Below are 56,431 nucleotides of genomic sequence, written 5' to 3'. Positions count from 1 at the left end.
ATCCGCAAAGCCGCTGATTAACTCGCGTCCGCTGGGGGCACGGAAACCCACGGAGTAGTTCAGGGCGTTTTCCAGCGAGTAGCCTTCATGCGGGAACCCTGGCGGAATATAGAGAATATCACCCGGCTCCATCTCTTCATCGATGATGGCGTCGAATGGCTCAACCTGCAGCAGATCCGGGTGCGGGCAGTGCTGCTTCAGCGGCACCTTTTCACCGACGCGCCAGCGACGGCGACCGGCACCCTGAATAATAAAGACATCATACTGATCAAAATGGGGACCGACGCCGCCGCCAGGCACGGCAAACGACACCATCAGGTCATCAACACGCCAGTCAGGCAGGAAACGGAAAGGGCGCATCAGTGCGGCAGAGGGTTCATGCCAGTGATTGACCGCCTGTACCAGCAGCGACCAGTTGTTCTCACCCAGATGATCATAGCTCTCGAACGGGCCGTGGCTGACCTGCCATTTGCCATCCTGATGGCTGACCAGGCGGCTATCCACCTCGTTTTCCATCGCCAGACCGGCCAGTTCATCCGGTGAAAGAGGATCGACAAAGTTTTTAAAACCACGCTTCAGCACTACCGGACGTTTCTGCCAGTAACGCTGAATAAAATCGGGCCAGTTAATATCGAGCTGATAGTCCATAAAAGGGTTCCGCTTAGGGCTGTAAATGCCAGCAAGTATAACAGCCCTGAGGGTTTTCTACTCGCGGCGATGTTCGACTTCCTGGCGCTGAAAGACCACTTCCATGCGTGTTCCGCCGAGTGCGCTGCTGGAGGCGATGACGTTGCCCTCATATTGCTCAAGAATATCGCGCACCACCGCCAGACCCAGTCCCTGACCGGGACGCAGGGTATCGGCACGCTGACCCCGGACAAACACTAAATCGCGCTTGCTCTCGGGAATGCCCGGACCATCATCGTCAATATAGAGATGGAGTGCATTTTCGCTCTGAAAAGCGCTGATTTCGATAAATTCCAGGCAATATTTGCAGGCGTTATCGAGCACGTTGCCGAGCACTTCCATAAAGTCATTCTGGTCGCCAACAAAGGTCAGCTCCGGTGAGATATCCAGCGAAATCGCCACGCCTTTACGCTGATAGACTTTATTCAGGGCCGAGCAGAGCTTGTCAAGCAGACCGGAAACGGAATGCAGATCGCGCTGTAGCGGGTTGTGATCGGCCTGCATACTGGCGCGATGCAGATAATAACCGACCTGCTGCGAGATTCGACTAATCTGCTCCAGCATCACCGGCTCAGCCTGTTCCACCGTCAGTTCCTTGCCGTTGCGCAGCGAGCGCAGGGTGCTCTGCAACACGGCCAGCGGCGTTTTCAGGCTGTGGGTCAGGTCTGAAAGCGTGGTGCGATAGCGGGTATAGCGTTGCCGCTCATTGGTCAGCAACAGATTGAGGTTACGCACCAGACTGCGCAGTTCCTGCGGCGGATTATCCGCCAGATTTTCGCGCTGACTGGTCTCCAGTTCGCGCACCTGCTGCGTCAGCGCGCCAATCGGCCGCAGACTCCAGTGCGCCGCCAGCCACAGCAACGGAATGATCAGTATCAGGTTGGCTGCCAGCACATAGCTGAACCACGACCAGACCACATCAGAATGCTGCAACTCCTGCGGGATAGAGTCGACCACCACAATGGTGAGCGCGGGCAGATTCGTGGTGGCATCGTAACGGTTAACGGCGACCGAGTGGGTAAAGGTATCGTTGCTGTCATTGTCCCAGTCGTTGAGTCGTTGCTGAGCATTCAGGTTATTGCCCATCGCCACCATGCTGGTACGGTTACTGGTATCAATCTCGTAGAAGTCAGGCTTCAGCAGCCATTCACGGCGGATCTTCTTGCGGATCTCCGGCACGTCGCGTTGCTGCCATAACAGCTTGCCGTGCTCATCGTAAATAAACACCAGCGTCGGGAAGTTGAGCGTCATCCGTTCCGGCTGGGCGATGGTGAGTTTGTTGTCGTGCCATTGCGCCAGCGTAAAGAACAGGTTGCTCTCGCCGCGCATCACGCGATAGGTATTTTTATCGAAACTGACCACATAGCCAATCACCGCGACCATGCCGTAGGAGAGTGAGAGGAAGAGGACTATCGCTGCGGAGGCCAGCAAAAAGCGGGCGCGCAGCGAAATAGGGCGATAACGATTAAACCAGGACATGGTCAGAGATCAAAACGGTAACCCTGGCCACGCACGGTGGCGATCACGTCAGTAGGATGCAACGCCAGAATTTTTTTGCGCAGACGACCCATAAGGACATCGATGGTGTGGCTTTCACGCAGTTCAGCGTCAGGATAGAGCTGCAGCATCAGCGAGTCTTTGCTTACCACTTTGCCCGCGTTACGGATCAGCGTCTCGACAATGGTGTACTCAAAAGCAGTGAGCTTCACCGGCTGATCATTGACCGTCAGTTCACGGCGGGAGAGATCAACCTGAAACGGGGCCATATCGATGATTTGCGAGGCATGTCCGCTGTTACGACGCATCAGCGCCTGCAGGCGTGCCGCGACTTCTTCAATGTGAAACGGCTTGGTGACGTAGTCATCGGCACCGGCTTCCAGCGCCTCAACTTTGGCCTGCCAGCCTTCACGGGCGGTCAGCACCAGAATCGGCTGGCGCACGGCATCGCTGCGCCAGCGGCGAATCAGAGACATCCCATCTTCATCCGGCAGGCCGAGATCTACCAGCGCGATATCGGGCAGATGTTCCCGAAGAAAATAGTCAGCTTCTTTGGCGTCTTCGGCGGCATCGACCTGGTGGCCCATGTCACGTAACTGGACGGCGAGATGATGGCGCAGCAGGGCATTGTCTTCAACAACCAGAACACGCATAGGAATTCCTTACACTCTGTTTGAGTCAACCTGCAGAAAGTATACGCGAAGTGTATTAAACAAGATGTTAACGCAGACCGGACTGGGCCGGTCTGCGGCGGGCATTATTTCAGATCGTCAACCATCTGGATAGCGCGACCAATATAGTTTGCAGGCGTCATCTGCTTCAGACGCACTTTTTCCTCTTCCGGCAGCGCCAGGCTGTCGATAAAGGCCTGCATGCCGGCGGCATCGACGCGTTTACCGCGCGTCAGCTCCTTCAGCTTCTCATAAGGCTTCTCAATGCCGTAACGACGCATTACCGTCTGGATCGGCTCTGCCAGCACTTCCCAGTTGTGATCCAGTTCATCCAGCAGACGATCGCGGTTCACTTCCAGTTTCGAGATGCCTTTCAGGGTCGCCTGATAGGCGATCAGCGCATAACCGACGCCCACGCCGAGGTTACGCAGCACGGTGGAGTCGGTCAGATCGCGCTGCCAGCGTGAGACCGGCAGTTTGCTGGCCAGATGCTGCATTACCGCGTTCGCCAGGCCCAGATTGCCTTCGGAGTTTTCGAAGTCGATCGGGTTCACTTTGTGCGGCATGGTCGACGAGCCAATCTCGCCCGCAATGGTCTTTTGTTTGAAATGGTTCAGCGCCACATAACCCCAGATATCGCGATCGAAATCGATCAGGATGGTGTTAAAGCGGGCGATGCAGTCGAACATTTCGGCAATATAGTCGTGCGGCTCAATCTGGGTAGTGTAAGGGTTCCAGGTGATCCCCAGCGCGGTGACGAAGTTCTCGCTCAGCGCATGCCAGTCCACTTCGGGATAGGCGGCAATGTGGGCGTTGTAATTCCCTACCGCGCCATTGATTTTGCCCAGCACCTCAATCTGTTTCAACTGACGTAACTGACGCTCCAGACGGTAAGCGACGTTCGCCATCTCTTTACCCATCGTCGACGGTGTAGCCGGCTGGCCGTGAGTGCGGGAGAGCAGCGGAATGTCACGATATTCGCTGGCAAGATCCTTCACAGCGGTAATCAGCTGCTGCCAGTAAGGCAGGATCACGTCACGGCGGGCTGTTTCCAGCATCAGAGCGTGCGACAGGTTGTTGATATCTTCAGAAGTACAGGCGAAGTGGATAAATTCAGAAACAGCATGCAGGGCAGGGACGTCGGCAACTTTCTCTTTCAGGAAATACTCAACCGCTTTGACGTCGTGGTTGGTGGTGCGCTCAATGGTTTTGATGCGCGCTGCATCTTCTTCGGAAAAACCGGCGACAATCGCATCAAGGAAAGCGTTTGCGTCGGCATCAAATGCAGGAACTTCCTTGATCTCTGCGGTCGCGGCCAGTTTTTGTAACCAGCGAACTTCAACCTCAACGCGGAATTTCAGCAAACCAAATTCGCTGAAAATCGCACGCAGCGGGCTGACTTTATCGCCGTAACGACCATCGACAGGTGAGACGGCGGTCAGAGAGGATAATTCCATCAGTGCAACTCCTGAATCATTTAGCAGTGTTTTGCCGCACCGACTTAGTAAGTCAGTGGCAGCCGGGATAAGAGGGTTTTCGCTTCACGCAGCAAACGCTGACGCGAGAACATCAGTTGCAGTCGGCCACCACCGACCTGCTGCCACAATACGGCAGCACGGATACCGGCTAACAGGGTAGCGCGCACTTTACTCTGTACCTGCGTATTCTGCAGTACCGCAGGCGAACCGGTGACCTGAATACGGGGGCCAAGCGGGCTGATCACATCCACATAGATGGCAGCCATCGCGCTGAGAATGGTGTCTGACTCCAGTTCATAATGCGCCAGCTGGCGATCCAGCTGAGTGATGCGCTGGGCCAGCGTTGCCATAGCCGTTTTACTGGCGCTGAGCTTGCGCTCCAGCACCATCATGCTCAGGGTGTAACGCGTCAGTTCTGCACCTGCACCCTGGCGACTGCTGCTGTTCAGCACCGCCATCAGGGTTTCAAGTCCTAGGCGCAGGTTGGCTTCATTGTTGCCAAACACCGCCAGCGTTGAGCCAGGATTGAGGTCCAGTACGCTGCGCAGCGACACGGTCAGCGCCTCCGGCTGGCAGTGACCCTGCTGAGCCAGCTGCTGCACCAGATGGGCCGACTGACAGATGCCCGCCAGCGCCAGCGTAATTTCCTGATAATTTTTCGCCACGGTTACTCCTGTTTACGCGTCATCAATGCGGGCTGAACCCGCTTACTCCGCCACTAACGGCAGACGCTGTTCGATAATACCGCCACCGAGGCAGACCTCGCCAAGGTAAAACACCGCAGACTGACCCGGCGTCACCGCTGCAACCGGCTCGTCGAAACGCACCTCAATCCGATCGTCGCCGTGTGGAATAATCTCACAGGGAATATCGGTCTGACGATAGCGGGTTTTAACAGTGCAGCGAAGCGGGGCGGTTATCGGCTGGCGATCAACCCAGTGCAGCTGCTGCGCAATCAGGCCGACGGACATCAGACGCGGATGATCGCCGCCCTGGGCGACAATCAGGCGGTTACGCGCCACATCTTTGTCGACCACATACCAGGGATCATCTTTGCTCTCTTTCAGACCGCCAATACCCAGGCCTTTACGCTGTCCCAGAGTATGGTACATCAGCCCCTGATGTTCACCGACGATCTGGCCTTCGGTGGTTTCTATTTCGCCAGGCTGAGCCGGGAGATAGCGCGCCAGGAAGTCGCGGAATTTGCGCTCACCGATAAAGCAGATGCCGGTGGAATCTTTCTTCTTCGCGGTGATAAGGTCGAGCTGTTCGGCAATGCGGCGCACCTCCGGCTTTTCCAGTTCACCAACCGGGAACAGACTTTGAGCAATCTGCTGGTGGCTCAGGGTATAGAGGAAGTAGCTCTGATCTTTGTTGCCATCCAGACCGCGCAACAGCTGGCTCTGGCCGGCCACGTCCTGACGACGCACGTAGTGACCGGTGGCGATAAAGTCTGCGCCAAGATCCTCAGCCGCGAACTCCAGGAACGCTTTGAATTTGATCTCTTTGTTGCAGAGGATATCGGGGTTGGGCGTGCGGCCCGCTTTGTACTCTTCGAGGAAATGCTCAAAGACGTTATCCCAGTATTCAGCGGCAAAGTTAACTTTGTGCAGCTTCATACCCAGCTTGTCGCACACCGCTTGCGCATCCGCCAGATCGTCCGCGGCGGTACAATACTCCTCGCCATCGTCCTCCTCCCAGTTCTTCATGAACAGGCCTTCAACCTGGTAACCCTGCTGTTGCAGTAACCAGGCGGAAACGGAAGAATCGACGCCGCCGGACATACCGACGATCACTTTTTTCTGGCTGTTGTCAGACATGACACGCTCGCATTACGATAAAAAAACAGGCGGCGCATTCTATCATGCAGAAGGCAGCCGCGCACCCTCGTGAAACGGCCACCGGAACGGGCTGACCAGATGTAGCGGGTAGCGGGTGCCCTGTTGCCACAGGCGTACGCTTTCCGCGACCAGCGGCGAACGCAGGTTAGAGGCAGTGAGAATCTGCGCTGGCGGCAACCACCAGCAGCAATCGATGTCGCTGTCCTGCGGCTGGGTTGGTGCTTTTTCCGCCAGATCCACGCCAAACAGAAAACGCACAAAAGGCGTATTGTCGGGCGCGATCCACTGGTTAATCGCGATGAAATAGTGCATCGGTGTGGCGATGCCAGTCTCTTCATAGAGTTCGCGCTCTGCGGCTTCCAGCAGAGTTTCATCCGCTTCAAGATGCCCGGCGGGCTGGTTCCAGGTGGGGCGACCGTTGATCGTCTCTTCCACCACCAGTAATTCACCTTCTGCCTGAACCAGACAGGCGACAGTAACATGAGGTTTAAACATCACTTCTCCGCAATTGTTAACCTGAGGTTATAAAAAACCGGTTTTCAGAGAGCACTTTCACTGAGTTCGCGCCACGCGCCCGGAGCCAGATCGTCCAGCGAATAACTCCCCATCGCGTACCGGATCAATCGCAATGTGGGAAAGCCAATGTGGGCGGTCATCCGGCGAACCTGTCGATTTCGGCCTTCATACAGCGTGATTTTCAGCCACTGCGTCGGGATGTTTTTACGTTCGCGGATGGGTGGCTGACGTGGCCAGAGCCACTCAGGTTCAGCCACTTTTTCTACGCCCGCGGGCAGCGTCAACCCATCTTTCAGATTAACCCCATCCCGCAAAGGCTGCAGATCCGTCTCCTGTGGCTCGCCTTCCACCTGCACATAATAGATCTTACCTGTGCGTTTGCCGGGCTGAGTCAGCGCAGCCTGCAGCGCGCCGTCGTTGGTCAGCACCATCAATCCTTCGCTGTCGCGGTCGAGGCGACCTGCGGCATAAACTTCTGCGACGCTGACAAAATCCTTCAGTGTTCGGCGGCCCGCTTCATCGGTGAATTGCGGTAACACGTCGAACGGTTTGTTAAACAGAATCACGCGGCGCGGAGCCGCAGGGCGGGCAGGGGAACGCCGCGCATCACGCGTCGGGCGGCTGAATCGTTTATCCTGGTGAATTCGTTGAGAAGTTTTTCGCATGGGCTTTGCAGTCAGAAACATTCGGCGCATTATAACGTGAAATTGCGGTGATTGGCGTGGCGGAAATATTCAAGTAGTATTGACGCGCATCTTACAAATCATTAACAAACGCCCAGGAGAGGTTAATGGAAAGCAAAGTAGTTGTTCCGGCGGAAGGTCAGAAAATCACCCTGAATCAGGGCAAGCTCACAGTGCCAAACAATCCGGTCATTCCTTACATTGAGGGTGACGGTATCGGTGTTGATGTTTCCCCGGTAATGCTGAAAGTCGTCGATGCGGCGGTGAAGAAAGCCTACAACGGCGAGCGTAAGATCTCCTGGATGGAGATTTACACCGGTGAGAAGTCAGTTGAACTCTACGGCCAGGACGTCTGGCTGCCACAGGAAACTCTCGACTTAATCAAAGAATATCGCGTGGCCATTAAAGGCCCACTGACCACCCCGGTCGGCGGCGGTATTCGTTCACTGAACGTGGCCCTGCGTCAGGAGCTTGACCTCTACGTCTGCCTGCGTCCGGTACGTTACTACAAAGGCACGCCAAGCCCGGTTAAACGTCCTGAAGAGACCGACATGGTGATCTTCCGTGAAAACTCCGAAGATATTTATGCCGGTATCGAGTGGAAAGCGGGCTCTGCCGAAGCGGACAAAGTGATCAAGTTCCTGCGCGAAGAGATGGGCGTGAAGAAAATTCGCTTCCCTGAGCAGTGCGGTATCGGCGTTAAGCCGTGTTCAGAAGCGGGCACCAAACGTCTGGTGCGCGCGGCAGTGGAATACACCATCACTAACGATCGTGATTCACTGACCCTGGTTCACAAAGGCAACATCATGAAGTTCACCGAAGGCTCTTTCAAAGACTGGGGATACCAGTTAGTGAAAGAAGAGTTCGGCGGCGAACTGATCGACGGCGGCCCGTGGATGAAGTTCAAAAACCCGAACACCGGCAAAGAGATCATCGTTAAAGATGTGATTGCTGATGCGTTCCTGCAACAGATCCTGCTGCGTCCGGCTGAGTATGACGTTATCGCCTGTATGAACCTGAACGGTGACTACATCTCTGACGCTCTGGCAGCGCAGGTTGGCGGTATTGGTATCGCTCCAGGCGCCAACATCGGTGACGAGTGTGCGCTGTTCGAAGCGACCCACGGCACAGCACCTAAGTATGCAGGTCAGGATAAAGTGAACCCAGGTTCAATTATTCTGTCCGCAGAAATGATGCTGCGTCACATGGAGTGGTTCGAAGCGGCTGACCTGATTGTTAAAGGTGTTGAAGGCGCTATCGCTAACAAGACCGTGACTTACGATTTCGAACGCCTGATGGATGGCGCTAAACTGCTGAAATGTTCAGAGTTTGGTGACGCGATCATCGAAAATATGTAATCTGCAATACGTAACATACAGCCAACACGAATGTAAAAATCGTGTTGGCTTTTTGTTTCACGCCTTCTTTCCCCAAAACTCTTCCCCAAAACTATTTCAAAATAACCGCTCCACGACTCTCCACTCCTCTCCGCGATCATTTTTGCAACATTCGTCATCTTCTGAGAGCTATGGCCCAGCAGTTTCGATAATCGAGCCCTTGTGCACAATAACGACGTTCAGAAAGAGAGTGTTATACGTGGAATATTGGCTGTCATCTGGCCAGGTTATTTCACTGTTCTTGCGCGCTTTTAAAGACTGCATTGTGAGTAAAGTAACCCTAATCCTGCATCAGATGATGGCAAGAGATATGGTGTGCCTGAAATGAACCCGATATTTAGTCAGAGCAGCCATCATAGCAGCGGTTAAAGATCTCTTAGCGCAGAACGGTTCTGCTGAAAGTGGAAAGCGTTCAGCCACAATACGATGCTGGTCTCTCCGGTTGAAGCCGTTAAACAGGCGGAAGAAAACCGGATACTGCTCATAATGCTTTCCATCACAGAATGCGTTTCGGTAATGAAAATACGCCAGGGTACAACCTGGAAAAGAAAGCATAGGATCCAGGAAAATCGTTGCCTCAACACCTTCTGTTTTTGATCACTCGATTGACCCATTCTCAACGTAACTGAACCTGAGAAAACCGAGTCAGATAAGCTCTGATGTATAACATCGGGTGTCAAATAGCATTTTTTGTACAATAATTCTCTTTGCAAAACAAGTGATTAAAACTTGCGTGTAATCGCATTCATTTGCCCGATATGCAACATTGATCAGGATCATATTTCATTGAGATGTTGAGGCGTAGATTGCCCGTCATTAGTGACACGATGCAGCGGGATCGCTATTTGTAATCGCTTTCACATTTATTATCATAGATCTTAATTTACTAAGAATTTTGAATAACTGACCTGTTTATGAGGCACTTTATGTGGTTAGTAAAAAAAGTCAGGCGCTCACATCAATCCCTTAGGCTTTGAGAGGGATCAATCAATTCGTTCACAATTTTTATCGCTGAACGTAGATTGTTAATATTATTGTAATCGATTACAAAAGCGTCAGTTTATTAAACACATTCTTAAATCGGAACCTTAAGAAGGATGGCGATATTTAATTTTTCGATTTTTAAGCAGCATAGCGTTACGAAGCAAGGCACAGAATAGTTTTAATCACTCTGGTCTGGCTTCTGAAGAAATCATTATGTTTTCTGACTTACTAAGGTTTTTTTAGTAATTGTCAGGATAAAATCTAAGGTTCATCGGAATGACGGGTGAGTCGAAAGGGGAGCAGACTTAAGAGCAATCAACGTCAGGTATTTAAAATAAAGAAACGGCGTTGCTTAAAAATATAAGGTGCAGATTTTAGTAAGTGAATAAAGGATTTTAACCCAATGTAAAAAGGCCTCGTCCGTTAAGATGAGGCCTTTCAGGGATTCTGATCAAATGGCTGGCGGGCCAGAAGACAGATATCCGTTTGTGATTTACAAATCTTGACATAAATCAACTTTAGCGAGTTCATATTAATGAAGAAATCGATTATAGCTGTGGCTATTTGTGCGATCTGCAGCGGATCCATGACAACCAGTGCAAATGCGAACGTTGTCTTCTCGGGACCAGTGCAAAGCCTATATAACACTATTGCTGCCGGGCATATGGACAATGATGTCGCTCGCGATGTCTGGGCAACGATGAATTCTGAACAACAGGCGGAATTCAAACGTATTGAGCACAGCCACAATATGAATTATTCCTTCGATTTAGGTAATTCTGTTGCGCCAATGGCGATCCCACAGGCCACACCTCAAGCCAGACCGCAAAAGATTCCGGTTGCGCCGCAGCAGGTTCCGCAGGCAACACCGGTTAAGACGCCAGCCATTACCGGCAGCTCCTATCGCGCGGCCGTTACCGGAATGCAGGCGCATCCGGCTCAGTCTGTTCCGGTTCTGGCTCCGCAGAAAATCCCGCAGGCCACGCTGCCGATGCCACATCCGCAGGCAACGCCACCGCGTCCACAGTCCGTGCCGGTCGCCCAGAAGGTGCCTGTCGCACCGCAGAAGGTTCCGCAGGCAACGCCTCCACGTCCACAGTCCGTGCCAGTTGCCCAGAAGGTGCCTGTCGCACCGCAGCAGGTTCCGCAGGCCACACCGCCGCGTCCACAGTCCGTGCCGGTTGCCCAGAAGGAGCCTGTCGCACCGCAGCAGGTTCCACAGGCAATACCGCCACGTCCGCAGTCCATGCCGGTCGCCCAGAAGGTGCCTGTTGCACCGCAGCAGGTTCCGCAGGCAACGCCTCCACGTCCACAGTCCGTGCCGATCGTCCAGAAGGTGCCTGTTGCACCACAGCAGATCCCGCAGGCAATGCCGGTTAAAACGCCAGCCATTACCGGCAGCACCTACCGCGCAGCCGTTACCGAAATGCAGTCGCATTCGACTCAGTCTGTTCCGGTTGCTATTCAGCACAATGCAGCTCGCACCGATACTGACGGGCAGGATATTAGTGCTAATCGTGAAAGCATCCAGACTAATGCAGCTCGCATTGATGCTGAAGGGCAGGATATTAGTATTAATCGCGAAAGCATCCAGACCAACAGCGCTCGTATTAACACAAACGGACAGGCTATTCAGTACAACGCTGCGCGTATTGATACCAATGGACAAGCCATCAGTACAAACCGAGAAAGTATTCAGCACAACAGCGCTCGCATTGATCAAAATAGCGCACGCCTCAATAGCGCTGAGAAAAGCATCAGGCACAACGCAGATCGCATCGATGAAAACAGCAAGAAAATTAAGCAAATTGGCGATAATGCCGCGGCTATGTCTTCACTGCATTTTGATGCGAATCATAATAGCTGGGCGCTTTCTACCGGCACTGCAAACGGCGAAGGTGCAGGCTTCGCGGCTGGCATTCAGAAAGGTGTAACCGAACACTCTGCCGTATCCATCCAGGCTTCTACCGATTCTTACGGTGGCTGGATGGCAGGCGCAGGCGTACACGGGGACTTCTGAAAATGGCCCGCTTCGGCGGGCTGTTTTAGTCGGTGTTGTCAGCGTGAACAAGTGGAATGTGAACACCAGGGGTTAATTCTGGTTTATTGGCGCTGTAATAATTGGTTAGGTTTATTCGGCTTCTGGCGTTCTGTCTGGCAATAACGTTATTGCTTATTGCGCAAGGGCTCGCTATTCAGAACTTTGGGAATTTGCCAGGTTTTCATTTTTTATCAGAGTAATGGATTGATTAATAGCGCGCGGTTAATGCGCTGGAGTGAAAGGGCTCTTCTGGCGGCATGTACTGTTTTCATGCTGGGTTTATTCATTTTTGAGCGTCGCAGCATTATCGCAAGCAATTGAGGCAGAGATGTGATGAATACTTAAAAAGTTAAAGCGTGGTTGATGGTGCATGAAAATGGCACTGAGTTAGTCACACAGCATAAAAAGCATGCGCTCACAGTTGCGCAACTGAAATTCTGGACGGTTTATCCATTGATACCTACAGCAGGAAGCCATGTGGTGAACCTCCGAGCCCAGGGCCAGAGTAAAGCGCCAGCAATGAATGACAAATGTTAAAGCACAGGGCTATGAGCCTTTGTTTTGTGACGTCGACCTGCCGGCAACTAAACATGCTTACTTCCTGCCATTACCTGCGGGCATGCCTGACGAAATTTCATTAACGTTTGAAGCAAAATAGGGCTGTAACATGAAAAAATTTTTGATTGTAAGTGCATTACTTGCGCTAACCGGCTGCTCGTCTTCCGCGTCTCGTATGGCCGGGAGCGAAGCACAAGGCGTAATCCGTGATGCGTGCTATCTGGCTGAACAGAACCGCCAGGTGGCGATGGTGGACGTAGCCGGGAAACAGGCTCTGGAAAATGCACAGTTCGCCCAGGAAGCGCATAAGTCTGCTGCCAAAACGTGGCGGTATAAAGACGTGGTCGTCTCCCGCGATAAACTGGGCATTGTGAGCATAGACGGTAAACCGGCCGTAATGACTGAAGAAAATAAGGGGAATCAGGTCTTTGCGACAGGTATCAGTAATGTGATTTTTTACAAAAACGGTAAAGTCGCATTAATGCAAAATGGCCAGTTTGAGGGCTGGATGAAGTGAGACAGGGTGAAGATTTGAAATTTATTTGCCAACTGCATCAGGAAACAATGCAGGCCATGGAGAAACAGATTCGTGACGAACGTGAAGTGTTTTTTCTGGCGGTAGGGATGTGGAAACAAATCTTTGTCACGCTTGCTTTAGTTGCGGTCGCTATTGTCCTGGTCGAATGCCTGCGCTGGACCGGCACTCACTGACATAAGAGTTAGTTAAACCGGTTTTAAGGGAGCCCGCTTCTCTTTGACACCGAAAGGAGAGGGTTCCTCACAGTGTGCCATTTAATTCTTTCTCTGACGTTATCGAGTCGGGAAACGTGAATCTGGCCTGTCGCGGTCTGGACAGTCTTTTTTCAATTCAGCTTTAATCACGTCGTCTGCGGCATGTTCAGTCAGCCGTTTGAATCTGAATCTGAGTTTCAGTCCGTCATCAGAACAGTTATGCCTTTCTGCAAGCGCTACCGCGGCGCTGTAGGCATTGTAACAACGGGTCACATCCGTCACTTTACGCTGACACTGACTGAACAGCGTAAACGCGGTGTCGGGATGTGCAGTCAGATAGGCAATTTGCGGATTGTTTCTTACCTGATCAAGGATACCCGGTAAGGTCAGATAACTCAGCAAGATCGCCAGTATGGTGATGATATAAATAAAATACTTATAAGGCACCGGGTCTCCTTCTTGCTGGCGCAGTTTTTTTACCGAGCGCGGATGGTGACAGACTGTCGTTAAATACGATATCAACCAAAGCGTAAAACCCGTTCCCTGACACGAGGCTCAGCGATTGTCCACCAGGCAGGCTGGCGTAAACTGCTTTGCAGGTTAATAGTCACAGTAGCAATTATTGTTAAGTCCGCCGTGCCGCATAATGAGATGATTCTTACGCCCCTTCAAGAGCTAAGCCATTACGAGTGCCGGAGATAAGCGCCGGATGGGGCATGCTTCTTTTCTTGTTCTGTCAGCTCTGCCGCCTGTCTTCTCTCTCCCCAGCCAGATCTATTTCTGCTGTTCCCGTCAGGGAACCATCCGCAATCCACGCTGACTAATGGCTGACGTATGCCGTCACGTTTATCCCATCAACGGGAAACGCTGTGATGTGTTTCATGTTTAGCCTGTGCGCAGAGGATGTCAGACATGCGGGTTTTAATTATTTGTCGGGATAATATTGGCGACACCTTACTGACCACGCCGCTGATCAGTGCGCTGGCGCAGTCGGGGCAGCATCAGGTCGACGTGCTGACTAACAATTACGCTGCGCCAGTGTTGCAGCATAATCCCGATATCCGGCAGCTCTTCTATTACACCAAACTGCATCACCGTGAGGCAGGGCAGGGACGACTGGCTTGTCTCTTACAGCGACTGAAGCTGATGCTGACGCTGAAAAAACAGCGTTACGATGTGGTGATTCTGGCAAAAAGCCGCTGGGATCAGCATGGCCTGAAGTGGGTTAAAACAGTGCGTCCCGCCAGAGTGATCGCACTGGGCCATCCCCATCCGCTGATTACCGATCTGTTGCCGCCACCCAGCCAGTCGCCGTGTCATATCAGTGAAACCCTGTTTAGCCTGGGGCGGCCTTTCAATCTCAGCGTCACAGCGCCAGGCAAACTGACGCTGCTGCCGGATGCGGCAATCGCGGCCAGCCTGCGTGACACCTGTGCGATTGATCCCGCTGTTCCGGTCTATGCATTGCAAATCAGCGCCCGCAAGCCGAGCCAGCAATGGGAAGCCGCGCGGTTTGCCGGGCTGGCTGAAAAAATCGCGGCGCGTCATCCCTGCCAGATTATGCTGCTCTGGTCACCTGGCAGCCGTGATAATCCGCGTCATCCGGGAGATGATGAAAAAGCGCGTGAAATTATGGCGCTCTGCCCGCATCTGCCGATCAAGGCGGTGGCTACCACCAGCCTGCCGCAGTTAATTGCAGCAATGTCGTTGTGTCAGGGGCTGGTGAGCAGTGATGGCGGGGCAATGCACATAGGTGCGGCGCTGGGATTGCCGGTTGTCGCGCTGTTTGGCGACAGCGATCCGGCGTGCTGGCACCCGTGGCAGGTTAATTATCAGGTGCTGCAACCGGCGTCACGTGAGGTCAACGCGCTGAGCAGCAGCGAGGTCTATGACGCCTTCGCCCATACCATTACTCAGTAATCCTCTTCAGGCCAGCGTCCCAGTCTGGCCGCTTCACACAGCATGGCGACCGTCAGTGGACGATAAGGCTGTGCTGTGCCCGCAGTAAACCAGCTTGCCACTGCAAAGCGACGTCGGCGCGGCTCCGGAAAATAGCGGGCTTCATCATACTGTTCTGAACAGACGCCGAAAGTGATAAAAAAGTCACTCATCAGAATGGCAAAATCCACCTCACTCAGCGGTAACTGCTGCAGATGAAATCCCGTCCGATCCACTTTCCGGAACCAGCCCAGTGCGGTTGGCTGATTGTGATGCTCAATCAGCGCAATGATGGATTGAGAAAGGTCGTTCATTACCCCACCAGCTTCGCCACGGCCTGCCCGACCTCATCGGCCTTGATCGTTGCCATCGGATGTGTTGAGGAGGTTTTATCCGGGCGATGAATAATGATGTGGCGATCGCTGTCCTGGCAGGGACCGGTATAGCGCGGATTGGCGGTGGAGAACAGGCTGACCGTCGGCGTCTGCGCGGCCACGGCGATGTGCAGTGGACCGGTGTCCCCGGTAACCAGCACATCCAGCGTGCGAATCAGGCTAATCAGGCCGCTGAGATTCGTTTTACCCGCCATCGGCGTCACACGCTGACGGCAGTGCAGTGGCAGGCTTTCAATAAATTCCTGCTCAAGAGGCTGCTCAGCGGCGGTGCCGGTAACGATAATTTCCGTGTCAGGCCAGCGTTCAAGCAAGGCTGTCGCCAGCTGGTTAAAGGAGGCCAGCGGCCAGCGGCGAATATCTTTTGATGCCCCTAACTGAAAACCGATACGGCGATGGTCAGCCTTTGCAGTCGGACTGTTGTTCAGTTCTGGAAGGTGCATCCGGGTCTGCTCTGTCTCTGCGCCCAGGACTTCAATCAGTTTCAGCTTACGCTTGATGGTATGGTCATCAAAATAACCTGAATAGTGATCGAGATATTTATTTAGCAGAGGCGACTCGCGGCCGTAATGATCGCGCACAATCACCTTACTGCCGGTCAGTACCGAGCTCATAATATCGTAGGGGAAATGGGCGTGTAATATTACTGACAGGTCAGGTTTCTGGCGGCGCAGTTTGAAAAACAACGGTAAAAAATTCGCCAGTTTGTTATCCCAGATATAGATCTTATCAAACCAGTTATAACGGCTGACAAGATCCTTATTTTTCTTGCTGGAAACCAGAATAAACTTGCTGGTGGGAAAGCGATTTTTCAGGCTCCAGATAGCCGGCGTATTCATCAGAAAGTCGCCCAGTGCCGTGGTGGAGTAAATCACCACTGTTTGTGGGGCCAGGTCGTGCAAGGCCTGTGGTTTTGTTCTGCTGGAAAATCGAGAATAGAGCGTTAAAAGTCGGTCTATCAGATAAATCTTTTTTTCTTCACGTCTGAATTCTCTTGAACGTATCAATAATATTTAACAAAAGGTGTTGTGAGTTATTAGAGAATATTTCTGCGGCTAAAGTTCATTGTTAAGGATTATTTTTTCGCGACCGTAGATATTTCGTTTAAATTGTTCCCACAATTTTAATGTTGTTTATTCCGGGTATATATACAGAATTGTGTAAAGGAAGTAAGGGATTATTAAAAAGAGATGGGATGATTCTTATAAAAAGGAAACTATGGGAAATTTTCTAATTCCGGCCATAACTAATAGCAGGTTAATTATTAGCGGAATTATTCTATGAGCCCTATGTATTGCAAAATACACGATAAAAAAAACCCGGCACGTGTGCCGGGGCAGGGTATTACGATTGTGGCTGACCCACCGGGCCTGAACCCAGCGTACCGCCCGGTGACGACTGACCGCTTGGTGCATGAGGGCGGCCATCATCTTTAATCGCGTCGCTCTTCTGCGAGCAGCCCGCCAGAGAGGTTAAGGTTGCTGCAACCAGCAGCAGGGCAGGAATTGTTTTCATAAGATCACCTTGATGTTGTCAGAAAGAGACGAAACCAGACTAAGCATAGATACTTACCGCAATCCGACCTGAAAAGGCTTATCTTTCAGATGTTTCTCAGCCGACGGAAGGCATCCAGGCAAAAAAAACGGAAGCCAGTGGCTCCCGTTCTGTTGACGTTCAGCGTGATTACTTGCGGCCCAGCAGGAAGCCGATGAATACGCCAACGCCTGCAGCAACGGCCAGACCTGCAACAGGATTGGATTGAACCTGATCCTTGATACAGTCAGCAGCATCGCGGGCAGCATAGCTTGCCTGGTTGGTGTAACGGCGTGCTGCGCCTTTAGCCTGATGCTCAGATGAACCGGTTGCTGCACCCCATTGTTCCTGAACTGCGCCAGCGGCTTCTTTTACTTTATCTTCGATTTTTCCTGACATTTATTGCTCCTTGGTTTTGAGTGAGACCCTCAAAGCGTAGCAAAGATAGTGAATTCTGCTCCTTCAGCGGAGGAAAATGGGCTAAAAAATCATTTCTGGCTGTTAATGGCGCTGCGTTTGCGGGTAAGGGATTTACTGTCTAGCCTTTGGAAAGAGAGGCGCACTCAGGCGCCGCCACAGCCATAGTTAAAGCTACAGCCGGAGGATAAGCAATGAAACGTGATGCACTGAATGATGACGACTATGACGAAGTCTGCCGGGTCATTGGCGATGCGGTCATTGTGCTGTCGGAGCGCGGCCATGACACCCGCCGTGGCGAAATCTACGACCTGCTTAAACGTATACGTCAGCAGCGCGCGCACAGTGAACGGGATGAGCAGCGGATGCTGGATCATGCTATCCGGCTGGTTAAGCCTGAGGTGTAGCATAGTGCGGAAACGCTGCGTTACTGCAGCAATACACCCTGAATCAGACTGGCCTCAACAATCGTGACCTCATTAATTTTCAGCGCCTGCATATAACCTTCAACCAGTAAGAGATTGCTGACATCAGTGGCCCGATAGTCGCCCGGGAGTTCACTGTCGCCTTTCCAGACCTGCTGCTGCGACAGCTGACTTAATGCCGTCAGGCTGTAACGATGGGGTTTGCCCGGTAACTGATTGCGGATTGAAAAACCATGGACGCCGCCGATGCCAATGACCTGACGGCTCGCCAGATCCTGTTTAATCTGCGGGCTGACCTCATTAACGGCATAAAATTGCACAAAGCGCAGTACCGACTGCCGCCAGGAGCCAATCGGGTTGGGGGATCTGGCCTCCGGGCTGTTCTTCAGCACCGTCAGAATAAAGTTTTTCAGCGTTACCGAGGCCAGTTTGCCCTGATAGATATCCGCAACCGGCTTACCCGCCTGCTGTCGCCAGGCAGTCATCTGCATCGATCCTCCACCAATATCCCAGACCAGCAGCTGCTCATCACGGATCGCCGGATCGTTAAGCGCGGCTTTGGCCGAGAGGAAACCGAGTTTCGCTTCCTGCTGCTGCGAGATGATGCTGATTTGCGCACCGGTCTGGCACTGCAACTGTTCGATGACCGCCTGACCGTTGCTGGCGTTGCGGAACACCGCGGTGGCAACGCCGCTGATCCGCTGTGGATGAAAGCGCTGTGCCTGCGTTAAAAGCTGCTGCAGGGCGGCGGCACCTTCTTGAGTCATCGCCGGGCTGAGCTGATTATCTGTTGAGTGCGCTAAGGCCTCGTTCCAGGCCACGGCGCGCTGATCCTGATACAGCATCTTTTCGATGCGCAGCTGGCAGACATTGACACGGGCTACCGCAATTTTGGTGGTGCCGGAACCGATATCCAGACCGGCGCGAATTTGCTGGCAGCGATCGGCCTGGACAGCAGCGGCAAAAAACAGTGAGCAGAACAGCGTGACAGCAGACAGCGCAGCAGAACGCATAGCGACTCCGGGGCAATGAGGATCAGAGTGAACGGGCTGCGACGCAGGCCGGATAGACGCTCACCAGGAAGTGACGCAGATGATCAAAACACCATTCGGCGTCATCCGCCTGCGGGCAATAGAACTGAATAGTGATCTTTTCATAATCGCGCTGACGCTGGCGCAGCGGCGACCAGCTCCAGTCGAGTACCGAGCGGGCATAATTGACCAGCGTCTCCGCGGGCATCTGATGTTGCTGCTCCTGCCCGGTCAGGTAGCGATAAAAGTTCGCTTCCAGCTGCAGCGCCTCCTCAAAGCCGTGTTGCGGCAGGTCGGGACGAAAAGCCACATCGATAAAGCCACAGACCGCATCTGCCTGCTGCTGCCAGTCGCAGGCCAGGGTCATAAACAGCCCCTCCTGCAGATTGATCTCCTCGACCAGCCGCCGCAGATTCACTGAATGTTTCAGCACCGCGATCTCCTCAAGACGACCGGTTTCCAGCGTCAGATCAAAGCCACAGGGATTCACGGAGCCATCCGCATTGCGGGTGGCGGGGAAGGGGAAGTCGATATAACCGTTGTTATCCAGACGCTTTTCCATCGGGGAGACCTGCTGCTTGACGTTTCCTGACAATAAACCATCTGGCAGCAGGATTCATCCCTTATGGACAGGTCCAGGTGATTTGGGTGTCCTGGTAAGGGTTGATCAGGCGGAACTGCTTGTCTGACAGGCGCTGCGCGTAATAGCCCTCAGGCGTGACGGCGGAGGGAACATATTTAAAGCGATCCAGCGACTGCAGCGGGCCACTCTTAACGCTGACCTTATCCCGGGTCACGGTGAAGCTATTAACCAGATCAAAAATCACGCCCTGGGTCTGTCCCATCGACTGACCATAAATTGTCGAGACCTCACCCGGACATTCCACCCCTTTCGGGCCAGATGAACATCCAGTCACCATCGCGATGAGGATAAAAATGCTGAGACGCATCATGATTTTCTACCTGCTTCAATCCCTGGGAGTTTCGTGGCGCAGAGTCTATCCTGCTGCGTCACTGATTAATTAATCATAGCAGTTTACGCTGCGCTTCCTGTTTGTGATTTGTTTAATCGTTAAGCAACAGGAATGTAAAAGGGTGACTTTGCTTATCAATAAACGTTATTCTTGGCTCCTTTGCGCACCACTTAGGCAAATTCAGGGATAAATGATGAACGAAGAAGAAGCAAGTCTAATGATTATTCGCCATGCGATTGACCAGTTAGAAGCCGATAAGAAGCAACAGGTGATCGCTTGTTCAGCGGATATACGTGCAGCAATGCAGGCTTATGATAGCGAGAATGCCGGGCTGGCACTGATGTTAGTGGCCGCCGAGGTAGCAGCCGAATAATCATATCCGGTCAGTGTGGCAGCCTGTTACGCTGGCCGGATTACTTTATTTTTTCTCAACTTTCAGATTTCTTCGCACGCCGATTCTATCTTTCAATGGTCTTGCTGTGGGTTACCCCGCGTCCCTTCTCTGTCCTGTGATGTGTTAAGCTAAAAAACCTCAATAAAATCAGCGGAGACACAGCATGAAGGCAGCATTAATTGCCCTGGGCCTGCTGGCCTGTCACATCGCACCCGCCTGGAGCGAGACGGAATTTCAGCTTAACTGTCCCGGCCGGACAACCATGACCGTTTCGCGTGCCGAATATGGTTTAACCACGTTAATGTGGCCGCCGGGGCATTTCCAGATTGCCGCCGGTCAGCAGCGTACCCGTTTAGAGGCGGGTGATAAGGTGGCGATTACCCGCTTTCGCAATGGCGATCAGCTGATTGTGAACCAGCGCAGCCAGGCGACCTTTTTTGTCTACCGCGACAGCGATAAACTGCTGCCCTGCAGCCGCAGTGAAAAACGCGATGTTGATGCGTTGAGCCTGGAGCGCTACGACGATCGTCAGCACTCCGACACTTAACCCCCGGAGCCACTATGCAACCCGAGATTACCGATAAGGTCACGACGCAGGATCTGGATGAAGTCAGGCTGGGTCTGACTGCATTCAACAGCAAATATATTAATATTGATGAGATCAGATCGATTGGCGTGTTTATTCGTGATGACCAGGGCAGAAAGCTGGCCGGACTGACCGGATCAACCGCCGGAAACTGGCTGCGGATTGATATGCTGTGGGTGAGTGAGGCGCTTCGCGGGCAGGGGGCGGGCAGCAAGCTGATGCAGGCGGCAGAGCAGGAGGCGCGGGATCGCGGCTGCCGCTTTGCCCAGGTGGATACCGCCAGTTTTCAGGCGCGGCCGTTTTATGAAAAGCTCGGCTATACGCTGCGCTTCAGCCTGGATAACTATCCGCGGCATCATCAGCGCCACTATCTGACGAAAGCCCTGTAATCAGAACAACGGTTGCTGTCGCAAATCCAGCGGATGCTGTTCAGCTTCATCAATGGCGGCCAGCCAGCTCTGCAGCGTGACTTTTTTCCAGGAGAGATGCCCGCGCGTGGTACTCATGAGCACCACGTCGGGACGCAGGGAGCGGTAAAACTCCAGCGTCTGACTCAGCTCAGCCGGATTACTGTCCGGCACCAGCACCGTAATCCAGCGGTCATGCGAACGCGTCACGGTATCGCCAACAAACAGATAGGTCAGCCCCAGCGGCGAGGTGTAGAGATAGCTGCAACTGCCCGGTGTGTGTCCTGGCGTTGGCAGCAGATGGAAATCCCCGAAGTGCGTTTCCTGCTGCGAAAAGGTGTCATCAGGCTCAGCAAAACGGCTGATGGGTCCCAGCGATCGGCTATGGCAGTAAAGTGCGCTGCTGAAGCGCTGCTGGATCAGCGCCGCACCGGGCGCGGATTCATGCCAGTGGGTAAGATAGTGGCGGATCACGCCGCCGGTATCGGCCATGACTTCATGATCGAGCGGATTTTCTACGCGGCCAATCAACAGATTGCCGCGCGGGTGACGCAGCATAAAGCCATGCATCATCAGGTCATTAACGGCATCTTCCACCGGAAATTCCGGGGTTGAGATCCACAAATCGTCATACAACGGCTTCAATGTCGATCTCCTGAAACAAACGCTATTCCCGCAGGACGGGATGCCCGGTCGCCTGCAAACGGGCGTGGCCCTGGCTGACCGCTAATCGTGCGCTGGCACCCAAAGGCAGTGTTACGGTGTCAGCGGCATGACCAAAATCTAATCCACAAATCAGCGGCAGACCGGTGGTGTCACGCAGTCGCTGCCAGACGGTGCTGAAGTCAAACCCGTTGTCATATTCTGTCAGGGCTGTGCTGGTGAAGCTACCGGTAACGATCGCCCGCTGTCGCGCCAGAATGCCGCTCTGCTGCAGCTGAATCAGCATGCGTTCAATGCGGAACGGATGCTCATTCACATCCTCAATCACCAGAATGCCGTTCTCTAACTGCGGCATCCACGGCGTGCCAATCAGTGAGCAGATCATCGCCAGATTCCCGCCCCACAGCGTACCCTGCCATTCGCCCTCATCAGGCGTTTCGCTTTGCCATGTCACCTCTACTGTAGGTGAAGTCAGTGCCTGCCAGAAGTGGTGAAGGGTAAATTCAGATAAGGTCGCGGCGCCGAAGTTACCGGCCAGCATCGGTGCGCTGAAGGTAATCAGGCCGACCTGCGCCAGCAGCGCCAGCTGAATCGCGGTGAAGTCGCTGTGGCCGCACAGCGCCAGCGGCTGATTCAGCAGCCGGCGTTGCAGGCCGATGTAGTCGATGGACTCCAGTAACCGGCTGGCACCATAACCGCCACGCACCACCAGCACCACATCGGGCAGCGTGCTGAGGCTGGCAAGCTGGTTAATATCCGCCAGGCGCTCCGCGTCCGTTCCGGCGAAGCGCTGAAAACGGCGGGTGATCACCTGCTCGTTCTCTACCTGATGGCCGGCCGCGCGCAGTCGTGCAATGCCCTGCAGCGCCGCAGGCTGATTGTGACAGTAACCGGAGGGGGAGATAAGACGAACTGAACGTGAAATCATCATACTTTCCTGCTGTTAGCGCCTGACTGACGGCGATGATGGAGAAAAGCGCCGCTGAAGTCACGGTACGCGCCGCATTTTCATGCATTTAGGATAAACGGTAATTTTGCTCTCAGGCTGCCTGGGTATGATAGCATTCGCCACAACAGCTACGAGATGAAAAATTGCTGAAAATCCGACACCTTATACTCTCAGCGTTACTCCTGACCGGCTGTGCCAGCGAGCCACCGCACCATGCCGTTAAGCAGCGCAACACGCCGTTAACTCAGGCACCGCCGTCCAGCGTCAATGGCACCTGGGCGATGTTTACTGAAGATGCCGCCAGTCATTATGGCGTTGATGAGAAGTTGATCAGCGCCATTATCAGTGTCGAGTCGGGTGGAAATCCGGGCGTGGTGAGCCGTTCAAATGCGGTGGGGCTGATGCAGATTAAAGCTTCGACCGCCGGGCGCGAAGTCTATCGCACGCTGGGCCGTCGTGGTCAGCCATCGAATGCCGAGTTGCGCGATCCGGCCAAAAATATTGATATCGGCACCGCCTATATCCGCATTCTGCAGAACTCCGCGCTGTCGGGCATCCGCGATCCGCTGACCCTGCGCTATGCCACCATCGTCTCTTATGCCAACGGCGCAGGGGCGTTACTGCGGACCTTCTCCAGCGATCGCGATCGGGCCATTGCGATGATCAATGCCATGTCACCGGATGAGTTCTATCAGCATGTGCAGAACAAGCATCCGGCGGCGCAGGCCCCGCGCTATCTGTGGAAAGTCACCACGGCTTACCGCACTATCTGACCGGTTGTGATTAATCCTGCGGCGTGAGCAGTAGCCGCGCCGTGGGATAGTCGATGATCAGCACCTTGATATAGCCGCCCAGCAGCGCACCGCGAATCGCCTGCGCTTTCTCTCTTCCGCCTGCCAGCCCGACCACCTGTGGACACTGTTTTACCTGTGCCAGCTCCATACCAATCACCGGATCTTCTTCTGCTTTCAGTACCGGCTGTCCGCAGGCGTCGAAATAGTGCAGACAGATATCGCCTACCGCACCGCGCGCTGCCAGCGTTTGCAGCATCCTGCCATCGTAGTAGTTGCCCGAATTACGTAACAGTGCCGACGGCTCCAGATCGCCAATGCCGACAATCGCCAGATCGACCTGCTCAAATTTACTCAGTACCTCGGCGACCTCCGCGTTGGCAGAGAGCCGCTGGCGATCGCTGACCGAATGCTCAATCGACTGGGACGGCAGCAGCCAGGCGGGGCAGTTCAGCAGCGCCGCCAGATTTTGCGTCAGAATCGTGGCCTGCACATTGCCGTTAGCCCCGACGCCACCCAGCAGCTGGATCACCCCTTTGCAGGCGCTGTTGAGCGGATGCAGCGCATCCACCATCGCCCGGATTGTGCCGCTCCACGACGAAATACCAATCAGCTCATCGTTTCGCAGTCGGGTCTCCAGATAGTGAGCGGCCGCCGATCCAATCGCCTGCTTAATCTGCAGCGGCGACGCCTGATCCGGCACATCCACCACAATCGCCTGCGGCAGGTTATAGGTCTGCTCAATGGCCTTTTCCAGCTCAGGGTAGACGTTGGCTGGTGGCACCACGCTGATCTTGACCACACCTTCTTTCACGCTGCGATTAAGAATGCGTGAGACAAACGACTGCGATAGGGTCAGCGACTGCGCAATCTCTGACTGCTTCAACCCTTCGACATAGTAAAGGGTGGCAATCTTTACCATCAGTCGCTGTTCATCCTGTTTTGCCATCGGTTTTTCCCTCTCTGATTCTGCCCGGTATTGTTAACCAGGATGATCAAAATCACAACGCAGGCTAATTTGTGATCGTTTTCGCTTTTTGACGATCGCGCATTGGACGGCACGTCAGCGCGGGCGCATAGTCATTATGCATATAAAATCGCGTGTGAATATATATTCAAGCGGAGAAAAATAATGACTCGTCCCCTGATCAAATTGACCCTGCTCGCATCGATGCTCGCCTTTTCAGCGACCGCGCTGGCGGCAGAGCAAGGCCTGCTGGCGATTATCACCCCATCCCATGACAACCCGTTCTTTAAAGCCGAGGCGGAAGGGGCCTTAGCGAAAGCCAAAGAGCTGGGTTACGCCACCCTGGTGGCGTCGCACGATGATGACGTAAACAAGCAAAACCAGCTGATTGAGACCGCGATTGCGCGCAAAGCGAAAGCGATCATTCTTGATAACGCCGGGGCCGATGCCACCGTCGGGCCGGTGCAGAAAGCCAAAGATGCCGGGATCCCGACCTTCCTGATTGACCGGGAGATCAACAAAACCGGCATCGCGGTGGCGCAGATCGTCTCTAACAACTATCAGGGGGCGCAGCTGGGCGCGGAGAAATTTGCGAAATTGCTGGGCGGTAAAGGGGACTATGTTGAACTGCTCGGCAAAGAGTCTGACACCAACGCGGGCGTGCGGTCGCAGGGCTATCACGATGTGCTGGATGACTACAGCGACATGAAAATGGTGGCTCAGCAGAGCGCCAACTGGAGCCAGACCGAAGCCTTCAGCCGCATGGAAACCCTGCTGCAGAAACACCCCAACATCGTGGGCGTCATCTCCGGTAACGACACCATGGCGCTGGGTGCCGAAGCCGCGCTGAAAGCCGCCGGGAAAACATCGGTAATCGTGGTGGGCTTTGATGGCAGCGACTACACCCGCGATTCGATCCTCAACAAAGGCAATATTAAAGCGACAGTGCTGCAGCCGGGCTGGGATCAGGCGCAGATGGCGGTCACGCAGGCGGATTACTTTCTGAAGAACGGCAAAGCGCAGAAACAGGAGAAGCAGCTGATGGACTGCGTGCTGATTGACGACAGCAACGCCGCTAAGCTGAAAAACTTCAACCTGGCGAAATAACCATGAAACGGATGCTGGCGGTATTGACCGGTATGGCGCTGCTCAGCGCCTGCACCGTGGTGGATCTGGATGCGGACGGTAAGCCGATCCTGCCGAAGGATCCACACGCGAAACCCAGCTATACCACCCAGACACCGCAGCAGATTGCGGAAGAGACCTGGCAGCCGCGCGTGATGACCACCGCGAACAGCCATGCGCTGAGCTGGGCCGACATGGAGGCGAAAAGTCAGACGGTCAAACCCGGCGGGCGCGAAAGCGTCTTCGTGCGAGCCGGGGGGACAGTCAGCGCCTTTGATGAGAGTAACCCGCGTGAACGCACGCTGACGCTGATGATTAACGGCAAGCCGGTGGCGGTCAGTGTCGGACCGGTGCTGCGCAGTAACGCTATCCGGGATGCCGCCGGATTCCGTTTCGAAGAGTTTACCAATCAGGTGCAGTACGCCCAGCTGACCCGGGCGCTGAACCGTCACGCGGTGAAGCAACTGCCACCGCTGGATGCCAGCTGGGTCAACCAGCCGGTGCAGGCGCTAGTGGCCGTAACCATCGGGCAGAACAGCGTTGATGATGTGGTAGCGGTTGAGCTGAAGCGGGGGACGCCCTGATGGACGATGAGGTCATTCTGCGGACCGAACAGATATCGATGCTGTTTCCCGGCACGCTGGCGCTGGATCGCGTCGACTATCGGGTCTGGCGCGGCAAAGTTAACGTGATCATCGGTGAGAATGGGGCGGGCAAATCGACCCTGATGAAAATTCTGGCCGGGGTACAGCAGCCCACGGCCGGTTCGCTGTTCCTGAATGGCGAGCCGCTGACGCTGAGCAGCACCCGCGACGCCGCCCGGCACGGCATCGGCATGGTGCACCAGGAGCTGAATCTGTTTGAGAACCTGACGGTGGCTGAAAACCTGTTTCTGGGCCGGGAGATCCAGCGCGGCCTGGCCCCGATCAACGAGGCGGAGCAGGCTCGCCGCACCGCCGCGCTGATGGCGCGCCTCGATCAGCCGATTTCACCCCATGAGCGGGTCGGTAATCTCAAAGTGGGTCAGCAGCAGCTGGTCGAGATTGCTAAAGCGCTGGCGGAAGATGCGGACATCCTGATCCTTGACGAGCCGACTTCGGCGCTGAGCAAAACCGAAGTGGAGATCCTGTTCCGGGTGATCCGCGACCTGACGCAGCAGGGCGTTACCGTGATTTATATCTCCCACCGGCTGGAGGAGCTGATGGCGATTGGCGACGTGATCACCATTCTGCGCGACGGGCGCTTCCAGGCAGAAGCCCCGGTCAGCAGCATCGATGTGCCGTGGATCGTGCGTGAGATGCTGGGCAGTGAACCGGTTACCACCTTCCTGCCGGAAGCGCGTGAGTTTGGCGCGCCGGTGCTGGAGGCGCAGCACATCACCTGCGTCAGCCCTAATGGCAATACTCTGGTGGATGACGTCAGCTTTCAGGTGCGGGCCGGGGAAATTGTCGGGATTTACGGGCTGATGGGTGCGGGTCGCACCGAGCTGTTTGAGTGTCTGCTTGGCAGTCAGCGCCACTATCTGGGCAAGCTGTGGCTCGACAGCAAACCGCTGCCGACCCGTCTGCCCACCGCCGACCGTATCCGCATGGGCATGAGTCTGGTGCCGGAAGATCGCAAACGCGCCGGGATTTTCCCGGTCTCATCGGTCGCCAGTAATCTCACCATCGCCAGCCTGTGGCGGCGTCTGTCGCATCGCTTTGCCATTGCCCATCAGGCGGAGCAGCAGGCGGTAAGCCAGACGGTGGGTAACCTGGCGATCAAAATCTCCTCGCCGGACGTGGCCATTAGCGCACTGAGTGGTGGCAATCAGCAGAAAGTGGTGATTGGCCGCGCGCTGCTGACCAATCCGCGACTGCTGCTGCTGGATGAGCCGAGTCGCGGCATTGATGTCGGCGCAAAAGCAGAGGTGTTTCGCATGATGGTGGCGCTGTCACAGCAGGGCATTGCGGTTCTGTTCTCCACTTCGGACCTGAAAGAGATTATGGCGGTAGCCGATCGCATCCTGGTGATGTCGGGCGGCAAACTTACGGCTGATCTTCCCCGCGACCAGGCGGAAGAGGCAGCGCTGGTGAAAGCAAGTGCGCAGGGGTTCTGAGCATGAAAAGCAATGACAGCGTCGCGCTGACCACACTTCCGGCTAAGGCGTTCAGTTCACGTGAAAGCATTCTGCTGCTGCTTCTGAAGCTGCGCACTTTTATTGCGCTGATTCTGATCGTCGGCTTCTTCGCCATCACCGTGCCGGACTTTCTCGCCACCGGCAGCCTGGTGATCATGGTGAAACACATCGCCATCAACGCCTTTCTGGCGCTGGGCATTACCTTTGTCATTATCACCGCGGGAATTGACCTGTCGATTGGGGCGACGCTGGGACTGTGCGGCATGATCGCTGGCTGGCTGATTACCAAAGGCATTGTGCTGCCGATGTTTGGCATCGCTATTTTTCCCAGCGTCTGGGTGATTGTGCCGGTGGTGCTGCTGATCGGCGCGCTGATTGGCGCGGGCAACGGCTGGATCATTACCCGCTACAACGTAGCACCGTTTATCTGCACCCTCGGCACCATGTACATCCTGCGCGGCGCGGCGATGCTCACCTCCGGCGGTGAGACCTTTCCTGGTCTGCAGGGGAACCCGCAGCTTGGCAACACCGGTTTCGATCGGATCGGTGCCGGAACCTTTCTCGGGCTGCCCTACGCCATCTGGATGATGGTGGTGCTGGCGCTGGTGATCGCCTATATCGCCCGTCGCCTGCCGTTTGGCCGTCAGGTCTATGCCATCGGGGATAATGAACGTGCCGCTGAACTGTCAGGTGTGAAAACCCGGCAGGTAAAAATTCTGGTCTACACCCTGTCGGGATTCTGCGCGGCGATTGCTGGCATCGTGGTCTCATCGCAACTGGTCGCCAGCCATCCGGCTAACGGCACCGCGTTTGAGATGAATGCCATTGCCGCCGTGGTGCTGGGTGGCACGTCGCTGGCGGGCGGACGCGGCACCATCCTCGGTACGCTGATTGGTGCGTTCGTCATTGGCTTTCTGGCGGATGGCCTGATCATGATGGGTGTCAGTGAATTCTGGCAGATGGTGATCAAAGGCATCGTGATTATCATCGCGGTAATTATCGATCAGACCCAGAGCCGGATGCAGCAGAAGGCGGCCGTGGTGGCTCAGAAAGCGTTAATCGAGGAGGGGACACCGGCAAAACCCTGACGGGGAAGTGCGTGGAACCAGACAGGGGGAGCCGCTGTGTGATTCCTGGCAGCGGACGGCCCGGACGGCCTGCCCGGTTTAACGGGCAGAGTAGCGAACAAAGGGCGGTTCAGTTTATTAGCCCCTTTTTTCAGGCACAAAATTTTTTAACCAACGTGAATATATATTCATAATCGATTTAAAATTCAGAGGTAGTGTATGAATCCTTTCAATCTTCCGGTCGATGACCTTGAGCGTCGGGCGCGGGCAATCCGCCGCCGCATCATCCAGCTTAACGCGGGCAGCCCGGCAGGCGGTCATACCGGCGCTGACCTGTCACAGGTAGAGATCCTCACCGCGCTCTACTTCCGCATTCTGAACTGCGCCCCGGATCGCACAGAGGACGATCAGCGTGACATCTATATCCAGTCCAAAGGGCATGCGGTGGGGGGCTATTACTGCGTACTGGCGGAAGCGGGCTACTTCCCGACCGACTGGCTGGCAACCTATCAGCATGCCGACTCGCATCTGCCTGGCCATCCGGTACGGCAGAAAACGCCGGGCGTTGAGCTGAACACCGGCGCGCTGGGTCACGGCCTGCCGGTGGCGGTGGGCATCGCTATCGCGGCGAAAAAAGATAACAGCCCGCGCCGCATCTTTGTGGTGACCGGCGATGGTGAGCTGGCTGAAGGCAGCAACTGGGAGGCGGCGCTGGTGGCGGCGCATTACGGCCTCGACAACCTGATCATCATCAATGACAAAAACAAGCTGCAACTGGCGGGCGCGACCCGCGACATCATGAACACCGATCCGCTGCCGGAAAAATGGCGCGCCTTCGGGCTGGAGGTCACCGAATGCAACGGCAATGAGATGGCGGCGGTGGTCGACACCATTGAAAACCTGCCGAAGAACGGCAAACCGCAGGTGATTGTGGCGCATACCGAGAAGGGATTTGGCGTCTCCTTTATCCAGAGCAAGGCGGAATGGCATCACCGGGTGCCGAAAGGCGAAGAGATCGCACTGGCACTGGAGGAACTGAAAGATGAGTAATGCACAACATTTAGCAAGCGTCATGGTCACGGCCTTTATCGACGCGGTGAATCGCGGTGTGGATCTGGTGCCGGTGGTAGCCGACTCCACGTCGACGGCCAAAATCGCCCCCTTTATCAAGGCCTTTCCCGACCGGCTGATTAACGTCGGCATCGCTGAGCAGACGCTGGTGGGCACGGCGGCCGGCCTGGCGCTGGGCGGCAAAGTCGCAGTGACCTGTAACGCTGCGCCGTTTCTGGTGTCACGCGCCAATGAGCAGGTAAAAGTCGACGTCTGCTACAACAACACCAACGTCAAATTGTTCGGGCTGAATGCCGGGACCAGCTATGGCCCGTTAGCCAGCACCCATCACAGCATTGATGACATCGCGGTGATGCGCGGTTTCGGCAACATCGAGATCTATGCGCCTTCCTGTCCGCTGGAGTGCCGTCAGATCATCGATTACGCCCTTGAGCATGTCGGGCCGGTCTATATCCGTCTGGATGGCAAAGATCTGCCGCAGCTGCACGAAGAAAGCTACCAGTTCAGGCCGGGCGCGATCGACCTGTTGCGTGAAGGCAGCGACATCGCACTGGTGGCGATGGGCTCAACGGTTCACGAGGTGGTTCACGCTGCTGAGCAACTGGCTGAGCAGGGCATTTCAGCCGGTGTGATCGCGGTTCCATCGATTCGACCTTGTGATACCCAACAGCTGCGCAACCTGTTAAATCACTACCCAGCGGTAATTACCGTAGAGGAGCATAACGTTAATGGCGGTGTCGGCAGCCTGGTGGCCGAAGTGCTGGCGGAAGGCGGCTGCGGCATCCCGCTGTTGCGGCTCGGCATTGCAGATGGGGAATATGCGATTGCCGGCGATCGCGCCTCTACCCGCGCCCATCATGGCATTGATGCCAGTAGCGTGGTGAACAGTGCAGCGCGCATCTGCGCAGGAGCATAAATATGGTGGGACCCCTGATTCTGGCAATCGATGAAGGCACTACCAATGCTAAAGCGATTGCGGTTGATCGCGATGGCCGCGTGGTGGCACGCGGCAGCCAGAGCTTAACCCTGCAACACCCGCAACCAGGACTGGCTGAGCAGGACCCTGTGGCGATCTGGCTGGCGGTAAAAGAGGCCATTACCCATTGCCTGGCAGACTGTGGTGGCGCGTCTGTCGCGGCAGTTGCGATCAGTAATCAGCGCGAGTCGGTGCTGATCTGGCAGCGGCGTGACGGCAAGCCGCTGACGCCGCTGGTGAGCTGGCAGGATCGACGATCCGAGTCACTCTGTCGCGACCTGCGTCAGGCGGGCAAAGCGCCTCGCATCACCGGTTTGACCGGACTGGCCGTTGACCCTATGTTTCCGGCCGCCAAGCTGACCGGGATGCTGGCCGCCATTCCCGACGGCGCGGCGCGGGCGGCGGCGGGTGAGCTCTGTATCGGCACGGTCGACAGCTGGCTCAGCTGGCAGCTCAGCGCAGGCGAGGTATTTATTACCGATCATGCTAACGCCTCACGCACTCAACTCTACAGCCTGCATCTTAATGACTGGGACGACGAGCTGCTGACGCTGTTTCAGCTGCCGCGCGCCGCGCTGCCGCGCATCACCGCCTCAGCCAGTGAACAGGGCGTGGTCGCGGTGAGTGATATTCCCGGCTTAGCGCCAGGTACGCCGATTCTGGCGCGCATCGGCGACTCTCATGCTGCCTTACAGGCGCAGCGGCGCGGCGAGTCTGAAGTGGTGAAAGCCACCTACGGCACCGGGTCTTCACTGATGATGTCCATGGCGACGCCGCTGCTGACGGAAAATGGCCTCAGCACCACCGTGGCCTGGCACGACGGCACGCTGCGTTATGCCTTTGAAGGCAACATCACCCACACCGGTTCCGGTGCTGCCTGGCTGGGCAGAATGCTAGGCGTGCAGGAGCCGCGCGAGCTCACCGCGATGGCGCAGCGCTGCGGCGATAATCAGGGTATCTATTTTGTTCCGGCGCTCTCTGGCCTGGGCGCGCCCTGGTGGGATCTGCAGGCGCGCGGCATGGTGTGCGGACTGACGGATGCCGCCACACCCGCCGTGCTGGCGCGGGTGGCGCTGGAATCCATCGTCTGGCAAATCGCCGACGTCTTTTTTGCCATGGAGCAGGCCAGCGGCCAGCAGCTTCCGGCGCTCTGTGTGGATGGCAGCGCCACCGAAAATAGCTGGCTGATGCAGTTACAGGCGGATGTGTTACAGCGGCCGTTGCAGCGGGTGCCTACCGCCGAGGTCTCCGCGCTGGGCGCGGCACTGCTGGCAGGCAAAGTACTGGGATGGTGGCAGCAGGGCAGTGATATGCAGGCGCTGCAGGGCGGCAGCGTCATCATGCCGCGTGAAGAGAACGCGCAGCATATGCAGGAAAACTATAAAGGCTGGATTGACGCCGTTGCACGCTGTCGTTATCAGCCACATTAATCCTTATCCGGAGCAGAGCCATGTCAACACTTCCTCAGCAGTTAACCTTCGGCGTCATTATTGGCAACCGGGGTTTTTTTCCCAGCTATCTGGTGGGCGAGGCGCGCCAGCAGGCGGTCGCGTTGTTTGAAAAGATGAACATTAATACGGTGATGCTGGATGAGACCCAGACCAATCTGGGCGGCGTCGAGACGCGTCAGGAGGCCAAAACCTGCGCCGCGCTGTTTCGCCAGCATCGCGAAGCGATTCACGGCATGGTGGTGCTGCTGCCTAACTTTGGTGATGAAAAAGCTATCGCGGAAGCGCTGCGTCTCGCCGGGCTGAACGTGCCGGTGCTGGTGCAGGCCGAAGAGGACAATCTGGATAAAATGGGACTGGCGACGCGCCGCGACAGCTTCTGCGGCAAAATTTCACTCTGCAACAACCTGCGGCAATATGGCATCCCGTTTACGCTGACCCGCCAGCACGTCTGCGCCCTGAGCGGCGAGGTGTTTATGCAGGATCTGCAGCGGTTCAGCCAGCTCTGTCGGGTGGTGAATGCTATGCGGCGGGTACGCGTCGGGGCGATTGGTGCCCGGCCCGCCGGATTCAACACCGTGCGCTACAGCGAAAAGCTGCTGGAGAAGATGGGTATCGCGGTGGAGACCCTGGATTTATCGGAGATCTTTACCCGTACCAACCGGCTGCGCGATGACGATATCCGTGTGGCAGAGAAGCGTGAAATCCTGGAGGCCAACGCCGATGCGCGGGGGATTCCGGGTGACAAACTGGTGACCATGGCCAAACTGTTTGTAGTGATCAGCGAGTGGATCAGCGACAACGATATCGATACCACCGCCATCCAGTGCTGGACGTCGTTGCAGGAGAACCTGGGCATTAACGTCTGCTCAATCATGAGCGTGATGTCGGGCCAGCTGATGCCCAGCGCCTGCGAAGTGGATGTGATGGGGGCGCTGTCGATGTACGCGCTCGCCAGCTGTTCGCTCAACCCCGCCTCGCTGGCAGACTGGAACAACAACTTTGGCGACGAGCGGGACAAATGTGTGCTGTTTCACTGCGGTAATTTCGCCAGCGCCAGCCTGGAGTCACCGACCATGGGCACGGCGGATATTATCGGCACCACCGTGGGCAAAGAGAACACCTGTGGCGCAGTGCATGGCCGGATGAAGCAGGGCGATCTGACCTATTTCCGCCTCTCTACCGACGACTTCAGCGGCGAAATCAAAGCCTATGTGGGAGAGGGAATGTCGGTCACCGATCCGCTGGACACGGTAGGTTGCCGTGCGGTGATCCAGGTGCCGCAGCTGGAGACACTACTGGCGTGGATCTGCCGTAACGGCTTTGAGCATCATGTGGCGATGAATCACTCTGCCACGGCCGGTGTGCTGCAGGAAGCGTTCAGTGAGTATCTCGGCGTGAGCTGCTACCGGCATCAGTAAGCGGTAAGGTGGAACGGCTGAATGCAAGGGGTGAAGCAGCCGGTGCGGTCACGATTCCGCCCGCACCGGCCTGTATGCCCGCCACGCCTGAAAAGGAAGGCGGGCTCTGACTTAGCGCGCCATTCTGCGCACCTCGTCATCGTCATTCTGCACCGCAACCAGATCCACCGGCGGCAGATTGCCGCCGCTGAACTCCACCTGACGAATCGGGAAGGCGAAGCGGATATTCCGCTCTTCCAGTGCCGCCATCAGCTGCAGGTTAATCTCCTGCTGAATATCCATGTACTTGTTGTAATCCGCATCCAGCACAAAATAGACCACTTCAAAGGTCAGTTTTGAATCCTCAAAGGCCAGGAAGTGGGCGCGGTCAAAACGGGTGGTCTCAACGCCCTGGATAATCTCTTTCACCAGCGGGCTGATCTCCCGGACCTGCTCTGACGGCGTGGCATAGCTGATACCAAACTTAAAGACGATGCGGCGCTGCTGCATGCGCTTATAGTTGTGGATCGTCTGCTGCAACAGAATGGTATTTGAGCAGACAATCTGCTCGCCACTCAGGCTGCGCAGTCGGGTGGTTTTCAGGCCGATATGCTCGATGGAACCGGCAATGTCACCAAAGACAATAAAATCGCCATGCTCAAACGGTTTATCAAAGCCTATCGCCAGCGACGCAAACACATCGCTCAGTACCGTCTGAATCGCCAGCGCAATCGCGATGCCCCCGACCCCGAGACTGGCGACCAGTGCGGTAATGTTGATACCCATGTTCGACAGAATGGCCAGGAACATCATAATCCAGACCACTACCCGCAGCAGAATACCGAGGATCACCGTAGTGACCGGGTTGCGCACGTGCAGCGGGTCACGCAGCAGGCTTTTCAGCCATAGCCGGATGCCACAGTCGAGCCACAGTGCGAGCTGCACAATCAGCGCCAGGAACCAGCCGTGCGCGATGGTTACACTCCACGACGCGGGCAGATCGACAAACTTCAGGGCAATCAGCAGCGAAAAGATCAGCAGCAGGGTCTGGCTGGTACTGCGCAATATCTCCACCAGAATCGCGGTGGCGCGAACATGCCGATGTTCGCTGTAAAGGGCAATCCGGTTGGAGATAAAGCGAATCAGGGTACGTAATATCCAGTAAATCACCAGCGTGGATACCACCACGATGGCGCTGTTTAGCCAAAGTTCCTGATTAAAAAAGAGGGAGTGAAAACGACGTGAAGAGAGCCAGTTTTCCATTGGGGAGGGTCTCCTTGCTGGGTTCCGGTTTAAAAGAAAACAAGCAAGAAGCATAGCCTGGATGCGGCCCACCTGTGTGGCGCATCCGTAAAGCGGTTACTGGAATCGGGTCGATTTATCGCGAGCCAGGCGCTCAAGGGCAAAAATAATCTGCTGAAGCTGCCGCTCCTGCGCCGGGTTCAGCGTGGCAAAACGAAAGCTCAGTCGCGGTGTGATGCGGGTTTCATTTTTGCCGGTTACCACGCTACGCTCGCCAATGCTCAGCAGCTTTACCGGCACGTCAAAATGGCCATACTCGCCCAGCTCGACCCGGAACGGGTTGAAGCTGTCACCATCCTGCAACCCGTCCGGCAGCGCTTCATCGACCAGCACGCCGATACCGCCCAGCGACAGATCCTGCAGACGCAGGCGCGTTTTCCTGCCATCGGGCCACACGGTATGACACCAGAACTGCGGCTCAAGCGGGGCGCAGACCCGGAAAAACTCACGTCGCTGGATCTGCCACAGCAGGTCTGGCAGCGGCGCGCTGAAAGCGGGTAACCCTTCAAACTCCACGATTTCCAGCGCGGCGAGGCTGAACTCCACCTTAGCGCCGTAGGTTTCCGCGGTGATACTGAGATCGTCGCTGGTCAGGGCATAATCGTTATCCAGATTATTACTGCCGAGGTCAAACAGCAGGCGATCTTCATCGGCAGCCAGCATCCGGCTGATAAACTGCCCACGCGGAAAGCGCACCAGTAATGGCGTCTGCAATCGCAGCAGATCTTTCATAACGCCAAGAACCGCCAGCGTGCCACGTTTTAGATATTGTTCCTGGTCGGCTTCTTTCACGTCCTGCTCCACAAGGGGGGTTACTTTATTGATGCTGTTTTTTTTGCCTCGTCTCGGTTATCGGCGCGGCAAAAAAAAGCTTTAGCATGCTATTCATCAATAATAACTGTGAGCAGGCAGGCATTTTTTGAAAAGCTGGTTATACTTATCGCGGTAAACCGCTTGATTAATCAGGCGTTCACGATTTAATCAAAAAAGGAAGGAGCAACAGATGGGTATTATTTCCTGGGTCGTCTTTGGCTTAATCGCGGGTATTCTGGCGAAGTGGATTATGCCGGGTAAAGACGGTGGCGGTTTCATTCTGACTATCGTTCTGGGTATTATCGGTGCAGTAGTGGGTGGCTGGATCAGTACGCTGTTTGGCTTCGGCCGCGTCGATGGGTTTAACTTCGGAAGTTTCGTGGTCGCTGTTATCGGTGCCATCGTGGTGCTGTTCATCTACCGCAAAGTACGCAGTTGACCGTAAAGGTTTAAACGAAAAAGGGGACGAAGCGATTCGTCCCCTTTTTTTATCTCTTATTTTGCTATCAGAAGTCGTAACCGACTGTCGCCATTACGCTGCGCTCTGCGCCCCAGTAGCAGTAGCCGGTGCCATAACAGCCCGCCACATAGGTACGGTCGGTCAGGTTATTGGCGTTGACCTGCACCCATGCACCTTTCAGGCTGCTGTTCCAGACGCCGAGATCGGCCCGCACTGACGCATCAAACAGCGTCACAGACGGCACACGCGTGGTGTTTTCATTGTCCGCCCACTGTTTGCCGATGTAACGCACACCCGCACCCGCGCTCAGACCGTAATCAAACTGATAGTGACCCCAGAGTGCAGCCATGCTGTTAGGTGTGACATATGGCGTATGTCCGTCGTTGCCATCCACCGACTCTTTAAAGCGCAGATGATTCAGCGTATAGCTCGCCACGGTGCTCAGACGCGGGGTTAACTGATTATGCGCTTCCAGCTCAATGCCCTGTGAATGCACTTTGCCCGATGGCGTATAGGTTCCATCCTTAACATTGCGGTTTGCCACATCTTTCTGCGTCAGGTCATAGACCGCCACGCTATAGAGATCGCGGGTGCCGACCGGCTGATATTTCACCCCGGCTTCATACTGCTCGGCGGTAGTCGGCTTCAGCAGGTTGTCGTTGGGATCGGTGAGCGCGGTCGGGGTAATCGCCTGGCTCCAGCTGACGTAAGGCGAGATACCGTTGTCGAAGGCATAGAGCAGTGCTGCGCGGCCGCTGATGTGATCATCCTGACGGCGGTCGCTGCCGCTGTTACTGGCGACAATGCGGTCATAACGACCGGAGAGATCCAGATGCCAGCGATCCAGCTTCATCTCATCCTGCAGATAGAGGCCGGTCTGATAGTAGCGACGGGTTTTATCGGCCCAGGTGTAATCAGGCATGTCGCCAACCTGTTCACCAGTCCGTGCATTAAGCTGGTTGGCCGAACCGGAAGCCTCACTGATCTCATTTTTATAACGATGATACTCAGCACCCAGGGTGACGCGGTGCTCCAGTTCTCCGGTGCCGAACTCAGCCTGTAAGCGGTTATCGGTGGACCAGGCCGAGAGCGACGAGCGCTCGCCAGAGTAATATCGGTTCAGCAGATCGGGATTCACGCTGTCCCAGCCAATCTGATAGACCTGATCGAGATCGACATTCGAGTGGCTGTAGCTGCCGGTCGAGGAGAATGACCAGACGTCGTTAAAGCGATGGGCGAAATCGAAGCTGTAGATCTGCTCGCGACGCTTGAACTGATCGAGATCGCTGTTGCCCTCATAAAAGCCGTTGCTCAGCTTGTAGCCATTGTGTTCGGTGAGGCTGCCGTCACCCGGTACCGAACCGTGATAGCCGCCTGACGGATCCTTCTGCAGATAGGCTTTCAGGATCAGATGCGTATCCTCATCCGGCTGCCACATCAGCTGCGGCATCAGCGCATATTTCTCTTCGCGGGTGTGATCGTACTGGGTATCACTGTTGCGGGTCACGCCGGTCAGGCGAAACGCCCACTGATCGTTGATGGCATTGGTGTAGTCAAACATCGTGCCGGTGGTGGCGTTGCTGCCCGCCTGCAACTGGATGTGACCCTCTTCGCTGAACTGAGGACGCTTGGTGACCATGTTGACCAGTCCGCCCGGCACCGTCTGACCATAGAGCGCAGAAGAGGGGCCTTTGATCACGTCGATGCGCTCAAGGAAGGCGTTATCCACCTGCAGGCCGTTGAAACTGCCGCCGTCGCTCATCAGCCGCATGCCGTCGAGGAAGGTGTTATCGACATCGCCGCCATGGAAGCCACGCAGCGCAATGGTGTCGTAACGGGTAGCGGCACCGCCGAAGTTGGTGAAGACACCGGAACTATAGCCCAGCGCCTGATTCAGGGTCAGCGCGCCCTGATCCTGCATCTGCTGGCGGGTAACCACGGAAATCGATTGCGGCGTAGTGATCAGCGGACGATCGCTTTTGGTTGCGCCCTGGCTGGTCGTCGCCAGATAACCCTGGGTCGGCGAGGTCGAATCTTCCTGCGGTTGCGCAGTCACCACCATATCGGCAGCAAAACTCAGAGCAGGCGCGGTCAGCGCCAGGGTGCAGAGGCGAACATAACCTTTCAGCGACAATGACAGTTTCATCAAAATTCCTTTCTTGGCAAAGGTTCAGGCAGGTGAATAAAAGCTTTGATAGGCAATCTCATTATCATAATGAGAATTATTACCTTTTGTAAATTGGCTGCAATTTTGCCTGTTGATGAAAGAAGGTCAAGTAAAATTCGCGGAAATGAAGTGGGGATACCCCCGGCGAGACCAGAGGTATCCAGAGAGGATTAAGGTTGTGAGGCAGACGCCTGTGGAATATCGTGGGCGCTGTTACAGGTTTTATCTTTCGGGCAGTACTTATCCAGCAGTTTCAGCGTGACGCCGTTAGTCCAGCCGAAGCCATCCTGCAGCGGATATTCACCGCCACCACCGCCGCCGAGATTTTTGCCCTCAACGACATATTTCTCCACCAGCTTATGCTCACGGTCATAAGTGTTCTGAACGTTTTGCAGGAAGCGTAATCCCACCTCTTTCGCCAGTTTTGGCTGGTTGTAGTGCTCCAGACCTTCCACAGCGACCCACTGCAGCGGTGCCCAGCCATTGGGTGCATCCCACTGCTGACCGTTGTTTACGGTGGTGGTCACCAGACCGCCAGGTTTCAGCAGCTGTTTTTCAACCGCGCTGGCGGTGCTTTCAGCCTGCTTATCGCTGGCGACCTGCAGATAGAGCGGGAACAGCGCGGCAGCAGTCAGCTGAGGATGGACCTGCTTTTTCTGCCAGTCATAATCGGCGTACCAGTTCTGCTTGCTGTCCCACAGATAGCGGTTGATCGCCGCCTGGCGCTTCTCCGCGCGATCGGCAAACTGCTTCGCCAGATCGCTCTGCTTGTTCATCTGATAGCCTTTTGACAGGGTCTGCTCCAGATGGAACAGCAGGCTGTTGAGGTCAACCGGGGCCAGCTGCGTGGTACGAATTGTCGACAGGTTATGCGCATCGGTAAACCAGCGCGAACTGAAATCCCAGCCCGACGCCGCACCGGAACGCAGCTCACGGTAGAGTTCAGCTTTATTGCGCTGCGGCGCTTTCTGCGCGGTGGCAATGTCATCCATCCAGGATTCAGTGCGAGGCACGTCGCGCGCATCCCAGTAGCGGTTGAGCAGGCTACCGTCCGCCAGCTTAATTACGCGCTTGCTGGCTGCGCCCGCCGCGACTTTATCGCTGTCTGCCATCCAGTAGTCATACTCTTTCTGCAGCTGCGGCAGATAACGGGTATAGGCTTTGCCGTTATCGTGCGTGGCCAGCAGATCGACCATCAGGCTGAAGAACGGTGGCTGTGACCGGCTCAGGTAGTAGCTGCGGTTGCCGTTGGGAATGTGGCCATAACGGTCGAGCAGGGAGGCGAAGTTATCCACCATATCCTGCACTTTATCCCAGTGCCCGCTCTCGGCCAGCCCCAGCATGGTGAAGTAGCTGTCCCAGTAATAGACTTCGCGGAAGCGCCCGCCGGGCACCACATAGGGTTTGGGCAACGGCAGCAGCGAGTCATACTGACCGGCGCTGCTGGTGGTGCGCGTCAGCACCGGCCACAGGCCATCAATGTGGTCACGCAGGTTTTGTCCGGCTGGCGGCACATATTTGTCACCGGCCGCGGGCAGGGTAAAGTTGGCATCCACAAAACGCTTAAGATCGAAATTGCGCTGTTTCTTCTGCATCTGCCAGTCGGCAAGAATTGAGGCGGGATCGAATTTCGGCACCGCATCAGCAAAGGTCTTTTGATCGGGATAGAACTTCGCCTGTTGCACGGCATTAAACAGCGGTCCTAAACGAACGTCAGGCGGCTGCGGCTGATTATTCAGCATGCGACTGTTGTCGTCGGCCTGGGCAGTGAAGGCGGGTACGCTCAGCAGCAACGTGAGCAGAAAGGGCGCATAACGCTGACGCCGTGGAGCGGCGTTTACCTCAATTTTTGTCATCGGTTTTTCTCCTTGTCCGAAATGCGGCCGCGCGTAACGCATTGACCACAGGACCAACTTTAGACCTTATCTGAACACTTCACCCTGAAGCGAGCCGGAAATGTGAAGCCACGGGAATTATTTTTATGGAAAAAACCGCTTTATTACGCTGGTTTTTTCTTGCTCTCACCTCGCTTTTCCCTGACGCTGAAAGAAAAAAGGAGAGCAGGATGGAGATCATCTGGTATCACCCGTCGCAGTCTGCAGCGGCCTGGATTAACGGTTTACAACAGCGTCTGCCCCAGGCGCGGGTGCGTGCCTGGCAGCCAGGCGATAACGGTCCGGCTGATTACGCGCTGGTCCGTTCGCCGCCTGCAGAGATGCTGCAGGGACGCGCCACCCTGCGCGGCGTCTTTGCGCTGGGGGCAGGCGTGGACGAGATTCTGAAACAGCTGCAGCACAACCCTGAGATGCTGCCCGACAGCGTGCCACTGTACCGGCTGGAAGATACCGGCATGGCGCGGCAGATGCAGGAGTATGCGGTTCATAGCGTACTGAGCTGGTTCCGTCGTTTTGACGATTACCGTCTCCAGCAGCAGCAACAGTGCTGGCAGCCGCTCCCCGCTTACACGCGCGAAAACTTTACTATCGGCATCCTGGGGGCGGGCGTGCTGGGGCAGAGCGTGGCGGAAAGTCTTAAACCCTGGGGATTCCCTCTGCGCGTCTGGAGCCGTTCGCCCAAAGAAATTGATGGCGTGACCAGCTTTGCCGGTCGCGATGCATTGCCTGCCTTTCTGCAGGAGACGCGGGTAGTGATCAACCTGCTGCCGAGCACGCAAGAAACCATTAATCTTATCGACCACCACTTTTTACAGCAGCTGCCGCACGGCGCTTTCTTCCTCAACATCGCGCGCGGCGCGCAGGTGGTGGAAGAAGATCTGCTGGCCGCGCTCAATAGCGGACAGCTGAAAGCGGCGGCGCTGGATGTCTTTCAGGTTGAACCGCTGCCCGAAGCGCATCCGCTCTGGTCACATCCGCGCGTCACAATCACGCCCCATAATGCGGCGGTAACCTTGATCGACGAAGCTATCGACTACATCGCCCGCGCCATCACCCAGGACCAGGCAGGCGAGCCACCGCAGGGCAGAGTGGATCGTCAGCGCGGCTATTAATGAACCGGTCCCGTCAGGGGCAATCAGCAGGAGAAGAGGATGTATCCGGTAGATCTGCATATGCACACCATCGCCAGCACCCATGCCTATAGCACGCTGCACGACTACGTGACTCAGGCGAAGCAAACCGGGATGAAACTGTTTGCCATTACCGATCACGGCCCCGACATGGCCGACGCGCCGCACTACTGGCACTTCATTAATATGCGCGTCTGGCCGCGCGTGATCGATGGCGTGGGTATTCTGCGCGGTATCGAAGCCAATATTAAAAATCAGCAGGGCGAAATCGACTGTTCCGGCCCGATGCTCGATGCGCTGGATTTGATCGTCGCCGGTTTTCACGAGCCGGTTTATGCGCCGCGCGACCGGAAGCATCACACGGATGCGATGATCGCCGCGATGGCGGGCGGGCTGGTCCATATCATCAGTCATCCGGGCAACCCGAAATTCCCGGTCGATATCACGGCTATCGCCGAGGCAGCCGCGCACTATGATGTGGCGCTGGAGCTGAACAACTCCTCCTTTACCCATTCGCGTCCGGGCAGTGAACCGAACTGCCGGGCTATCGCCGCCGCCGTGCGCGATGCCGGTGGACGGCTGGCATTTGGCTCCGATTCCCATACGGCGTTTACGCTCGGAAATTTTGAACATTGCCTGCGCATCGCCCGCGAGGTGGATTTTCCTGAGGATCGGGTGTTAAATGTCACGCCGCGTCGCCTGCTCGACTTTCTGGAGCGGCGCAGCGGCAAACATATTGCTGAACTGGCTGACTTTTAGCGGCAGGCCTGGTAAGCAATACGCTCACCATGATGGAAATCCCCGCTTTTATCTGCGGGGATATAATGACTGAGGCGAGTATTTTACCGTAACCCGTTCTCTTATCAGCCCGGAAAGGGCGTGTGGCAAGGCCTGAAGCTTAAAGCTGAGAGAGCACTTAATAACTGAAAAATGGTCTCAATCGTTCGGGTTAGCAATGTCAACGGGGCGGTTCGTCCGGTCGGGTAATGGCGTAAACTTTAAGTTCTACTCTGCTCTTTATTGATCGCGTTAGATCAAAGCGTAGAATTACCACGCCTGGTAACGCGCTTTATTAATTTAATAGTTAACCATGCTAATAGCAAAGCTGAAATTATTATTGCTATGAATAATGCATTCGCTGTTGAAGGAAAAATTTGAAATGGATTTACGATTTCACCGAGCTTCATGTAAGCATCTTCCGAAAGGGTTCTGAAGATGATTTCCGGGATCACTATAAGATAAAATAGAGTAAATACGGTGTATAAAGCCAGCCACTTAATCCTTTTCATAAGCCATTCTCTTTGCATACCTTTCACTTCAGTATACAATCGTTGCATAAGGAATTCTACACAAAGGGATGAGTATGAACATGTCTTATCTTAAGATTAAACTTCAGGCAGAGCGAACCATTGCGCTTAACTTTGAGAAGGCACTTGCTGAGTTACATCAAACAATGCTTGATACAGGAAGGGGGATTGTGTCTGGCGCTCAACGTGCAAGCGGCTATGGTTCATGCTTTTTTGATGACTACAAGGATGTTTGTAATCAACTTAAGCAGGAAGATTTGCGATACCTGAAGCAACTCAGAATGCTGTTTACCCTGCAGGACGTGATTTTAGAGATGGTAGAAATATACTTCAGAAAAAAACTGAGCCGTATTGGTGATACAGGCATCCAGAACATACAGAGACTGTTAGCTGAAAAAGCGTCTGATTATGCTTCTGGTAAATTCTCTAAACTTGCTATAGCACAGTTAATCGCTCTCGTTATTACACAATCCCGGGATTTCAAACAGTCACATATTAATGTAATTAATGCTACAAGTTCGTATGCCGTAACCGCTTTTAAATTTTATGGTAAGTTTGAAATTGCCACAAAAGCAGCAAAAAAATTACGCTTCGATGATGCGGAGTATTACTTCGACTTATATAATGCTAATTTAGAAATGTTTTATTATTTGATTGAGCCAGAAATGTCTAAAATAATCTATTTGAAAAATTCAGGTTCCACTAGTGAAGAGCAGATTTTAAATCTACTAAACAAAATTTTAATAAAATGAAGGCGATCATTCGCTGGCTATATGCCTGGGTAAGTCAATCCTTCTTTGGACTTATACCACCAGCGGCCGGTCTGGTCGGGGCCATTTTTTTTGTAAGCGTCTTTCCTACATATGGTCTGCTGTTCGCTTTTCTATGGATCCTTTTAATTATTTATTTTTGTGGAAAATATTTTCGCTATTACTAGTGGAGTTAAGCCCCCGTATGAAAAGTGCTTTTTATTTTATTCTATTTTTTATGAAAATTTACGAGTTTGATTAGCCTGTTATTGCATATCTTCATTCCGCCTGGCTAATAGTTCATCAGAATCAGAAGTTGCTGGATGATGTATTCTGAAGTTTTCTATGCAAAATTAACCAGTTGCTTTAAGATTTTTTCTGAAGTATGAACTTACTTTCTGGCTGAGATAGCCAGGTGTAAGGGTCGATTACTCAGAGTCCCGGTCATCGCCGTTGTTAAGACCGCCGATGCCGGAGGACGTCTGGCATTTGGCTCCGATTCTCACACCGCGTTTACGCTGGGTCACTTCGATCACTGCCTGCGCATCGCCCGCGAGGTGGATTTTCCTGAGGATCGGGTGTTAAATGTCACGCCGCGTCGCCTGCTCGACTTTCTGGAGCTGCGCAGCGGCAAACATATTGCTGAACTGGCTGACTTTTAATTTACTTGCCTCAAGGAAATCTGACTCATGAATGAGTTTTCCATTCTGTGCCGCGTGATCGGCTCACTGTTTAATCGTCAGCCGCAGGATCCGCTGCTGGTGCCGCTGTTCACGCTGCTGCGTGAAGGCAAACTGCAGTCGCAGTGGCCGCTGGAGCAGGATGAGCTGCTGACCCGTCTGCAACAGAACAGCGATCCCCAGGCGCTGGCCGCCGATTACAACGCGCTGTTTGTTGGCAGCGATTGCAACGTGCCGCCGTACGCCTCACAGTGGCCGGAAGGCAAAACGGAGCCAGAAGTGCGTGCATTCCTGACCTCACGCGGAATGCCGCTGAGCGATGCGCCTGCTGATCATTTTGGTGTGCTGATGCTGGCTGCGTCATGGCTGGAAGATCAGTCAGCGGAAGATGAGAGCGCGGCGCAGATGGCGCTGTTTGAAGAGTATCTGCTGCCGTGGTGCGGTGCTTTCCTGGGTAAAGTGGAAGCGCACGCGACCACGGCCTTTTATCGTACTCTTGCCATGCTGAGCCGCGAAGCGATCCAGGCGATGTACAACGAACTGCTGGATAGCAGCGAAGAGACGCCTGACGCCTGATTCACCACATCGCCGGGTGCGTACCCGGCGCACAGCCTGACGTCGCACAGAGCTGTGGGGTGCAGGGCAGCCTGGCGGCCGCTCGCAGCCTCACTCCAAACCCCCACGGCGTTAATTCGTAACAAGGCAGGTTATCCTTCACCTGCGGCGCAATGCCGGAGCCTGTGTGCTGATCGGTGGGATGCTGCTGCAACAGCCACGCGGTGCGCGCCAGCGACAGCCGGACCTGGCTGCCGTGACCCTCAGAGATGCGTCGCCGTAATCCCTCCAGCACCGCCGCCGCCAGCAGATAGCCGCTGGCATGATCCAGCGCCTGCACCGGCAGCGGGACCGGTTTGTCGCTGTGCTGCCACTGCATGCCTCTTTCAGCAATGCCGCACCCCATCTGCACCAGACTGTCAAAACCCCGGCGATTGCGCCACGGACCCTGCCAGCCCCAGGCATTCAGGCCGGCATCGACCAGACCGGGTGAGAGTGACTGAAGGGTCTCCGCGTCAAACCCGAGCCGTTCCAGCGCATCTGCCCGATAGCCATGCACCAGCACGTCCGCTTCACGCAGCAGGTGGATAAACTGCTCGCGATCGGCGGGCTGAGTCAGATCCAGCACCGCTCGTCGCTTGCCGCAGCTCATCTCCTCATCCAGCGTCGGCTCCTGCCAGCCGGGCGGATCGATGCGCAGCACGCTGGCTCCCAGGCTGGCAAGAAAACGGGTAGCAACCGGCCCGGCAATAATCCGCGTCAGATCCAGGACTTTGATGCCCAGTAAAGGACGGGCTTCGGCCAGCGGCCATGCCGGCGCAGCTGCCTGTTGAGTGGACTGCCAGCTAAACAGCGGTTCGCGCTGTACGGCCTGGCCCTGCGGATGCTGCTGCCAGGCGGCGGCGCTGCGCATTTCTGCGGCACAGCCACCCGCATCAATAACGGCCTGCTCCAGTTCGCTGGCCTGCCACTGTTGCACCTGCTGCGCCAGTGCTGCGCGATCGGCGTGCGCGCCCAGCACCCGTTCCATCGCCAGCCGGTGATGCACGGCGTTGGTGTGCAGACGGATCCAGCCATCCCGGCTGCGATAGTCACCGGCAAACGCATCCCACATCGCGGGCGCAGCGCGATTCAGCGGATGAAAGCTCTGCTGAAACCAGCGTGACGCCAGCCGGACGTTAACGGTGACGGGCGGAGAGGCGAATTCAGGGTGGGATGTGGCCATAAGCGCAGCAGCAGCCTGCGTTGCCAGACCGATGCTGGTGGCCGCCAGCTCACTGACGGCAAAGGCAGAAGAGAAGGTGGCGCGATCGACGAAGGCGGGGAGAGGCCAGGCGGCGTCGCGACCTCGCAATCCCTGCTGCATCTGCTGCCAGAGAGAGGCGGCAAGCGATGAGTCCATGTTGTGCTTCCTGAGAGAAGTGATTTCTCAAGCATAGCACGCGGGATTAACGCCGCCGCAGGCGCGGGAAGCGGGCATGCATCCGCAGGCTACGCAGGTTGATTACGGCAATAGCGGTACCAAGGATTACCAGCGACGCACCGATAATCTTGAAGCTGTTAAGGCTGTCGCCCAGCACCACAATGCCCATCAGCACGGATAATACCGGTGTCAGCAGTGAGTAGGGCATGATCAGGTTGACGTTATATTTCTTCAGCAGCATATACCACAGCGTATAGGCGACAATCGACGAGGCGATAGCGCTGTAAAGAATGGCAAACCAGCCATGCCAGCCCGCATTTTGCAGGGCGTAGAGCTGATGTGATTCCATCAACAAGCTGGATGCGCCGACGACAGGAATGGCCAGAAACGCAATCCAGCCGGTCATGGTCAGCGGTTTAATCGGCGGTGACTTTTTCACAATCAGGTTGCTGACAGCCCAGCCGGTGGCGCTGCACAACAACAGACAAAGCACCCACCACGACGGAATCGTCGGGCTGCCGGAGAGCACGACGACGCCGCTCAGCGAGATCATAATGCCCATCAGCTGCACCAGCTTCAGCTTCTCTTTCAGCACCACCATCGCCAGCAGCATGGCAATGGGTGTACCGAGCTGAACCACAATCGCGCCAGTGCCGGCATCGGTATAGCGCAGGCCGACAAACAGCAGCGAGAAGTGCATAAAACCGAACGTGAAAGCCAGCAGCAACAGCCAGGGTAGCTGCTGACGGTTAATCCGGCAAAACGGTACCAGTACGATGGCGACGACCACAAAGCGCATAAACGTCAGGAAAAGTGGCGGAAGCTCCAGCAGGCCCCATTTCACCGCAACGTTGTTGAAGGCCCAGATTGAAACCACCATCAGAATCAGAAAAAAATGCCGCACAGCCACGATAATATCCTTTCGATGTTTTTTTGCTTAGCCCGCTAATGATGGCACGAACTGCGGCATTGCAGCCAATCGCAGGGAGAAATTTTCTGCGATTGCGGCGCAGCCTGATGAGACTTTCGGGCGCGTTGCTGGCAGACTGATTTGAAACGACTTCTTAAAGGAACTGATTCGGTATGACCTACACGTCCGCCTTACCCCTTGCGTTAATTCAGCTTGAAGTCCCACCTGCTAACGTCGTCTCAGAGATTGGTGAACAGCCGCGCTGGTTCATCGACGCGTTAAACCTGCAACCCGATGAATACCTGATTGTACGGCCCCATCTGGGCGAGACGCTATCCGCTTTCGACCAGATTTCCGGGGCGATCCTCAGCGGTTCCTGGGCGATGGTCACCGATCACGCTGACTGGAGCGAACGCAGCGCCGTATGGATTCGGGCAGCGATGGATAACGGCTTGCCGTTGCTGGGGGTCTGCTACGGTCACCAACTGATGGCCTATGCGCTGGGCGGCGAGGTGGCGGACAATCCCAACGGCTGGGAGCGTGGCCTGTTACCGATCAACTGCATGCCGGAGGCGCAGCGCGATCCGCTACTAAAGAAATTGCCACAGGACTTCAGCGTCTGGCTGTCACATCGCCAGTCGGTGATCAGCGCGCCACAGCAGGCGCAGGTGCTGGCCGCCTCTGCGCGCGATGGCTGTCAGATTGTCCGCTATTCGCCGCAGGCGCTGTCGGTGCAGTTTCATCCTGAATTTTCACGGCACATCATGAACGTTTGTATGCCCAGGGGCTGTACAGAAGATGGGGCAAACGAGATGGAGGGGAAAGACTGGGCGCGTGAGTTGCTGGTAGCGTTCTGGCAACAAACGCGCCCTGCATTGGCGCAAGCTCAGGGCGCGTAGTGACGCGTGCAGCGATAGACCCAGGCGGGTGGCACGTTTTTCAGCACCCGCTGGCGCTCCCAGGTGAAGTAGCGCGACAGGTCTGGCTGGGTCAGCGAGGTATACTGGAACTGCACAAAGACGCCGCTGGGCCCGAGGGCGTTATATACCGCGCGCAGAATCGCCTCACGCAATTCAGTAGGTAAGGAGAGCAGCGGCAGGCCGGAGAAGATCACGTCATATTCTCCGCTCAGGTACTCCGCTGAACAGGTGCGCACCGTCATGCGCGGATCGTCCAGCGCATTAAGTTTATCGACCAGCGTGCTGCTGATCTCAAAGGCATCCAGCGTGGCATCGGGTGACATCTGCGCCAGTATCTGCCGAGTCAGCACACCGTCGCCCGCGCCGAGTTCGGCGATACGTAACTTTTCAGGCCATTCCACCGACGTAATCATGGTGCGGCACAGCGCCTCTGACGAGGGCGTAATGCTGCCCATCTTGCGCGGATTGCGGATAAACTGATGCACGAAATTGGCTTTAGCGCGCATCAGGGTAAAAGCTGAAGCCAGCATGCTCATCTCCAGAATGAATTCATCCTCACGTTGACCCCTTTGTGCCGCACAAGTTTCTCTCTGACCAGCCTTTTGGGTAAAAGTCGGAATTATCTAAAGACGAAGCGTAAACACCCCATTCCTTCGGGGCGGTCACAGTTTCCGGTTAACAGAACTGACAGGCTCTTGATGATGCTTCATGTTAATAATAAGTTTCATCATTGTTACATCAGTCACCTGTCAGGAGAATGATCATGCGTTATGCCGCCCCCGGAGAACAGGGTTCTCTGATTACCCTACAAAAGAATTATGGCAACTTCATTAATGGTGAATTCGTCGCGCCGGTGAACGGCAACTACTTCACGAATACCTCCCCGGTGAACGGCTCTGCGGCCGGTGAGTTTCCGCGCTCAGACGTTGCCGATGTTGATAACGCTGTGGCTGCTGCTGCGGCGGCGGCGGAAGCCTGGGGCAAGACCTCGCCGCAGCAACGCTCGCTGCTGTTACTGAAAATCGCCGATCGGCTGGAACAGCACCTGGAGACGATGGCGGTCTATGAAACCTGGGATAACGGTAAACCGGTACGCGAAACCCTGGCGGCCGATATGCCGCTGGCCGTCGATCACTTCCGCTATTTTGCCGGTTGTGTCCGGGCGCAGGAGGGCAGTGCCGCCGAGATTGATGAGTTCACCGCCGCCTATCATTTCCATGAGCCGCTGGGCGTAGTTGCGCAGATCATTCCATGGAACTTTCCGCTATTAATGGCGGCGTGGAAACTGGCCCCGGCACTGGGCGCGGGTAACTGTGTGGTGCTGAAACCGGCTGAGCAGACCCCGTTGTCGATCACCGTTTTTGTCGATCTGATTAAAGATCTGCTGCCGCCGGGCGTGCTGAATGTGGTGCATGGGTTCGGCAAAGAGGCGGGTGAAGCCCTCGCCTCCCATTCCGGCATCGCCAAGGTAGCCTTCACCGGCTCTACCGCAACCGGCGGTCATATTCTGGAGCTGGCAGCAAAAAGCCTGATCCCCTCGACCGTTGAGCTGGGCGGTAAATCACCTAACATCTTCTTTGAAGACATCATGCAGGCGGAGGAGAGCTTTATAGAGAAAGCCGCCGAAGGCGTGGTGCTGGGCTTCCTGAATCAGGGCGAAGTCTGTACCTGTCCGTCGCGTGCGCTGGTACAGGAGTCGATCTACGAACCCTTTATGGCGGCCGTGATGAAGCGGGTAAAAACCATCAAACGTGGCGATCCGCTGGATACCGAAACCATGGTGGGCGCGCAGGCGTCGCAGCAGCAGTTTGATAAAATTCTCTCTTATCTTGAGGTTGCCCGACAGGAGGGCGCTGAAGTGCTGGTGGGCGGTGGCGTAGAGAAGCTGGATGAGTCACTTAACAGCGGCTACTACATTCAGCCGACACTGCTGAAAGGCAACAACAGCATGCGCGTTTTCCAGGAGGAGATCTTTGGCCCGGTCATTGGCATCACCACCTTTAAAGATGAGGCAGAAGCAATCAGTATCGCCAACGACTCCATCTATGGGTTAGGTGCTGGCGTCTGGACCCGCGATATCAACCGTGCTTACCGTGTGGGCAGGGCGATTAAAGCCGGGCGCGTCTGGACCAACTGTTATCACCTCTATCCGGCGCACGCCGCCTTTGGTGGCTATAAGAAGTCGGGTATCGGGCGTGAGACCCACAAAATGATGCTGGATCACTATCAGCAGACTAAAAACCTGCTGGTCAGCTACAGTATCGAGCCGCTGGGCTTCTTCTAGTTCTGGCCCGCAACCTGCCAGGTTAACCCTGCACTCTTCTCCCAGAACCACGCTACGGCGTGGTTTTTTTTGCTCCACGTAGCCGGGCATGCTGAAAAGCATCAGAAGCGTGGCGATGGCTGCAATGCCGATAAAGAACAATTAATCAGTCCTTTCTGAAAGCTAAGCTGAGCCGTTTTGCGCTTCGCTTACCTCGCTTCACGACAAACTCTTCCTCAGCCCTTTTTGAAGCGTCCTCTAATGAATCAACTTACTGATGTGCAAGCATTATCTCACTATCTTTTACGCAGAAAACTGCCACGTATTACGGTCACCCTGCCGTTAACCTTCATTCCAGCCCGTTGAGTCAGAGCCATTTTTTACATGAGTTTTTTTAATGCTGACTACAGAGTAATCTGGTTTCTGTGTAAGAATACTTCATAGTTACTCATATTGTTAAGAATAATCCTAAGCGAGTGATTAAAAGTAACACATATTTGCACTAAGTAAATTACTTAAACTTTACTTAAGTAAGATCTTCTGAAAGTGGCCCGTTGAAATTTTGTCAATCTTCTGTAAACTCGCAGCTTATGTTTACAAAGGAATTGTGATTTCATACCCACGGGCAGGATATACTTGGCTCGTGCGGTAGCTATGAGCTTATACACATCTTGTAACTTACTGAATGTGATCGTAAAAACAGGAAAGCCAGCCTGTTCGCTGCGCTTTTTTCTTTTGTCAGCAAATAGCGTCACAACTGTAAATCTGAGTCAATGTGTCAGTTTTTAGGCCAGGGATGGCATAAGTAAAGCTTGGGTTTTGCCTTCCTCATCCAATCTGACGGAAAAAAATAGATCATGTTTCTGATCATTTATTGCCGGCTCAGATTTCTCCCTGCGCCCGTTCCGGTCGCCAGAGTTGCTTTTTAATAGTTAAAATTAGTTGATCTGTTATCGCGCCACGCCATGGCACTTTAACGCTATTTGCTTAAGATTTTTCTTTTAGGCTGGCACTAAGTGGCGCTCTTTCAGCACCACATCCCCGATTTTCATTACTGACAACCGGCCTCTGGCCACTCTCCAGGATATGAATGGAACACAACATGAAAAAAATGGTGAAGCTCCGTATTGCGTTAGGCCTGATGTTTGTTTTTTCTGTCGCGGGTTGTAAAACGCCGCCAAAAATGACGGATGACACGCTGGTCACCAGCACCGTGGATGGCGTGGTGATTAGTCACCGTTATGCGGTTAAACCGCCTGCGCAGTTCAGCCCGGTCAATGAAACCTACCGTGCGCTCTATCCCGCTTCGGTGATGAGCCATCCGAGTTTTGGCGGCAAGGTGGTGGAGACGCTGAAAACCGGCGAAAGCTACACCGTAATTGGTCAGGTAGAAAACAACTGGCTGGCGCTGGGTGAACCCGCTCAGGCGTCAGCAGAACCTGAACCGGGTAAAGCCAGCAGTGCCGTTAAAGAGACAGCACCCTCCGCAGCGCCGCAGGCAACCGTTCAGCTGACCGGCTATGTGCCGTTTCGCGCCGTGGTGAAAAGCGAGCTTTACGATCAGACGATTAAGGCTGACCAGCCGAAGCGCCGGGTGCGCAGCAGCAAGAAGAAAACCTGTGTTGCGGTAAACGGTGACAGCACCGCCTGCCAGAACAGCACTAACGGAACCTGGATTATTAACTAATCGCACTAAGCAGGGAGGGCGGGATGATGACAACAACGCAATGGCGTGGGGCGCTGATAGTGCTGCTGACGTGGCTGATGACCGCGTGCAGCAGCACTCCACAGCCCGTTGCCTGGTACAACCTGGACGTTCAGGCGCAAAACCAGGTTAACGGCGGTGCGCCGCTGAAAGTCCGGGTGGTATTACTGACCTCCGATGCGGAGTTTATGTCGGCTGACTTCTACTCCCTGCAAAACCCGTCCGCTAATGCGCTGGGTAATGCGCAACTCAATACGCAACAGTTCTTCCTGACTTCCATTCAGCCCCATAAAACGCTGCGGATTAAGAGTCTGCCCGAGGCGCGTTTCATCGGCATCATGGCGGAATATCAGGCGCTGGATGGCAAGGTCTGGCGACTGTCGCTGCCGGTTCCCGAAGGCGAATCACCCTCATTCTGGGCGTTCTGGAAGCGTGACGATGGTGAGCTGAATGCGCGCATCGTGGCGGGGATTAACGGCCTTCGCGTGGAAAAACAGTGATGTCTATGAACAGAGCCGAAAAGGTGGTCTGGACCGAGGGGATGTTTCTGCGTCCTCACCATTTCCAGCAGTCAGAAAATTATCTTCTCAGCACCCTGCGTGAGTGGGGCCAGTCGCAGCGCGCCTATACCTGGGGTTTTTACGATATTGAGTTCGATGAAGCGCTGCTGCGCCAGGGGAAACTGGCGCTGAGCGCCGCCAGCGGCTGTCTGCCTGACGGCACGTTTTTTGCTTTCAGCCAGCCACAGCACGGTCCGGCCCCGCTTGATCTGCCTGCCTCCGTTGACCGCAGCAAAGTGGTGCTGGCCATTCCGGCACGCCGCAATGGCCGCGAAGCGGTGGCCTTTCAGGAGTCGCAGGATTCTCTGGCGCGCTACCTCGCCTGGGAAGCGGAAGTGGAAGATGACAATGCCCAGGCCGTGGGTAGCGCCACGGTGCAGTTCGGCAAACTGCGTCTGCGGCTGATGCTGGAACAGGATCTGACCGCCGAGTGGACCGCCATGGGCGTGGCTCAGGTGATTGAAAAACGCAGCGATAACCATATCCGGCTCGACAGCGACTACATCCCGCCGATGCTGACGCTTAACAGCAGCCGTCCGCTGCAAAACATGTTTAACGATCTGCACGGGCTGATCCAGCAACGCAGCCAGCAGTTGAGTCAGCGCGCGCCGGGCACCGGTCGTTTCAACAGCGCGGATATGGTCGATTTTATGCTGCTGGCGCTGCTCAATCGTCAGCTTGGCCTGCACACTCATCTGCAACATCTGCCGCTGCTGCATCCTGAAACGCTCTACAGCCACTGGCTGCAACTGGCGGCGGAGCTCAGTACCTGGACGCCAGCCCGCGCGCCCGATGGTCTGCCGCTCTACGATCATGACGATCTGCACAGCTGTTTTACCCGCCTGTCACTGCTGCTGCGTCAGGGGCTGTCCCAGGTGATGGAAGAGAGCGCGATTCAGCTGCCGCTGATTCAGCGCTCGCACGGTCTTAACGTCGCGACCGTGCCGGAGAGCAGTATGGTGCATGAGTTTGGCTTTGTGCTGGCGGTGAAAGCCAGCGTGCCAGCCGACACCCTCAAAACCCATTTCCCGGCGCAGATGAAAGTCGCCCCGGTCAGCAAAATCCGCGATCTGGTGCAGTTGCAGTTGCCCGGTCTGGCACTTCGGGCCATGCCCGGCGCGCCGCCGCAGATCCCGTGGCATGCCGGATACAGCTATTTCGAACTGGATAAGAACAGCGAGCTATGGAAAGAGATGGAGCGCTCGGGCGCTTTTGCGCTGCATCTTGCCGGTGAGTTTCCAGGTCTGAACATGGAGTTCTGGGCCATTCGTAGTCAGTCAGAATCATAAACTGAGCACGCAGCATGATGCAGGAACAACAAAAATCACACAGCGATCTTGCGCCGGAGGCCAGCCATCAGAATGTGCTGGTCGCGGCGGCCAATCCCCTGATTAACGCCATTCCTCAGATCCGTCACTCGGTATCACATGAAGATCCGGCACAACTGCGTCAGCAGCTGATCGATCAGATTCGGCGCTTCGAGCTGAGCTGCCAGCAGTCAGGCCTGGGCTATGAAGTGATCATCGGCGCGCGATACTGTCTCTGTACCGCGCTGGATGAGGCGGCGGCGCTGACGCCGTGGGGCAGCCGCGGCGTCTGGACCAGCAATGGTCTGCTGGTCACCTTTCACAATGAAACCTGGGGCGGCGAAAAGTTTTTTCAGCTGCTGGCTAAGCTGTCGCAGAACCCCAGACGCCACATTCTGATGCTGGAGTTGATCTACTTCTGCCTGCTGCTGGGGTTCGAAGGACGCTACCGGGTGCTGGACAACGGCCGCTCGCAGCTGGAGACCATCAAACAGCGCCTGCTACAGATGATCAAAAGCGTGCGTGGCAATTATGCAGCAGCGCTGTCTCCGCATCCCACCGATCAGCCGATCCTGCGCAAATTATGGCGGCCAATGATCCCGCTGTGGGCCTGTGCGGCGGTGGCGGGGCTGGCGGCCTGTCTGTTCTACATCGTGCTCAACTGGCGTCTCGGCGATTACACCTCGCCGGTACTGGCCCGTATCTATCAGACGGCCCTGCCGGAAGTGAAGATCGGCAACCCTGCACCACCACCACCCGCCACGCTGAACCTGCGCGCTTTCCTGAAACCGGAAATTGATGCCGGGCTGGTAGCGGTGCGTGACGAAGCGGACCGCAGCGTGGTGACGCTGAAAGGGGACGGACTGTTTGCCTCGGCGGCCACCGAAGTACGTGGACGTTACACGGACGTAATCCAGCGCATCGCTGCCGCCATGAACAATGTCAGCGGCCAGATTCAGGTGATTGGCTACAGCGATAACGTGCCGATCCGCAGTGCCCGCTTCGCCTCCAACTTTGAGCTTTCGCTGGCACGTGCCCGGTCAGTACAGACCCTGTTGCAACAGCAGCTGGCGCAGCCGTCACGGGTGAAAGCGGAAGGTCGCGGTGAAAGCAATCCGCTGGTGCCTAATAACAGCGCAGAAAATCGCGCACGTAACCGTCGTGTTGAAATTACCCTGCTGGTGGCACCGGATGCGACGCATGCCGAACTCAACGGCCTGGCGAGAGGGAACTGATCCATGCTGAATATTCTGTTTGCGGTGCTGACCAGCCGCCTCGCGTGGGGCTTTGTCGGCATTACCGCGCTCTCTTTTATCATCTGGGTGATTGGCCCGGTGTTCTCAATCGTCGATTCGCGCCCGCTTGAGCCGGAGCAGAACCGCATTATCAGTATCGCGCTGCTCTATCTGGTGTGGGGCCTGGGCCAGGCGATTCCGCGGCTCTATAACATCTGGCTCAATCGCAAGCTGATGTCGAGCCTTGAAACCGGCAAAAGCGATACGCCGGAAGCCGAACGTCAGCGCCTGACCAGTGAAGAGCAGGTGCTGGCAGGGCGTTTCTCCGAAGCCACTGACATGCTGAAAAAGGCGCACTTCCAGCGCCACAGCAGCAAAGGCACGCCGTTCTGGGCACAGCGTTTTGGCCGTCAGTATCTCTATCAGCTGCCGTGGTACATGATCATCGGCGCGCCCGGTGCCGGTAAAACCACCGCGCTGGTCAACTCGGGCCTGCAGTTTCCGCTGGCAGATAAGTTCGGCAAGTCGGGGCTGCGCGGGATTGGCGGCACCCGCAACTGCGACTGGTGGTTCACCAATGACGCGGTACTGCTCGATACCGCCGGGCGCTACAGCACCCAGGAGAGTCAGCAGGAGCGTGATGCCAGCGAATGGCATCATTTTCTCGACCTGCTGCGTAAATATCGCGGACGTCAGCCGATCAACGGCGTGATCGTCACGCTGAGCGTTTCCGACCTGCTGTCGCAGTCGCCTGAGGCGCTGCGTAATCAGGCGCTTGCCCTGCGTCAGCGGCTGATGGAGCTGCACGATCGTCTCGGCATCCGTTTCCCGGTCTATGTGCTGGTCACCAAAGCGGACTTGCTCAAAGGGTTCCGCAGCTACTTTGCCTCGCTGGATAAAGCGCAGCGTGAACAAATCTGGGGGTTCACCTTTCCCTGGGCGAAGGCGTCAGCCGCCGATTTTGAGCTTAACAACCAGTTCCAGCAGGAGTATTCCCTGCTAAAACAGCGTCTGGATGCCGGACTGGCCGATCGGCTGCTGACGGAAAGCGATGCGCAGGCGCGGGCAGAGAGCTATCTCTTCCCGCAGGAGTTTGCGGCGCTGCGGCCGTTGCTGGCAGACGCGCTCGACACACTGTTTGCCCGCTCCGATTTTGAAACCCAGTTCGCGCCGCGCGGTATCTACTTTGCCAGCGGCACCCAGGAGGGACTGCCGTTTGACCGGGTGATGGGCGAGCTGAACCGCGCACTGAATCTGCCGGGGCAGCAGGCTGGCGAGTCAGGAAGCTGGGA

At 55.5% G+C, this 56,431-nt stretch carries 55 protein-coding genes and 2 pseudogenes (2 of these 57 only partly in view); 31 read left to right on the top strand and 26 right to left on the bottom strand.

The genetic code is table 11. The annotated features are described in order from the left end of the window. The 8 genes from ACR8BN_RS11670 to rluE all read right to left on the bottom strand — a co-directional run. Positions 1 to 648, bottom strand: the 5' portion of a protein-coding gene (locus ACR8BN_RS11670; protein WP_039392501.1) for a cupin domain-containing protein. The gene continues 477 nt to the left of window position 1, outside the view; only the first 648 of its 1,125 coding nucleotides appear in the window; it begins with the start codon at positions 646 to 648; its stop codon lies beyond the left edge, outside the window. Positions 649 to 705: 57 nt separating this feature from the next. Next, positions 706 to 2,166, bottom strand: a complete 1,461-nt coding sequence (gene phoQ / locus ACR8BN_RS11665; RefSeq protein ID WP_010669868.1) for a two-component system sensor histidine kinase PhoQ — start codon at positions 2,164 to 2,166, stop codon at positions 706 to 708. A gap of 2 nt (positions 2,167 to 2,168) precedes the next feature. Then, positions 2,169 to 2,837: a two-component system response regulator PhoP gene (gene phoP, locus ACR8BN_RS11660; protein WP_031593449.1), complete on the bottom strand. Its 669-nt coding sequence runs from the start codon at positions 2,835 to 2,837 to the stop codon at positions 2,169 to 2,171. 104 nt (positions 2,838 to 2,941) lie between these two features. After that, positions 2,942 to 4,312, bottom strand: a complete 1,371-nt coding sequence (gene purB, locus ACR8BN_RS11655) for an adenylosuccinate lyase (RefSeq protein ID WP_109653245.1) — start codon at positions 4,310 to 4,312, stop codon at positions 2,942 to 2,944. Positions 4,313 to 4,356: 44 nt separating this feature from the next. Then, positions 4,357 to 4,998: a high frequency lysogenization protein HflD gene (hflD, locus tag ACR8BN_RS11650; protein WP_010246266.1), complete on the bottom strand. Its 642-nt coding sequence runs from the start codon at positions 4,996 to 4,998 to the stop codon at positions 4,357 to 4,359. Between the two features lie 42 nt (positions 4,999 to 5,040). After that, positions 5,041 to 6,153, bottom strand: a complete 1,113-nt coding sequence (gene mnmA, locus ACR8BN_RS11645) for a tRNA 2-thiouridine(34) synthase MnmA (RefSeq protein ID WP_010669869.1) — start codon at positions 6,151 to 6,153, stop codon at positions 5,041 to 5,043. 42 nt (positions 6,154 to 6,195) lie between these two features. Further along, the gene (locus ACR8BN_RS11640) at positions 6,196 to 6,669 is read right to left on the bottom strand and encodes an NUDIX domain-containing protein (protein WP_045140504.1); all 474 of its coding nucleotides are present in this window, start codon (positions 6,667 to 6,669) and stop codon (positions 6,196 to 6,198) included. A 44-nt stretch (positions 6,670 to 6,713) separates the two neighbouring features. After that, the gene (gene rluE / locus ACR8BN_RS11635; RefSeq protein WP_031293006.1) at positions 6,714 to 7,376 is read right to left on the bottom strand and encodes a 23S rRNA pseudouridine(2457) synthase RluE; all 663 of its coding nucleotides are present in this window, start codon (positions 7,374 to 7,376) and stop codon (positions 6,714 to 6,716) included. Between the two features lie 104 nt (positions 7,377 to 7,480). Between rluE and icd the strand changes: the two genes are divergently transcribed. The 4 genes from icd to ACR8BN_RS11615 all read left to right on the top strand — a co-directional run bounded on the left by icd (position 7,481) and on the right by ACR8BN_RS11615 (position 13,064). Then, positions 7,481 to 8,731, top strand: coding sequence for an NADP-dependent isocitrate dehydrogenase (gene icd / locus ACR8BN_RS11630; RefSeq protein ID WP_010246256.1), 1,251 nt, complete (start codon positions 7,481 to 7,483; stop codon positions 8,729 to 8,731). 1,723 nt (positions 8,732 to 10,454) lie between these two features. After that, positions 10,455 to 11,774 carry a hypothetical protein gene (locus tag ACR8BN_RS11625; RefSeq protein WP_434746958.1) on the top strand — a complete coding sequence of 440 codons (1,320 nt, stop codon included), beginning with the start codon at positions 10,455 to 10,457 and terminating at the stop codon, positions 11,772 to 11,774. 688 nt (positions 11,775 to 12,462) lie between these two features. Further along, a complete protein-coding gene (locus ACR8BN_RS11620; RefSeq protein WP_434746957.1) occupies positions 12,463 to 12,870 on the top strand; it encodes a hypothetical protein in 408 nt (135 codons plus the stop codon). A 56-nt stretch (positions 12,871 to 12,926) separates the two neighbouring features. After that, a complete protein-coding gene (locus ACR8BN_RS11615) occupies positions 12,927 to 13,064 on the top strand; it encodes a hypothetical protein (RefSeq protein ID WP_161780613.1) in 138 nt (45 codons plus the stop codon). Between the two features lie 99 nt (positions 13,065 to 13,163). On the opposite strand, the gene ACR8BN_RS11610 is transcribed toward ACR8BN_RS11615, so the two are convergent. Beyond that, positions 13,164 to 13,607: a hypothetical protein gene (locus ACR8BN_RS11610; protein WP_434746956.1), complete on the bottom strand. Its 444-nt coding sequence runs from the start codon at positions 13,605 to 13,607 to the stop codon at positions 13,164 to 13,166. 390 nt (positions 13,608 to 13,997) lie between these two features. On the opposite strand from ACR8BN_RS11610, the gene ACR8BN_RS11605 reads away from it, so the two are divergent. Beyond that, a complete protein-coding gene (locus tag ACR8BN_RS11605; protein ID WP_109653237.1) occupies positions 13,998 to 15,005 on the top strand; it encodes a glycosyltransferase family 9 protein in 1,008 nt (335 codons plus the stop codon). On the opposite strand, the gene ACR8BN_RS11600 is transcribed toward ACR8BN_RS11605, so the two are convergent. From ACR8BN_RS11600 to ACR8BN_RS11585, 4 genes are all read right to left on the bottom strand, one after another. Next, entirely contained in the window at positions 14,999 to 15,337 is a 339-nt protein-coding gene (locus tag ACR8BN_RS11600; protein WP_039392512.1) for a DUF1493 family protein, read from the bottom strand. The two genes, ACR8BN_RS11605 and ACR8BN_RS11600, sit on opposite strands and share 7 nt — an antisense overlap. After that, positions 15,337 to 16,254 carry a glycosyltransferase family 9 protein gene (locus ACR8BN_RS11595; RefSeq protein WP_434747585.1) on the bottom strand — a complete coding sequence of 306 codons (918 nt, stop codon included), beginning with the start codon at positions 16,252 to 16,254 and terminating at the stop codon, positions 15,337 to 15,339. Before ACR8BN_RS11595 ends, ACR8BN_RS11600 begins: the two co-directional genes overlap by 1 nt. 505 nt (positions 16,255 to 16,759) lie before the next feature. After that, positions 16,760 to 16,930, bottom strand: coding sequence for a hypothetical protein (locus ACR8BN_RS11590; RefSeq protein WP_010246238.1), 171 nt, complete (start codon positions 16,928 to 16,930; stop codon positions 16,760 to 16,762). A gap of 168 nt (positions 16,931 to 17,098) precedes the next feature. After that, the gene (locus tag ACR8BN_RS11585) at positions 17,099 to 17,347 is read right to left on the bottom strand and encodes a DUF883 family protein (RefSeq protein WP_010246235.1); all 249 of its coding nucleotides are present in this window, start codon (positions 17,345 to 17,347) and stop codon (positions 17,099 to 17,101) included. A 212-nt stretch (positions 17,348 to 17,559) separates the two neighbouring features. Between ACR8BN_RS11585 and ACR8BN_RS11580 the strand changes: the two genes are divergently transcribed. Continuing rightward, the gene (locus ACR8BN_RS11580) at positions 17,560 to 17,772 is read left to right on the top strand and encodes a DUF2767 family protein (RefSeq protein WP_039391636.1); all 213 of its coding nucleotides are present in this window, start codon (positions 17,560 to 17,562) and stop codon (positions 17,770 to 17,772) included. Positions 17,773 to 17,792: 20 nt separating this feature from the next. Here ACR8BN_RS11580 and ACR8BN_RS11575 read toward each other — a convergent pair whose 3' ends face one another. The 3 genes from ACR8BN_RS11575 to ACR8BN_RS11565 form a co-directional block, all read right to left on the bottom strand. Further along, positions 17,793 to 18,803 (bottom strand): Ppx/GppA phosphatase family protein, encoded by a 1,011-nt coding sequence (locus ACR8BN_RS11575; protein WP_434746955.1) that lies wholly within the window; start codon positions 18,801 to 18,803, stop codon positions 17,793 to 17,795. Positions 18,804 to 18,825: 22 nt separating this feature from the next. Next, on the bottom strand, positions 18,826 to 19,383 hold the full coding sequence (locus ACR8BN_RS11570; RefSeq protein WP_033786040.1) for a hypothetical protein: 558 nt from the start codon (positions 19,381 to 19,383) through the stop codon (positions 18,826 to 18,828). Positions 19,384 to 19,444: 61 nt separating this feature from the next. Then, positions 19,445 to 19,774, bottom strand: coding sequence for a hypothetical protein (locus tag ACR8BN_RS11565; RefSeq protein WP_115758557.1), 330 nt, complete (start codon positions 19,772 to 19,774; stop codon positions 19,445 to 19,447). A gap of 214 nt (positions 19,775 to 19,988) precedes the next feature. Here ACR8BN_RS11565 and ACR8BN_RS11560 point away from each other — a divergent pair, with 214 nt between their 5' ends. From ACR8BN_RS11560 to ACR8BN_RS11550, 3 genes are all read left to right on the top strand, one after another. Continuing rightward, positions 19,989 to 20,168 (top strand): hypothetical protein, encoded by a 180-nt coding sequence (locus ACR8BN_RS11560; protein WP_010246220.1) that lies wholly within the window; start codon positions 19,989 to 19,991, stop codon positions 20,166 to 20,168. Between the two features lie 184 nt (positions 20,169 to 20,352). Next, a complete protein-coding gene (locus ACR8BN_RS11555; RefSeq protein ID WP_010246217.1) occupies positions 20,353 to 20,736 on the top strand; it encodes a hypothetical protein in 384 nt (127 codons plus the stop codon). Positions 20,737 to 20,750: 14 nt separating this feature from the next. Continuing rightward, positions 20,751 to 21,164, top strand: coding sequence for a GNAT family N-acetyltransferase (locus tag ACR8BN_RS11550; protein WP_010669877.1), 414 nt, complete (start codon positions 20,751 to 20,753; stop codon positions 21,162 to 21,164). Here the strand turns inward: ACR8BN_RS11550 and ACR8BN_RS11545 are convergent, their stop codons facing one another. Continuing rightward, positions 21,165 to 21,827: an MBL fold metallo-hydrolase gene (locus ACR8BN_RS11545; RefSeq protein WP_010246210.1), complete on the bottom strand. Its 663-nt coding sequence runs from the start codon at positions 21,825 to 21,827 to the stop codon at positions 21,165 to 21,167. It abuts the gene before it with no gap. Between the two features lie 22 nt (positions 21,828 to 21,849). Then, positions 21,850 to 22,773 (bottom strand): muramoyltetrapeptide carboxypeptidase, encoded by a 924-nt coding sequence (gene ldcA / locus ACR8BN_RS11540; RefSeq protein WP_434747584.1) that lies wholly within the window; start codon positions 22,771 to 22,773, stop codon positions 21,850 to 21,852. 164 nt (positions 22,774 to 22,937) lie between these two features. On the opposite strand from ldcA, the gene emtA reads away from it, so the two are divergent. After that, positions 22,938 to 23,567: a membrane-bound lytic murein transglycosylase EmtA gene (emtA, locus tag ACR8BN_RS11535; protein ID WP_010246204.1), complete on the top strand. Its 630-nt coding sequence runs from the start codon at positions 22,938 to 22,940 to the stop codon at positions 23,565 to 23,567. Between the two features lie 10 nt (positions 23,568 to 23,577). Here the strand turns inward: emtA and ACR8BN_RS11530 are convergent, their stop codons facing one another. Continuing rightward, positions 23,578 to 24,534: a sugar-binding transcriptional regulator gene (locus ACR8BN_RS11530; protein ID WP_031594568.1), complete on the bottom strand. Its 957-nt coding sequence runs from the start codon at positions 24,532 to 24,534 to the stop codon at positions 23,578 to 23,580. A 183-nt stretch (positions 24,535 to 24,717) separates the two neighbouring features. Here ACR8BN_RS11530 and ACR8BN_RS11525 point away from each other — a divergent pair, with 183 nt between their 5' ends. The 8 genes from ACR8BN_RS11525 to ACR8BN_RS11490 all read left to right on the top strand — a co-directional run bounded on the left by ACR8BN_RS11525 (position 24,718) and on the right by ACR8BN_RS11490 (position 33,779). Continuing rightward, positions 24,718 to 25,659, top strand: a complete 942-nt coding sequence (locus ACR8BN_RS11525; RefSeq protein ID WP_083068346.1) for a D-ribose ABC transporter substrate-binding protein — start codon at positions 24,718 to 24,720, stop codon at positions 25,657 to 25,659. Between the two features lie 2 nt (positions 25,660 to 25,661). Further along, positions 25,662 to 26,261 (top strand): DUF2291 family protein, encoded by a 600-nt coding sequence (locus ACR8BN_RS11520; RefSeq protein ID WP_434746954.1) that lies wholly within the window; start codon positions 25,662 to 25,664, stop codon positions 26,259 to 26,261. Continuing rightward, a complete protein-coding gene (locus tag ACR8BN_RS11515; protein WP_235764996.1) occupies positions 26,261 to 27,775 on the top strand; it encodes a sugar ABC transporter ATP-binding protein in 1,515 nt (504 codons plus the stop codon). The genes ACR8BN_RS11520 and ACR8BN_RS11515 overlap by 1 nt, the downstream gene beginning before the upstream one ends. Before the next feature lie 2 nt (positions 27,776 to 27,777). Then, positions 27,778 to 28,884 (top strand): ABC transporter permease, encoded by a 1,107-nt coding sequence (locus ACR8BN_RS11510; RefSeq protein WP_279853884.1) that lies wholly within the window; start codon positions 27,778 to 27,780, stop codon positions 28,882 to 28,884. A 198-nt stretch (positions 28,885 to 29,082) separates the two neighbouring features. After that, positions 29,083 to 29,913 carry a transketolase gene (locus ACR8BN_RS11505; protein WP_039391653.1) on the top strand — a complete coding sequence of 277 codons (831 nt, stop codon included), beginning with the start codon at positions 29,083 to 29,085 and terminating at the stop codon, positions 29,911 to 29,913. After that, positions 29,906 to 30,850 carry a transketolase family protein gene (locus ACR8BN_RS11500; protein ID WP_010669881.1) on the top strand — a complete coding sequence of 315 codons (945 nt, stop codon included), beginning with the start codon at positions 29,906 to 29,908 and terminating at the stop codon, positions 30,848 to 30,850. The genes ACR8BN_RS11505 and ACR8BN_RS11500 overlap by 8 nt, the downstream gene beginning before the upstream one ends. Before the next feature lie 2 nt (positions 30,851 to 30,852). Further along, positions 30,853 to 32,340: an FGGY family carbohydrate kinase gene (locus tag ACR8BN_RS11495; RefSeq protein ID WP_424999305.1), complete on the top strand. Its 1,488-nt coding sequence runs from the start codon at positions 30,853 to 30,855 to the stop codon at positions 32,338 to 32,340. A gap of 20 nt (positions 32,341 to 32,360) precedes the next feature. After that, a complete protein-coding gene (locus ACR8BN_RS11490) occupies positions 32,361 to 33,779 on the top strand; it encodes an L-fucose/L-arabinose isomerase family protein (RefSeq protein ID WP_434746953.1) in 1,419 nt (472 codons plus the stop codon). Positions 33,780 to 33,890: 111 nt separating this feature from the next. Here ACR8BN_RS11490 and ACR8BN_RS11485 read toward each other — a convergent pair whose 3' ends face one another. Both ACR8BN_RS11485 and ACR8BN_RS11480 read right to left on the bottom strand, forming a co-directional pair. After that, positions 33,891 to 35,021, bottom strand: coding sequence for a mechanosensitive ion channel family protein (locus ACR8BN_RS11485; protein ID WP_031592912.1), 1,131 nt, complete (start codon positions 35,019 to 35,021; stop codon positions 33,891 to 33,893). Positions 35,022 to 35,117: 96 nt separating this feature from the next. Next, on the bottom strand, positions 35,118 to 35,852 hold the full coding sequence (locus ACR8BN_RS11480; RefSeq protein WP_031592913.1) for a flagellar brake protein: 735 nt from the start codon (positions 35,850 to 35,852) through the stop codon (positions 35,118 to 35,120). Positions 35,853 to 36,063: 211 nt separating this feature from the next. Between ACR8BN_RS11480 and ACR8BN_RS11475 the strand changes: the two genes are divergently transcribed. Then, a complete protein-coding gene (locus ACR8BN_RS11475) occupies positions 36,064 to 36,312 on the top strand; it encodes a GlsB/YeaQ/YmgE family stress response membrane protein (protein WP_010246168.1) in 249 nt (82 codons plus the stop codon). A gap of 67 nt (positions 36,313 to 36,379) precedes the next feature. On the opposite strand, the gene ACR8BN_RS11470 is transcribed toward ACR8BN_RS11475, so the two are convergent. Then, on the bottom strand, positions 36,380 to 38,479 hold the full coding sequence (locus ACR8BN_RS11470) for a TonB-dependent siderophore receptor (RefSeq protein WP_069026093.1): 2,100 nt from the start codon (positions 38,477 to 38,479) through the stop codon (positions 36,380 to 36,382). A gap of 191 nt (positions 38,480 to 38,670) precedes the next feature. Next, the gene (gene treA / locus ACR8BN_RS11465) at positions 38,671 to 40,356 is read right to left on the bottom strand and encodes an alpha,alpha-trehalase TreA (RefSeq protein WP_137228619.1); all 1,686 of its coding nucleotides are present in this window, start codon (positions 40,354 to 40,356) and stop codon (positions 38,671 to 38,673) included. Between the two features lie 209 nt (positions 40,357 to 40,565). On the opposite strand from treA, the gene ghrA reads away from it, so the two are divergent. The 5 genes and pseudogenes from ghrA to ACR8BN_RS11440 all read left to right on the top strand — a co-directional run bounded on the left by ghrA (position 40,566) and on the right by ACR8BN_RS11440 (position 44,837). Beyond that, positions 40,566 to 41,507 carry a glyoxylate/hydroxypyruvate reductase GhrA gene (ghrA, locus tag ACR8BN_RS11460; RefSeq protein WP_039391668.1) on the top strand — a complete coding sequence of 314 codons (942 nt, stop codon included), beginning with the start codon at positions 40,566 to 40,568 and terminating at the stop codon, positions 41,505 to 41,507. A 39-nt stretch (positions 41,508 to 41,546) separates the two neighbouring features. Then, positions 41,547 to 42,284: a phosphatase gene (locus ACR8BN_RS11455; protein ID WP_039391669.1), complete on the top strand. Its 738-nt coding sequence runs from the start codon at positions 41,547 to 41,549 to the stop codon at positions 42,282 to 42,284. 610 nt (positions 42,285 to 42,894) lie between these two features. Beyond that, positions 42,895 to 43,584, top strand: a complete 690-nt coding sequence (locus ACR8BN_RS11450) for a hypothetical protein (protein WP_434746952.1) — start codon at positions 42,895 to 42,897, stop codon at positions 43,582 to 43,584. A gap of 467 nt (positions 43,585 to 44,051) precedes the next feature. Then, positions 44,052 to 44,243: pseudogene (locus ACR8BN_RS11445) on the top strand (phosphatase); the annotation flags it as partial. A gap of 27 nt (positions 44,244 to 44,270) precedes the next feature. Further along, positions 44,271 to 44,837 carry a TorD/DmsD family molecular chaperone gene (locus tag ACR8BN_RS11440; protein ID WP_010246159.1) on the top strand — a complete coding sequence of 189 codons (567 nt, stop codon included), beginning with the start codon at positions 44,271 to 44,273 and terminating at the stop codon, positions 44,835 to 44,837. 1 nt (position 44,838) lies between these two features. On the opposite strand, the gene ACR8BN_RS11435 is transcribed toward ACR8BN_RS11440, so the two are convergent. Continuing rightward, positions 44,839 to 46,218 (bottom strand): CoA transferase, encoded by a 1,380-nt coding sequence (locus ACR8BN_RS11435; protein ID WP_434746951.1) that lies wholly within the window; start codon positions 46,216 to 46,218, stop codon positions 44,839 to 44,841. 46 nt (positions 46,219 to 46,264) lie between these two features. Beyond that, complete coding sequence (locus ACR8BN_RS11430) at positions 46,265 to 47,149, bottom strand: DMT family transporter (RefSeq protein WP_010669895.1); 885 nt, start codon at positions 47,147 to 47,149, stop codon at positions 46,265 to 46,267. A 173-nt stretch (positions 47,150 to 47,322) separates the two neighbouring features. Between ACR8BN_RS11430 and ACR8BN_RS11425 the strand changes: the two genes are divergently transcribed. Further along, on the top strand, positions 47,323 to 48,048 hold the full coding sequence (locus ACR8BN_RS11425; RefSeq protein WP_434746950.1) for a glutamine amidotransferase: 726 nt from the start codon (positions 47,323 to 47,325) through the stop codon (positions 48,046 to 48,048). Here the strand turns inward: ACR8BN_RS11425 and ACR8BN_RS11420 are convergent. Next, entirely contained in the window at positions 48,036 to 48,599 is a 564-nt protein-coding gene (locus ACR8BN_RS11420) for a class I SAM-dependent methyltransferase (protein WP_434746949.1), read from the bottom strand. The genes ACR8BN_RS11425 and ACR8BN_RS11420 overlap by 13 nt on opposite strands. 233 nt (positions 48,600 to 48,832) lie before the next feature. Here ACR8BN_RS11420 and exaC point away from each other — a divergent pair, with 233 nt between their 5' ends. From exaC to tssM, 6 genes and pseudogenes are all read left to right on the top strand, one after another. Further along, on the top strand, positions 48,833 to 50,353 hold the full coding sequence (gene exaC, locus ACR8BN_RS11415) for an acetaldehyde dehydrogenase ExaC (RefSeq protein WP_031592949.1): 1,521 nt from the start codon (positions 48,833 to 48,835) through the stop codon (positions 50,351 to 50,353). A 1,069-nt stretch (positions 50,354 to 51,422) separates the two neighbouring features. Then, positions 51,423 to 52,019 (top strand): hypothetical protein, encoded by a 597-nt coding sequence (locus tag ACR8BN_RS11410; protein WP_069026096.1) that lies wholly within the window; start codon positions 51,423 to 51,425, stop codon positions 52,017 to 52,019. Positions 52,020 to 52,042: 23 nt separating this feature from the next. After that, a complete protein-coding gene (gene tssJ, locus ACR8BN_RS11405; protein ID WP_115765151.1) occupies positions 52,043 to 52,537 on the top strand; it encodes a type VI secretion system lipoprotein TssJ in 495 nt (164 codons plus the stop codon). A gap of 5 nt (positions 52,538 to 52,542) precedes the next feature. Next, the gene (gene tssK, locus ACR8BN_RS11400) at positions 52,543 to 53,886 is read left to right on the top strand and encodes a type VI secretion system baseplate subunit TssK (protein WP_069026587.1); all 1,344 of its coding nucleotides are present in this window, start codon (positions 52,543 to 52,545) and stop codon (positions 53,884 to 53,886) included. Between the two features lie 14 nt (positions 53,887 to 53,900). Continuing rightward, positions 53,901 to 55,139 (top strand): DotU family type VI secretion system protein, encoded by a 1,239-nt coding sequence (locus ACR8BN_RS11395; RefSeq protein WP_434746948.1) that lies wholly within the window; start codon positions 53,901 to 53,903, stop codon positions 55,137 to 55,139. Between the two features lie 3 nt (positions 55,140 to 55,142). Further along, positions 55,143 to 56,431 (top strand): annotated as a pseudogene (gene tssM, locus ACR8BN_RS11390) (type VI secretion system membrane subunit TssM); it runs 2,340 nt beyond the window's last position.

Origin of the sequence: Pantoea sp. Lu_F5_004 (assembly GCF_051136245.1) — a bacterium.
Taxonomy (GTDB): domain Bacteria; phylum Pseudomonadota; class Gammaproteobacteria; order Enterobacterales; family Enterobacteriaceae; genus Pantoea; species Pantoea agglomerans.
The sequence above is the reverse complement of the archived record's forward strand: the minus strand, read 5'-3'. Positions and strand labels throughout refer to the sequence as shown.

Coding starts and splice junctions, on each gene's coding strand:
- ACR8BN_RS11470 (WP_069026093.1), bottom strand. CDS start 38,479: ATGAAACTGTCATTGTCGCTGAAAGGTTATGTTCGCCTCTGCACCCTG.
- tssK (WP_069026587.1), top strand. CDS start 52,543: ATGAACAGAGCCGAAAAGGTGGTCTGGACCGAGGGGATGTTTCTGCGT.
- purB (WP_109653245.1), bottom strand. CDS start 4,312: ATGGAATTATCCTCTCTGACCGCCGTCTCACCTGTCGATGGTCGTTAC.
- ACR8BN_RS11585 (WP_010246235.1), bottom strand. CDS start 17,347: ATGTCAGGAAAAATCGAAGATAAAGTAAAAGAAGCCGCTGGCGCAGTT.
- ACR8BN_RS11515 (WP_235764996.1), top strand. CDS start 26,261: ATGGACGATGAGGTCATTCTGCGGACCGAACAGATATCGATGCTGTTT.
- ACR8BN_RS11495 (WP_424999305.1), top strand. CDS start 30,853: ATGGTGGGACCCCTGATTCTGGCAATCGATGAAGGCACTACCAATGCT.
- ghrA (WP_039391668.1), top strand. CDS start 40,566: ATGGAGATCATCTGGTATCACCCGTCGCAGTCTGCAGCGGCCTGGATT.
- ACR8BN_RS11420 (WP_434746949.1), bottom strand. CDS start 48,599: ATGCTGGCTTCAGCTTTTACCCTGATGCGCGCTAAAGCCAATTTCGTG.
- ACR8BN_RS11490 (WP_434746953.1), top strand. CDS start 32,361: ATGTCAACACTTCCTCAGCAGTTAACCTTCGGCGTCATTATTGGCAAC.
- ACR8BN_RS11555 (WP_010246217.1), top strand. CDS start 20,353: ATGAAGGCAGCATTAATTGCCCTGGGCCTGCTGGCCTGTCACATCGCA.
- phoQ (WP_010669868.1), bottom strand. CDS start 2,166: ATGTCCTGGTTTAATCGTTATCGCCCTATTTCGCTGCGCGCCCGCTTT.
- ACR8BN_RS11475 (WP_010246168.1), top strand. CDS start 36,064: ATGGGTATTATTTCCTGGGTCGTCTTTGGCTTAATCGCGGGTATTCTG.
- ACR8BN_RS11435 (WP_434746951.1), bottom strand. CDS start 46,218: ATGGACTCATCGCTTGCCGCCTCTCTCTGGCAGCAGATGCAGCAGGGA.
- ldcA (WP_434747584.1), bottom strand. CDS start 22,773: ATGATTTCACGTTCAGTTCGTCTTATCTCCCCCTCCGGTTACTGTCAC.
- ACR8BN_RS11425 (WP_434746950.1), top strand. CDS start 47,323: ATGACCTACACGTCCGCCTTACCCCTTGCGTTAATTCAGCTTGAAGTC.
- ACR8BN_RS11500 (WP_010669881.1), top strand. CDS start 29,906: ATGAGTAATGCACAACATTTAGCAAGCGTCATGGTCACGGCCTTTATC.
- ACR8BN_RS11615 (WP_161780613.1), top strand. CDS start 12,927: ATGGAGAAACAGATTCGTGACGAACGTGAAGTGTTTTTTCTGGCGGTA.
- ACR8BN_RS11520 (WP_434746954.1), top strand. CDS start 25,662: ATGAAACGGATGCTGGCGGTATTGACCGGTATGGCGCTGCTCAGCGCC.
- ACR8BN_RS11450 (WP_434746952.1), top strand. CDS start 42,895: ATGTCTTATCTTAAGATTAAACTTCAGGCAGAGCGAACCATTGCGCTT.
- exaC (WP_031592949.1), top strand. CDS start 48,833: ATGCGTTATGCCGCCCCCGGAGAACAGGGTTCTCTGATTACCCTACAA.
- icd (WP_010246256.1), top strand. CDS start 7,481: ATGGAAAGCAAAGTAGTTGTTCCGGCGGAAGGTCAGAAAATCACCCTG.
- ACR8BN_RS11485 (WP_031592912.1), bottom strand. CDS start 35,021: ATGGAAAACTGGCTCTCTTCACGTCGTTTTCACTCCCTCTTTTTTAAT.
- ACR8BN_RS11595 (WP_434747585.1), bottom strand. CDS start 16,254: ATGAATACGCCGGCTATCTGGAGCCTGAAAAATCGCTTTCCCACCAGC.
- mnmA (WP_010669869.1), bottom strand. CDS start 6,153: ATGTCTGACAACAGCCAGAAAAAAGTGATCGTCGGTATGTCCGGCGGC.
- ACR8BN_RS11530 (WP_031594568.1), bottom strand. CDS start 24,534: ATGGCAAAACAGGATGAACAGCGACTGATGGTAAAGATTGCCACCCTT.
- ACR8BN_RS11620 (WP_434746957.1), top strand. CDS start 12,463: ATGAAAAAATTTTTGATTGTAAGTGCATTACTTGCGCTAACCGGCTGC.
- ACR8BN_RS11580 (WP_039391636.1), top strand. CDS start 17,560: ATGAAACGTGATGCACTGAATGATGACGACTATGACGAAGTCTGCCGG.
- ACR8BN_RS11605 (WP_109653237.1), top strand. CDS start 13,998: ATGCGGGTTTTAATTATTTGTCGGGATAATATTGGCGACACCTTACTG.
- ACR8BN_RS11505 (WP_039391653.1), top strand. CDS start 29,083: ATGAATCCTTTCAATCTTCCGGTCGATGACCTTGAGCGTCGGGCGCGG.
- tssJ (WP_115765151.1), top strand. CDS start 52,043: ATGATGACAACAACGCAATGGCGTGGGGCGCTGATAGTGCTGCTGACG.
- ACR8BN_RS11600 (WP_039392512.1), bottom strand. CDS start 15,337: ATGAACGACCTTTCTCAATCCATCATTGCGCTGATTGAGCATCACAAT.
- rluE (WP_031293006.1), bottom strand. CDS start 7,376: ATGTTTCTGACTGCAAAGCCCATGCGAAAAACTTCTCAACGAATTCAC.
- treA (WP_137228619.1), bottom strand. CDS start 40,356: ATGACAAAAATTGAGGTAAACGCCGCTCCACGGCGTCAGCGTTATGCG.
- ACR8BN_RS11590 (WP_010246238.1), bottom strand. CDS start 16,930: ATGAAAACAATTCCTGCCCTGCTGCTGGTTGCAGCAACCTTAACCTCT.
- phoP (WP_031593449.1), bottom strand. CDS start 2,837: ATGCGTGTTCTGGTTGTTGAAGACAATGCCCTGCTGCGCCATCATCTC.
- ACR8BN_RS11625 (WP_434746958.1), top strand. CDS start 10,455: ATGAATTCTGAACAACAGGCGGAATTCAAACGTATTGAGCACAGCCAC.
- ACR8BN_RS11575 (WP_434746955.1), bottom strand. CDS start 18,803: ATGCGTTCTGCTGCGCTGTCTGCTGTCACGCTGTTCTGCTCACTGTTT.
- ACR8BN_RS11410 (WP_069026096.1), top strand. CDS start 51,423: ATGGAACACAACATGAAAAAAATGGTGAAGCTCCGTATTGCGTTAGGC.
- ACR8BN_RS11525 (WP_083068346.1), top strand. CDS start 24,718: ATGACTCGTCCCCTGATCAAATTGACCCTGCTCGCATCGATGCTCGCC.
- ACR8BN_RS11565 (WP_115758557.1), bottom strand. CDS start 19,774: ATGATGCGTCTCAGCATTTTTATCCTCATCGCGATGGTGACTGGATGT.
- ACR8BN_RS11510 (WP_279853884.1), top strand. CDS start 27,778: ATGAAAAGCAATGACAGCGTCGCGCTGACCACACTTCCGGCTAAGGCG.
- ACR8BN_RS11395 (WP_434746948.1), top strand. CDS start 53,901: ATGATGCAGGAACAACAAAAATCACACAGCGATCTTGCGCCGGAGGCC.
- ACR8BN_RS11550 (WP_010669877.1), top strand. CDS start 20,751: ATGCAACCCGAGATTACCGATAAGGTCACGACGCAGGATCTGGATGAA.
- ACR8BN_RS11570 (WP_033786040.1), bottom strand. CDS start 19,383: ATGGAAAAGCGTCTGGATAACAACGGTTATATCGACTTCCCCTTCCCC.
- ACR8BN_RS11640 (WP_045140504.1), bottom strand. CDS start 6,669: ATGTTTAAACCTCATGTTACTGTCGCCTGTCTGGTTCAGGCAGAAGGT.
- ACR8BN_RS11560 (WP_010246220.1), top strand. CDS start 19,989: ATGAACGAAGAAGAAGCAAGTCTAATGATTATTCGCCATGCGATTGAC.
- ACR8BN_RS11455 (WP_039391669.1), top strand. CDS start 41,547: ATGTATCCGGTAGATCTGCATATGCACACCATCGCCAGCACCCATGCC.
- ACR8BN_RS11440 (WP_010246159.1), top strand. CDS start 44,271: ATGAATGAGTTTTCCATTCTGTGCCGCGTGATCGGCTCACTGTTTAAT.